55 protein-coding genes, 2 tRNA genes and 1 pseudogene (2 of these 58 running past the window's edge) are annotated in these 56720 nt (G+C 60.0%); 19 read left to right on the top strand and 39 right to left on the bottom strand.

The annotated features are described in order from the left end of the window. The 3 genes from gatA to AC1DE4_RS13020 all read right to left on the bottom strand — a co-directional run. Positions 1–348, bottom strand: partial view of an Asp-tRNA(Asn)/Glu-tRNA(Gln) amidotransferase subunit GatA gene (gene gatA / locus AC1DE4_RS13030; RefSeq protein WP_018857012.1) — the 5' portion only. The gene continues 1134 nt to the left of window position 1, outside the view; only the first 348 of its 1482 coding nucleotides appear in the window; it begins with the start codon at positions 346–348; its stop codon lies beyond the left edge, outside the window. 54 nt (positions 349–402) lie between these two features. Next, complete coding sequence (gatC, locus tag AC1DE4_RS13025; protein WP_018857013.1) at positions 403–690, bottom strand: Asp-tRNA(Asn)/Glu-tRNA(Gln) amidotransferase subunit GatC; 288 nt, start codon at positions 688–690, stop codon at positions 403–405. 124 nt (positions 691–814) lie between these two features. Next, a complete protein-coding gene (locus AC1DE4_RS13020; protein ID WP_018857014.1) occupies positions 815–1519 on the bottom strand; it encodes a metal-dependent hydrolase in 705 nt (234 codons plus the stop codon). A gap of 115 nt (positions 1520–1634) precedes the next feature. Between AC1DE4_RS13020 and ruvX the strand changes: the two genes are divergently transcribed. Further along, a complete protein-coding gene (gene ruvX, locus AC1DE4_RS13015) occupies positions 1635–2129 on the top strand; it encodes a Holliday junction resolvase RuvX (RefSeq protein ID WP_018857015.1) in 495 nt (164 codons plus the stop codon). On the opposite strand, the gene AC1DE4_RS13010 is transcribed toward ruvX, so the two are convergent. From AC1DE4_RS13010 to AC1DE4_RS12990, 5 genes are all read right to left on the bottom strand, one after another. Further along, positions 2066–2398 (bottom strand): DUF6105 family protein, encoded by a 333-nt coding sequence (locus AC1DE4_RS13010; protein ID WP_018857016.1) that lies wholly within the window; start codon positions 2396–2398, stop codon positions 2066–2068. The two genes, ruvX and AC1DE4_RS13010, sit on opposite strands and share 64 nt — an antisense overlap. Beyond that, the gene (locus AC1DE4_RS13005) at positions 2395–2568 is read right to left on the bottom strand and encodes a hypothetical protein (protein ID WP_018857017.1); all 174 of its coding nucleotides are present in this window, start codon (positions 2566–2568) and stop codon (positions 2395–2397) included. Before AC1DE4_RS13005 ends, AC1DE4_RS13010 begins: the two co-directional genes overlap by 4 nt. A gap of 122 nt (positions 2569–2690) precedes the next feature. After that, the gene (locus AC1DE4_RS13000; RefSeq protein ID WP_018857018.1) at positions 2691–3353 is read right to left on the bottom strand and encodes a TetR/AcrR family transcriptional regulator; all 663 of its coding nucleotides are present in this window, start codon (positions 3351–3353) and stop codon (positions 2691–2693) included. A gap of 150 nt (positions 3354–3503) precedes the next feature. Next, the gene (locus tag AC1DE4_RS12995; protein WP_477881533.1) at positions 3504–4121 is read right to left on the bottom strand and encodes a GNAT family N-acetyltransferase; all 618 of its coding nucleotides are present in this window, start codon (positions 4119–4121) and stop codon (positions 3504–3506) included. Next, positions 4121–5770: an acyl-CoA dehydrogenase family protein gene (locus AC1DE4_RS12990; protein WP_018857020.1), complete on the bottom strand. Its 1650-nt coding sequence runs from the start codon at positions 5768–5770 to the stop codon at positions 4121–4123. The genes AC1DE4_RS12995 and AC1DE4_RS12990 overlap by 1 nt, the downstream gene beginning before the upstream one ends. A 180-nt stretch (positions 5771–5950) precedes the next feature. On the opposite strand from AC1DE4_RS12990, the gene AC1DE4_RS12985 reads away from it, so the two are divergent. The 4 genes and pseudogenes from AC1DE4_RS12985 (at position 5951) to dprA (ending at position 9944) form a co-directional block, all read left to right on the top strand. Beyond that, positions 5951–6907, top strand: coding sequence for an aspartate carbamoyltransferase catalytic subunit (locus AC1DE4_RS12985; protein WP_018857021.1), 957 nt, complete (start codon positions 5951–5953; stop codon positions 6905–6907). Then, entirely contained in the window at positions 6904–8193 is a 1290-nt protein-coding gene (locus tag AC1DE4_RS12980) for a dihydroorotase (RefSeq protein WP_018857022.1), read from the top strand. The genes AC1DE4_RS12985 and AC1DE4_RS12980 overlap by 4 nt, the downstream gene beginning before the upstream one ends. A gap of 20 nt (positions 8194–8213) precedes the next feature. Continuing rightward, entirely contained in the window at positions 8214–8834 is a 621-nt protein-coding gene (gene plsY / locus AC1DE4_RS12975; protein WP_169681814.1) for a glycerol-3-phosphate 1-O-acyltransferase PlsY, read from the top strand. 1 nt (position 8835) lies between these two features. Further along, positions 8836–9944 (top strand): annotated as a pseudogene (dprA, locus tag AC1DE4_RS12970) (DNA-processing protein DprA). A 5-nt stretch (positions 9945–9949) separates the two neighbouring features. On the opposite strand, the gene AC1DE4_RS12965 reads toward dprA, so the two are convergent. Beyond that, positions 9950–10129, bottom strand: a complete 180-nt coding sequence (locus tag AC1DE4_RS12965) for a hypothetical protein (protein ID WP_018857024.1) — start codon at positions 10127–10129, stop codon at positions 9950–9952. 260 nt (positions 10130–10389) lie between these two features. Here AC1DE4_RS12965 and topA point away from each other — a divergent pair, with 260 nt between their 5' ends. From topA to rpmG, 5 genes are all read left to right on the top strand, one after another. Next, on the top strand, positions 10390–13041 hold the full coding sequence (topA, locus tag AC1DE4_RS12960; RefSeq protein WP_477881562.1) for a type I DNA topoisomerase: 2652 nt from the start codon (positions 10390–10392) through the stop codon (positions 13039–13041). Beyond that, a complete protein-coding gene (rnr, locus tag AC1DE4_RS12955; protein ID WP_477881530.1) occupies positions 13038–15410 on the top strand; it encodes a ribonuclease R in 2373 nt (790 codons plus the stop codon). Before topA ends, rnr begins: the two co-directional genes overlap by 4 nt. A gap of 31 nt (positions 15411–15441) precedes the next feature. Continuing rightward, positions 15442–15897 (top strand): DUF983 domain-containing protein, encoded by a 456-nt coding sequence (locus AC1DE4_RS12950; RefSeq protein WP_018857027.1) that lies wholly within the window; start codon positions 15442–15444, stop codon positions 15895–15897. Between the two features lie 256 nt (positions 15898–16153). Beyond that, complete coding sequence (locus AC1DE4_RS12945; protein WP_018857028.1) at positions 16154–17341, top strand: MFS transporter; 1188 nt, start codon at positions 16154–16156, stop codon at positions 17339–17341. 93 nt (positions 17342–17434) lie between these two features. Then, positions 17435–17602 carry a 50S ribosomal protein L33 gene (rpmG, locus tag AC1DE4_RS12940; RefSeq protein ID WP_003587245.1) on the top strand — a complete coding sequence of 56 codons (168 nt, stop codon included), beginning with the start codon at positions 17435–17437 and terminating at the stop codon, positions 17600–17602. 706 nt (positions 17603–18308) lie between these two features. Here rpmG and AC1DE4_RS12935 read toward each other — a convergent pair. Together AC1DE4_RS12935 and AC1DE4_RS12930 are read right to left on the bottom strand one after the other, a co-directional pair. Then, on the bottom strand, positions 18309–19679 hold the full coding sequence (locus AC1DE4_RS12935) for a PleD family two-component system response regulator (protein WP_018857029.1): 1371 nt from the start codon (positions 19677–19679) through the stop codon (positions 18309–18311). Between the two features lie 18 nt (positions 19680–19697). Further along, on the bottom strand, positions 19698–20069 hold the full coding sequence (locus tag AC1DE4_RS12930; RefSeq protein ID WP_007531841.1) for a response regulator: 372 nt from the start codon (positions 20067–20069) through the stop codon (positions 19698–19700). A gap of 132 nt (positions 20070–20201) precedes the next feature. Between AC1DE4_RS12930 and AC1DE4_RS12925 the strand changes: the two genes are divergently transcribed. Both AC1DE4_RS12925 and AC1DE4_RS12920 read left to right on the top strand, forming a co-directional pair. Then, positions 20202–20510 (top strand): DUF3572 domain-containing protein, encoded by a 309-nt coding sequence (locus AC1DE4_RS12925; RefSeq protein WP_018857030.1) that lies wholly within the window; start codon positions 20202–20204, stop codon positions 20508–20510. A gap of 2 nt (positions 20511–20512) precedes the next feature. After that, a complete protein-coding gene (locus AC1DE4_RS12920; RefSeq protein ID WP_112656482.1) occupies positions 20513–21184 on the top strand; it encodes a hypothetical protein in 672 nt (223 codons plus the stop codon). Here AC1DE4_RS12920 and AC1DE4_RS12915 read toward each other — a convergent pair. Then, a complete protein-coding gene (locus tag AC1DE4_RS12915; protein ID WP_018857032.1) occupies positions 21159–21746 on the bottom strand; it encodes a GNAT family N-acetyltransferase in 588 nt (195 codons plus the stop codon). The genes AC1DE4_RS12920 and AC1DE4_RS12915 overlap by 26 nt on opposite strands. Positions 21747–21821: 75 nt before the next feature. On the opposite strand from AC1DE4_RS12915, the gene AC1DE4_RS12910 reads away from it, so the two are divergent. Both AC1DE4_RS12910 and AC1DE4_RS12905 read left to right on the top strand, forming a co-directional pair. Further along, positions 21822–23111 (top strand): DNA polymerase IV, encoded by a 1290-nt coding sequence (locus AC1DE4_RS12910; RefSeq protein WP_026371766.1) that lies wholly within the window; start codon positions 21822–21824, stop codon positions 23109–23111. Between the two features lie 94 nt (positions 23112–23205). After that, the gene (locus AC1DE4_RS12905; protein WP_477881528.1) at positions 23206–24441 is read left to right on the top strand and encodes a L,D-transpeptidase family protein; all 1236 of its coding nucleotides are present in this window, start codon (positions 23206–23208) and stop codon (positions 24439–24441) included. A gap of 2 nt (positions 24442–24443) precedes the next feature. Here AC1DE4_RS12905 and dnaE read toward each other — a convergent pair whose 3' ends face one another. After that, positions 24444–27944, bottom strand: a complete 3501-nt coding sequence (gene dnaE, locus AC1DE4_RS12900) for a DNA polymerase III subunit alpha (RefSeq protein ID WP_169681808.1) — start codon at positions 27942–27944, stop codon at positions 24444–24446. 303 nt (positions 27945–28247) lie between these two features. Between dnaE and AC1DE4_RS12895 the strand changes: the two genes are divergently transcribed. Together AC1DE4_RS12895 and AC1DE4_RS12890 are read left to right on the top strand one after the other, a co-directional pair. Continuing rightward, a complete protein-coding gene (locus AC1DE4_RS12895; protein WP_113470093.1) occupies positions 28248–28832 on the top strand; it encodes a hypothetical protein in 585 nt (194 codons plus the stop codon). A 68-nt stretch (positions 28833–28900) separates the two neighbouring features. Further along, a complete protein-coding gene (locus AC1DE4_RS12890; RefSeq protein WP_477881526.1) occupies positions 28901–29365 on the top strand; it encodes a DUF5680 domain-containing protein in 465 nt (154 codons plus the stop codon). On the opposite strand, the gene AC1DE4_RS12885 is transcribed toward AC1DE4_RS12890, so the two are convergent. From AC1DE4_RS12885 to AC1DE4_RS12765, 25 genes are all read right to left on the bottom strand, one after another. Beyond that, positions 29366–30049, bottom strand: coding sequence for an ABC transporter ATP-binding protein (locus AC1DE4_RS12885; RefSeq protein WP_018857039.1), 684 nt, complete (start codon positions 30047–30049; stop codon positions 29366–29368). It lies immediately after the preceding gene. Between the two features lie 14 nt (positions 30050–30063). Next, positions 30064–31371, bottom strand: coding sequence for a lipoprotein-releasing ABC transporter permease subunit (locus AC1DE4_RS12880; protein WP_018857040.1), 1308 nt, complete (start codon positions 31369–31371; stop codon positions 30064–30066). A gap of 16 nt (positions 31372–31387) precedes the next feature. Then, positions 31388–32710 (bottom strand): proline--tRNA ligase, encoded by a 1323-nt coding sequence (proS, locus tag AC1DE4_RS12875; protein ID WP_018857041.1) that lies wholly within the window; start codon positions 32708–32710, stop codon positions 31388–31390. A gap of 575 nt (positions 32711–33285) precedes the next feature. After that, positions 33286–33567, bottom strand: coding sequence for a DUF1467 family protein (locus AC1DE4_RS12870; protein WP_018857042.1), 282 nt, complete (start codon positions 33565–33567; stop codon positions 33286–33288). Positions 33568–33691: 124 nt separating this feature from the next. Then, positions 33692–34096 (bottom strand): methylmalonyl-CoA epimerase, encoded by a 405-nt coding sequence (mce, locus tag AC1DE4_RS12865; protein WP_018857043.1) that lies wholly within the window; start codon positions 34094–34096, stop codon positions 33692–33694. 3 nt (positions 34097–34099) lie between these two features. Continuing rightward, positions 34100–35770, bottom strand: a complete 1671-nt coding sequence (locus AC1DE4_RS12860) for a ribonuclease J (RefSeq protein WP_018857044.1) — start codon at positions 35768–35770, stop codon at positions 34100–34102. Positions 35771–35787: 17 nt separating this feature from the next. Then, a complete protein-coding gene (locus tag AC1DE4_RS12855) occupies positions 35788–36552 on the bottom strand; it encodes a biotin--[acetyl-CoA-carboxylase] ligase (protein ID WP_192304841.1) in 765 nt (254 codons plus the stop codon). Beyond that, positions 36552–37997: an NADH-quinone oxidoreductase subunit NuoN gene (gene nuoN, locus AC1DE4_RS12850; protein ID WP_018857046.1), complete on the bottom strand. Its 1446-nt coding sequence runs from the start codon at positions 37995–37997 to the stop codon at positions 36552–36554. Before nuoN ends, AC1DE4_RS12855 begins: the two co-directional genes overlap by 1 nt. An 18-nt stretch (positions 37998–38015) precedes the next feature. Beyond that, complete coding sequence (locus tag AC1DE4_RS12845) at positions 38016–39527, bottom strand: NADH-quinone oxidoreductase subunit M (protein WP_018857047.1); 1512 nt, start codon at positions 39525–39527, stop codon at positions 38016–38018. Then, entirely contained in the window at positions 39527–41527 is a 2001-nt protein-coding gene (gene nuoL, locus AC1DE4_RS12840) for an NADH-quinone oxidoreductase subunit L (RefSeq protein ID WP_477881523.1), read from the bottom strand. The genes AC1DE4_RS12845 and nuoL overlap by 1 nt, the downstream gene beginning before the upstream one ends. Before the next feature lie 7 nt (positions 41528–41534). After that, positions 41535–41843, bottom strand: a complete 309-nt coding sequence (nuoK, locus tag AC1DE4_RS12835; RefSeq protein WP_007531803.1) for an NADH-quinone oxidoreductase subunit NuoK — start codon at positions 41841–41843, stop codon at positions 41535–41537. Positions 41844–41872: 29 nt separating this feature from the next. Beyond that, positions 41873–42487 (bottom strand): NADH-quinone oxidoreductase subunit J, encoded by a 615-nt coding sequence (locus AC1DE4_RS12830; protein WP_018857049.1) that lies wholly within the window; start codon positions 42485–42487, stop codon positions 41873–41875. Positions 42488–42628: 141 nt separating this feature from the next. Continuing rightward, positions 42629–43120 (bottom strand): NADH-quinone oxidoreductase subunit NuoI, encoded by a 492-nt coding sequence (gene nuoI / locus AC1DE4_RS12825; protein WP_007789671.1) that lies wholly within the window; start codon positions 43118–43120, stop codon positions 42629–42631. Between the two features lie 40 nt (positions 43121–43160). Further along, positions 43161–44204: an NADH-quinone oxidoreductase subunit NuoH gene (gene nuoH, locus AC1DE4_RS12820; protein ID WP_018857050.1), complete on the bottom strand. Its 1044-nt coding sequence runs from the start codon at positions 44202–44204 to the stop codon at positions 43161–43163. Positions 44205–44216: 12 nt separating this feature from the next. Further along, positions 44217–46298: an NADH-quinone oxidoreductase subunit NuoG gene (gene nuoG, locus AC1DE4_RS12815; RefSeq protein WP_018857051.1), complete on the bottom strand. Its 2082-nt coding sequence runs from the start codon at positions 46296–46298 to the stop codon at positions 44217–44219. A gap of 219 nt (positions 46299–46517) precedes the next feature. Next, entirely contained in the window at positions 46518–47141 is a 624-nt protein-coding gene (locus AC1DE4_RS12810; protein ID WP_169681802.1) for a 5' DNA nuclease, read from the bottom strand. A gap of 4 nt (positions 47142–47145) precedes the next feature. After that, on the bottom strand, positions 47146–48450 hold the full coding sequence (gene nuoF, locus AC1DE4_RS12805; protein ID WP_018857053.1) for an NADH-quinone oxidoreductase subunit NuoF: 1305 nt from the start codon (positions 48448–48450) through the stop codon (positions 47146–47148). A gap of 10 nt (positions 48451–48460) precedes the next feature. Then, entirely contained in the window at positions 48461–49597 is a 1137-nt protein-coding gene (locus AC1DE4_RS12800; RefSeq protein WP_018857054.1) for an NADH-quinone oxidoreductase subunit E, read from the bottom strand. A 16-nt stretch (positions 49598–49613) separates the two neighbouring features. Next, positions 49614–49886 carry a hypothetical protein gene (locus AC1DE4_RS12795; RefSeq protein ID WP_025659948.1) on the bottom strand — a complete coding sequence of 91 codons (273 nt, stop codon included), beginning with the start codon at positions 49884–49886 and terminating at the stop codon, positions 49614–49616. Then, positions 49886–51076 (bottom strand): NADH-quinone oxidoreductase subunit D, encoded by a 1191-nt coding sequence (locus AC1DE4_RS12790; protein ID WP_025659947.1) that lies wholly within the window; start codon positions 51074–51076, stop codon positions 49886–49888. The genes AC1DE4_RS12795 and AC1DE4_RS12790 overlap by 1 nt, the downstream gene beginning before the upstream one ends. 73 nt (positions 51077–51149) lie before the next feature. Beyond that, positions 51150–51752 (bottom strand): NADH-quinone oxidoreductase subunit C, encoded by a 603-nt coding sequence (locus AC1DE4_RS12785; protein WP_018857057.1) that lies wholly within the window; start codon positions 51750–51752, stop codon positions 51150–51152. A 15-nt stretch (positions 51753–51767) separates the two neighbouring features. Beyond that, positions 51768–52352 carry a NuoB/complex I 20 kDa subunit family protein gene (locus AC1DE4_RS12780; RefSeq protein ID WP_018857058.1) on the bottom strand — a complete coding sequence of 195 codons (585 nt, stop codon included), beginning with the start codon at positions 52350–52352 and terminating at the stop codon, positions 51768–51770. Continuing rightward, positions 52343–52708 (bottom strand): NADH-quinone oxidoreductase subunit A, encoded by a 366-nt coding sequence (locus tag AC1DE4_RS12775; RefSeq protein WP_018857059.1) that lies wholly within the window; start codon positions 52706–52708, stop codon positions 52343–52345. Before AC1DE4_RS12775 ends, AC1DE4_RS12780 begins: the two co-directional genes overlap by 10 nt. Positions 52709–53022: 314 nt before the next feature. Next, positions 53023–53099 (bottom strand) — tRNA-Asp (locus AC1DE4_RS12770). Positions 53100–53151: 52 nt separating this feature from the next. Continuing rightward, a tRNA-Asp gene (locus tag AC1DE4_RS12765) sits at positions 53152–53228 on the bottom strand. A 543-nt stretch (positions 53229–53771) separates the two neighbouring features. Between AC1DE4_RS12765 and AC1DE4_RS12760 the strand changes: the two genes are divergently transcribed. After that, the gene (locus AC1DE4_RS12760; protein WP_018857060.1) at positions 53772–54818 is read left to right on the top strand and encodes a GGDEF domain-containing protein; all 1047 of its coding nucleotides are present in this window, start codon (positions 53772–53774) and stop codon (positions 54816–54818) included. A gap of 133 nt (positions 54819–54951) precedes the next feature. After that, on the top strand, positions 54952–55557 hold the full coding sequence (locus tag AC1DE4_RS12755; RefSeq protein WP_018857061.1) for a class I SAM-dependent methyltransferase: 606 nt from the start codon (positions 54952–54954) through the stop codon (positions 55555–55557). 6 nt (positions 55558–55563) lie between these two features. Here the strand turns inward: AC1DE4_RS12755 and AC1DE4_RS12750 are convergent, their stop codons facing one another. Beyond that, complete coding sequence (locus AC1DE4_RS12750; protein WP_026371768.1) at positions 55564–55965, bottom strand: (R)-mandelonitrile lyase; 402 nt, start codon at positions 55963–55965, stop codon at positions 55564–55566. A gap of 308 nt (positions 55966–56273) precedes the next feature. On the opposite strand from AC1DE4_RS12750, the gene AC1DE4_RS12745 reads away from it, so the two are divergent. Then, positions 56274–56720 carry the 5' end (the start) of an aldo/keto reductase gene (locus tag AC1DE4_RS12745; protein ID WP_477881520.1) on the top strand. Its footprint extends 540 nt past the window's final position, so only the first 447 of its 987 coding nucleotides appear in the window; it begins with the start codon at positions 56274–56276; its stop codon lies off the right edge, out of view.

The following is a 56720-nucleotide window of genomic DNA, read 5'->3' as shown; positions in this document are numbered from 1 at the left end:
GGCACCGTCGTCCCACAGGTTCTGGGTGACGGTCGACTCGTAATGCGGCTTGAAACCGTCGAGGATGTGGCTGCAGGCCTGCGTATGAATACCTTCGGTGGCGAACAGGTCCTTGATACCGAGCGGGATGCCTTCAAGCGCACCGCCCTTGCCGCTGGCAAGCCGCCCATCGGAGGCTTCGGCCATCTGCAGCGCCTTCTCCGGCGTAACCTTGACGTAGGCGTTGAGCTTGTCGTTGGCGGCCTCGATCGCCGAGATGTAGGCCTCGGTCAGTTCGGTCGCTTTGATCTCCTTGGCGCGCAGCTTCGTGCGGGCTTCGGCAATGGTCAGGCTGGTAAGTTCGCTCATGGTAATTCGCTTCAAATCTGGAATGGCAACGGGTTCGGAAAGCGGCGAAAAGCCTTATTCGACGACCTTGGGTACCAGGAAGAAATTCTGATCGGTAACGGGCGCATTCGAGACGATGTCGGCGGCCTTGTTGCCTTCGGTAACTTCGTCCGTGCGCTTCTTCATCTTCATCGGCGTGACCGATGTCATTGCCTCGACGCCTTCGACATCGACTTCGGAGAGCTGCTCGACAAAACCGAGGATACCATTCAACTCGCCAACCATGCGGTTTGCCTCTTCCTCCGAAACGGCAATACGGGCAAGGCGCGCTACGCGCTTAACGGTGGCAAAGTCGACGGACATGACATTCTCCGGATAGGATTTTTCCTACCCGCTATAAAGGCCATGCCCGCCACGTGCAACGGGCATGGCCTTTGGATTGTGTAGAATTCCGCGACCGAAGTCGACGCGGTTCAGCGGACCTCGACTAGAGAGAAAGGCTTTCGCCCGGCGTCGGCGTTTTCACCGCCGTCTTCGATCCATCCATGCCGGAGACGAACTTCTCGGGCGTCTGGTCGATGATCGGGAACGTGCCGTAGTGGCAGGGTATGGCGGTCTTGAAGTTAAAGTAACGCTGGCAGGCGAGAGCGGCAACCGCGCCGCCCATGGTGAATCGGTCGCCAACCGGCACGAATCCGATATCCGGCTGGTGCAGTTCGTTGATCAGCGCCATGTCGGAGAAGATGTCGGTATCGCCCATGGCAAGAATAGAAGCCTCCTCGTCGAAATGCAGCATCAGGCCGTTGGCATTGCCGAGCGCATGAGAGACGCCGTCCTCGGTGATCTGCGCGGACGAATGCAGCGCATTGGTGAAAGTCGCCGAAAAACCGTCGAACGAGATCGTGCCGCCGGTGTTGCCCGCTTCGATCTTCGTCAGGCCCTTCGAACCTAGCCAGGCGGCGAGATCGGCATTGGCGAGAACGACCGCACCGGTTTCCTTGGCAAGCGCAACCGAGTCGCCGACATGGTCGCCGTGACCGTGCGTCAGAAGAATATGCGTGACGCCGCGGGCAACATCCTTTGCAGCCTGCCCCGCAAAGGACGGATTGTGCGTGAGGAACGGATCCAGCAGGATTTTTGCCCTTCCGATCTCGATGCGGAAAGCAGAGTGACCAAGCCAAGTGATCTTCATGAAATTCTCCTTTATTGCCGATGCAAAAGCCTGCTTTGCTCGTTATGGACATATCCGATGCCGCTACAAAGAAAAGCGGCACTGCTTCAAATTCTTTTGACGGGATGGAACGACGATGACGGTGCTGACGATCGAAGAACTGGCAACTGCGCTGCAGCCGGGACAGGCGATCGCGGGTCTCGATCTCGGCACGAAAACGATCGGGCTTTCGATGTCCGATCTCGGCCGGCGCTTTTCGACGCCGCGCCCTGTCATCAAGCGCGAGAAATTCACGATCGATGCGGCAACGTTGCTGGAATTTGCCGAGAAGGAGAAGGCCGCGGCCTTCGTCATCGGCCTGCCTATCAACATGGACGGATCGGCCGGGCCGCGCGTGCAGGCAACACGCGCCTTCGTGCGCAACATGGAGCAGAAGACCGCCTTGCCCTTCGTCTACTGGGACGAGCGTCTGTCGACGGTCGCTGCCGAGCGCGCGCTACTGGAAATGGACGTATCGCGCAGGCAGCGTGCCGAGCGCATCGACTCGGCGGCGGCAAGCTTCATTCTTCAAGGAGCGCTCGACAGGCTTTCCTTGCTCGGCAGAGCGGCATGGGACGATTTCGATGCGTGACGGGCACGCCACCATGCGGTGATCGCCTTACGCCGGCGGAACCCAATAATTGCGAAAACGACAAGACTGTCGACGACGATCGCACGGGCGACCAGCGGCGGAATGGTTTCCGGAGGAATGCCGAGCACCTTCCCATAAATCTCGAAGGTCAGGTCATGGACTTGCCTGCTGAGCATGAAGATACCGAAATTCATGTCGTAGTAAGAGAGCCAGTACCATCCCGCTAGGAAGACAATGGGACCGGCCCAGAAGATCAGGAACCACTTCATGCGGTCGTCTCTCGTTCTTTTCGAATGGATAGTCCCTCGTAAGACACCGCCCATATCGACAACGCCATCGAACCCAGAACCAGCGCCGGTACGGCAATATCCAGCGCAAGCACAGCGAAAAACATCATCGCGGCAACAAGAAACGTGGCTCTCGCGATTTTGGTTCCCATGGTCCCAGACACCCAACATTTTGGACTGCCCAGCAACGTGACTTGTTAACCGCGAGAGCGCAACGTAAACCATTTGTTAAGGTTAACGCGTAACGGGACGCCTGTGGATGGCCGAACTCGCCTCAGCCGTAGACTCCGCGAACGATGCGCTTCAGGGCGGTCGCCGCCTTCTCCCAATCCCTCGGCGTTTTCAATGCGAGGCCCGCGCATTGATCGCTCGAGGACGCGGAAAGCACGAGATGCTGGATAGCTGCGATCAGAATCGCATTGACGGCCAGGACGTCGACACCCTTCGGCGGCGTCAGCGATCCGCGCATGCGATCGAGCCAGTTTGCCAAGGCCTTCGACCGCGCCTCCGAAAGCCGCCTCACCTGCTCGGTGTTTTCGGAAACTTCCCAGGCGACGATGCGGCGAACAAGCGGATCGTCTCGCAAGGCCTCGAGGAACAGCAGCGATAGCCGCTCCATCAGATCGCCGTAAGTCAGGAGAAACATGCCGCCGGTATCTTCGGGAATGCGATCCTTGACCCAGGTACCAAGATCCGCGCCGATCGCCTCCACCAGCCCGTTGAGGCCGCCATAGTAGCGGTAGATCAGCTGCTTGTCGCACCCCGCGCGGCGGGCAACGGCGTTGATGCCGAAATTCTGGAACCCCTCCTCCGCCAGCAGCGACTTGGCTGCCCAGAGGATCGCTTTCTCCGTCGCGCTTCGGTCGCGGATACGCTTTTCGGGTTCGACGACGACGCTGCCGACTACGGGCGCCAACACCATGGGATCATTGAGCATCAGGGATTCGGTCCGAATTGTCACTTTGCGGTGAGTAGCAACGCCGCTCGGACCCGGCAACGGACAGGCCGCTCAAAGATTGTGGACAGTTTGCTATGGGTGCAAACAGGTGAGCAGGTGTCACCGCTCAGCGACACAAGTGCTGTGCCCCTAGAGTTTCTGCCCAAACCAGACGGTCCGGTCGGAAGGCTCCACCAGCGGTGGAGCGAGGCGGGCGAAACCGCGAGAGCCCCAGAATCGTACCGCACCATGATTGCTCGCGCTGGCTCCGAGGTGGACACCCTCCACGCCTGCATCCAGCGCATCGGCAAACCATCGATCGAGCAGCTTGGTGCCCATCCCCTGTCCCTGTAATCGCGGCAGGAGGTTCATGTGGATGTGGGCCGGAAAGGATTCGACCAGCGCTGCAGGCGCATGCGCCGGGTGATGGATTGTGGCAATGCGCTTCTGATCCGCGTCCCAGCCGGCAGAATCGCCCTGCGGGTCGGCGTAAACCTTGCGAAGCGCCGGCCACCACTCGCGCTCCAGCCGCTCCTCGAAGGAACGCGTGTCGTGAACGCCGACGATATACCCGGCCACGCCCTCAGAATCTTCCGCCACTAAAGCGGTTTCCGGACTGAGCAAGACGTAAGGCGCAGCATAGATGTGTCCGATCAGCTTGCCGTCGCGATGCAATCTGGTCGCATCGCCGCCAGCATCGCCCGTCACCAGCGATATCAGATAGATCTGCTCGAGATCATCGGTGCGGATGGGACGCAGCGCTGTCATCAGCTTGCCGGCGGATAAAGAAGATCGACGATGTAGCTGGCGTCGAAACGTGAATCCAGCATGCCATAGGTCGAGCGCCAGCCGCCCGCGAGGCGGGTCTCGATGAAGGCATCGGCGATCCGCCCCGCCCCAAGGCGATAAAGCTCGGCGGCGCCGGCGGCGAGCGCCAACTGCTCGACCAGGAGGCGCGCAGCGCCCTCGTCCCGCTCGCAGAGCGCCATGGCGGCGCGCAGCACATCAATCGTCTTCTTCCCGGCCGGGCCGAGATCGCGCGCGAGCCCGGCAAACACCGTCTCGAAGAGATCCTTGCCGCGGTTCAGAATGCGCAGCACGTCGAGCGCCATGACGTTGCCCGAGCCCTCCCAGATCGCATTGACCGGCGCTTCGCGATAATGACGAGCGATCGGGCGCTCCTCAATGTAGCCGCTGCCGCCGATGCACTCCATCGCCTCGTAGATCAATGGCGGCGCGATCTTGCAGCACCAGTATTTCGCAACCGGCGTCATGACACGCGCGTAGGCTGCTTCTTCAGCGCTGCCGCGCGCCTTGTCGAACGCATCGGCAAGGCGGAAGGACAGCGCTGTCGCCGCCGCCACATCGAGCGCCATATCGGCCAAGACGCGCGTCATGATCGGCTGGCTGACCAGCATCTTGCCGAAGACGCTGCGCCCACGGGTGTGGTGCACGGCTTCAGCCAGCGAGGCGCGCATAATGCCCGAGGAGGCCAGCGCGCAGTCGAGCCGCGTCAGTGTCACCATGTCGAGAATAGTGCGGATACCGCCATCCGGCGTACCGAGCAGAAATCCGAACGTATCGCTGAATTCAACTTCTGACGAAGCATTGGAGCGGTTGCCGACCTTGTCCTTCAGACGCTGGAAGTGCAGGCCGTTTGCCGAGCCATCTTCCAGCAGACGTGGAACGAGGAAGCATCCCATTCCATCCTTCGTCTGCGCCAGCATCACGAAGGCGTCGCTCATCGGCGCCGACATGAACCACTTGTGACCGGACAGACGGTAAATGCCTTCGCTGACCTTTTCCGCCGTCGTCGTGTTGGCGCGGACGTCAGTGCCGCCCTGCTTCTCGGTCATGCCCATGCCGATGGTCACGGCGGACTTCTGCATCGCCGGCTTGTTGGTGGAATCATATTTGCGCGACAGGATCTTCGGCGCCCAGTCCTTCTGCACGGCCGGCGAAGCCGACAGCGCCGCGACGGACGCACTCGTCATCGTCAGCGGGCACAGGTGACCGGATTCCAGCTGTGCGGTCAGGTAGAAGCGCGCTGCCCTGACCTTGTGCGCCTGGTTCTTCGCCTCGGTGTCCGCCTGCGGATCCCAGACCGACGAGTGGAGTCCCGATGCCATCGAACGGCGCATCAGCGCGTGCCACGCCGGGTGGAATTCGACGACATCGAGCCGCTCGCCGCGCGGACCGTGCGTGCGCAGCTGCGGCGTGCCCTGATTCGCCATGCGCGCCAGCTCCTGCGCTTCCGGCGAGGTCACGTACCGCCCCATATTGTCGAGGTCGTCGCGGATCCCACGCGGCAACGTGCCGGTCAGATCGACGATCAGCGGATCGGACCTGTAGGCATTGATGCCGGACCAAAGGCTCGGCTGGTTGAGTTCGGCAAGTTTCTCTTCGGCAGGCGTCATGAATCGCTTCTAGTGTAAGAGGCAGGCAAAGGGAAACCGGAAGTTATAATTTCCCTACCTCTGCAATAGTTGAATTCGGGTAAAATTGCAGGGGGAGACGGGCCTTTGCCCACAGCGCAAGCTTGCCGCCGCCCGGCTCACTCTTTATAGACCCCGCAGACGACAGCAAGAGGCAGGTTCATGGTCTTCTTTCCCCACCGCCACCTCATCGGTATCAAAGGGCTCACCGAGCAGGATATCACCTTTCTCCTCGACAAGGCCGACGAGGCCGTCAAGATCAGTCGGCAGAGAGAGAAGAAAACCTCGACGCTGCGAGGCCTGACACAGATCAACCTGTTCTTCGAAGCTTCGACGCGCACCCAATCTTCCTTCGAGCTCGCCGGAAAGCGCCTCGGCGCCGACGTGATGAATATGTCCGTCGGCAATTCTTCGGTGAAGAAGGGCGAGACGCTGATCGATACGGCGATGACGCTGAACGCGATGCGGCCCGATGTGCTTGTCATCCGCCATTCGAGCGCTGGTGCCGCCGCCTTGCTCGCGCAGAAGGTTTCCTGCTCGGTGGTCAACGCCGGCGACGGCCAGCACGAGCATCCGACCCAGGCGCTTCTCGACGCGCTGACAATCCGCCGCGCCAAAGGCAAGCTGTCGCGCATCATCGTCGCGATCTGCGGCGACGTCCTGCATTCGCGCGTGGCGCGCTCGAACATCCTTTTGCTGAATGCCATGGGCGCACGCGTGCGAGTTGTCGCGCCGGCAACGCTACTGCCGGCTGGCATCGCCGACATGGGCGTCGAGGTCTTCCATTCCATGAAGGAGGGCCTGAAGGACGCTGACGTGGTGATGATGCTGCGCCTGCAACGCGAGCGCATGTCCGGGGCCTTCGTGCCGTCGGTTCGCGAGTACTATCACTTCTATGGGCTCGACGCGGAGACCCTCAAGGCGGCGAAGGAAGATGCCCTCGTCATGCATCCCGGCCCGATGAACCGTGGCGTCGAGATCTCCTCCGAGGTTGCGGATGGACCGCAGAGCGTGATTGCAGAACAGGTGGAAATGGGGGTCGCGGTGCGCATGGCCGTGATGGAGACGCTGCTGGTCTCGCAAAATCAGGGTCCGCGTACCGAAGGAGCCGGCGCATGAAGAACTCGATCGTCCTCAAGAACGTTCGTATCATCGACCCCTCGCGCAATCTCGATGAAGTCGGCACGATCATTGTCAAGGATGGCATGATCGTGGCAGCCGGCGCGGATGCGCAGAACCAAGGAGCGCCCGCTGGCGCCGACGTGCGCGATTGCACCGGTCTCGTCGCCACCCCAGGCTTGGTGGATGCCCGCGTCCATATCGGTGAACCCGGAGCCGAACATCGCGAGACAATGGCATCGGCGAGCCGTGCGGCGGCAGCCGGCGGCATCACTTCGATCATCATGATGCCGGATACCGATCCTGTCATCGACGACATCGCGCTGGTCGAGTTCGTCAAGAAGACGGCGAAGGACAAGGCGCTGGTCCACGTCTATCCGGCTGCGGCGATCACCAAGCATCTTGCCGGCGAGGAAATGACCGAGATCGGCCTGCTGATGGAAGCGGGCGCAGTCGCGTTCACCGACGGCCGCTCGAGTGTCCACGACACGCAGGTCCTGCGCCGGGTGATGACCTATGCGCGCGAATTCGGCGCGGTGATATCCTGCGAGACCCGCGACAAATATCTCGGCGCCACCGGTGTCATGCATGAGGGACTGTTTGCCAGTTGGCTCGGTCTCGGCGGCATCCCGAAGGAAGCGGAACTGATCCCGCTCGAGCGCGACCTGCGCATCGCCAAGCTGACGCGCGGCAACTACCACGCCGCGATGATCTCCGTGCCGGAATCGGTCGAGGCGATTGAGCTTGCCCGGAGCCGCGGTGCGACCGTGACCTGCGGCATCTCGATCAACAATCTCTCCCTCAATGAGAACGACATCGGCGAGTACCGCACCTTCTTCAAGCTCTACCCGCCGCTGCGATCCGAAGACGATCGCGTCGCGATGGTGGATGCGCTGGCGCGCGGCGCGATCGATATCATCGTCTCCTCGCATGATCCGCAGGATGTCGACACAAAGCGCCTACCGTTCGGCGAAGCGGCTGATGGCGCCATCGGCCTTGAAACGATGCTTGCTGCGGCACTCCGCCTGCATCACAGCGGCCAGGTCAGCCTGATGCGCCTCATCGATGCCATGTCGACGCGGCCGGCGCAGATCTTCGGCCTCGAGGCGGGCACGCTGAAGCCGGGCGCGAAGGCAGATATTACGCTGATCGACCTCGATGACCCTTGGCTGGTTTCGAAGGACATGCTTCTTTCCCGCTCGAAGAATACGCCGTTCGAAGACGCGCGCTTCAGCGGACGCGCTGTAGCGACCTATGTCGCCGGACAGTGCGTGCATAGCATATAAAAAGACCACCGGAGGGGAACATGGTCTCGGATCTTATGACCTGGCAGATCACGCTGCCTATCGCGCTCGTGGCTGCCGCCATCGGCTACTTGCTCGGCTCCATTCCTTTCGGCCTGATCCTGACGAAGGCAGCCGGGCTCGGTGACGTCCGCAGCATCGGATCCGGCAATATCGGCGCGACCAATGTGCTCAGAACCGGCAACAAGAAGCTTGCAGCCGCAACGCTTCTTCTCGATGCTCTGAAGGCGTCTGCAGCAGCCTGGATCGTCGGCTATTTTTTGGGCAGCGAGGCGGCGCTGATCGCCGGCTTCTTTGCCTTTATCGGTCACCTCTTCCCGGTCTGGATCGGCTTCAAGGGTGGCAAGGGTGTTGCCACCTATATCGGAACACTGCTCGGCATTGCGCCGATCATGGTTCTCGTCTTCGCCGCGGTCTGGCTGGCCGTCGCCTTCACGACCCGGTACTCATCGCTTTCAGCACTGGTTGCAATGCTTGTAATTCCGGTTGCATTGTGGATACTGGGCGCCGAGAAGGTTGCAGCTGTTATGGCCATCATGACTATTATCTCCTACTGGAAGCACAAGGCCAATATCTCCCGCCTGATGAGCGGGACGGAAACCAAGATCGGGGCGAAGGGATAGGATGGACGCTCTCAGCGCCGCGCGGCTGCGTCTCATTCGCTCGGACAATGTCGGGCCTGCGACCTTTCGCGATCTCGTCAATCACTTCGGATCCGCCGAGACGGCGCTGGCCGCCCTGCCCGAGCTTTCTGCGCGCGGCGGCGCCACGCTCTCCATCCGGATAGCGACGGAGAGCGAAGCGCATAAGGAGTTGGAGGCCGCGCGCCGCTTCGGCGCCCGCTTTGTTGGCATCGGCGAGCCAGAATACACACAGGCGTTGAAGCAAGTCGACGTGCGCCGCCGCTGCTTGCCGTCAAAGGCAATCTCGCCGTCTCTTCGCAGCCTGGCGTCGGTATCGTCGGCTCCCGCAATGCCTCCATCAGCGGCGCCAAGTTCGCCGCCACGATTGCGCGCCAGTGCGGCCGAGCCGGCTATGTCGCGGTCTCCGGCCTTGCGCGCGGCATAGATACCGCAGCGCATCGTGCAAGCCTCGATACCGGAACGGTGGTCGCCATGGCCGGAGGTCTGGATCAGCCCTACCCGCCGGAGAATGCCGATCTGCTTGACGATATCTGGAATGGCAACGGGCTCGCCGTCAGTGAGATGTCGTTCGGCTGGGAACCGCGGGCACGCGACTTTCCGCGCCGAAATCGGCTCATCGCCGGCGTTTCGCTGGGGGTCGTTGTCGTCGAAGCAGCGATGCGCTCGGGCTCGCTGATCACCGCAAGACTGGCCGGCGAGTTTGGCAGGCTGGTATTTGCGGTGCCGGGTTCACCGCTCGATCCGCGCTGCCATGGCACGAATGGATTGTTGAAAGACGGTGCCATGATTGTCACGACGCCAGATGACGTCACCGAAGCTATGGCGCCCCTCTCGCAGATCGAACGGTACTCAACGCCGGTCGCCGAGGAGCCGGAGCGCGAGGGTGGCCGTTCGATGCTTCCGCCCGACGAATCCGATCGCTCGCTTTTCGTCGATGCGCTCTGCCCGACGCCCGTCGAGATCGATGATATCATCCGTCACACCGGTTTGCCGGCGGCTTCGGTTTATCTTGTCCTGCTGGAGCTTGATATTGCCGGACGGCTTCATCGCCATCCCGGCGGCTTCGTCTCTCTTGCGATTGGCGACTGAGATCCCTACATCCGGGCCTGCAGATCGCCGGCCTCCACATAGGCCATCACGATCAGATAGCAGAGCATATCGGCGTTCTCTTTTTCCGCCACTCGCCGCAACTCAGCCAGCATCTGCCTGATGAACGCGATGTTCTCTTGCGAGCCGGATCGTCCGGTATCTTTCTTTGCGAACTTGGCCGCCATGGGATAGTCTCTGAGGAAAGAGAAACGCCGCCTTTCGGCTAGCCCGAACCACACTCCAAAAACGATACCTAAATTATCCTAACTTGCAGTACGTTCGCTATCTCGCATTGGTTGCATCGCGTTGTAATACGCAAAAATGAGGTCAGACCACTTGACCGAAACGATTTCCCTGTCCATGTCGAAGAGCCGGTTATCCTGGCACGGCAGGGATTCCATCTGCTTATGCACCGGCTTGGCACGTTTTTTTTTAGAGAATCATGATGAATGTTGTAGTGGTAGAATCGCCCGCCAAGGCAAAGACGATCAACAAGTATCTGGGCTCCGGATACAAGGTGCTCGCCTCCTTCGGCCATGTCCGCGATCTGCCTGCCAAGGACGGCTCGGTCCTTCCCGACCAGGATTTCGAGATGCTGTGGGAGGTCGACGGCGCGTCTGCCAAGCGACTGAAGGACATCGCCGACGCTGTGAAGTCATCCGACAGCCTATTCCTCGCAACCGACCCTGATCGCGAGGGTGAAGCGATTTCCTGGCACGTCCTCGACATGCTGAACAAGAAGCGCGTCCTGAACGGCAAGACCGTGAAGCGGGTCGTTTTCAATGCGATCACGAAGAAGGCCGTGCTCGACGCCATGGCCGACCCGCGCGACATCGATGTTCCGCTGGTTGATGCGTATCTCGCTCGCCGTGCCCTCGACTATCTCGTCGGTTTCAATCTGTCGCCGGTTCTCTGGCGCAAGCTCCCCGGCGCGCGTTCGGCCGGCCGCGTACAGTCAGTGGCGCTGCGCCTGGTCTGCGATCGCGAATCCGAAATCGAACGCTTCATCTCTGAAGAGTACTGGAACCTTTCGGCTCTCCTGAAAACGCCGCGAGGCGACGAGTTTGAAGCGAAACTGGTTGCGGCTGATGGCAAGCGGTTGCAGCCTCGCGCGATCGGAAACGGCGAAGAAGCCGGCAAGCTCAAGGCACTTCTGGAAGGCGCGACCTATGTCGTCGACACGGTCGAGGCGAAGCCGGTCAAGCGCAACCCGGGACCACCCTTCACAACCTCCACGCTTCAGCAGGCAGCGTCCTCGAAACTTGGCTTTTCGGCGTCGCGGACGATGCAGATCGCCCAGAAGCTCTACGAGGGTGTTGATATTGGTGGCGAAACAGTTGGTCTGATCACCTACATGCGTACGGACGGCGTCCAGATGGCGCCCGAAGCCATCGACGCGGCACGCAAGGCCATCGTCGATCAATTCGGCCAGCGCTACATGCCCGAGAAGGCGCGCTTCTATTCGACCAAGGCAAAGAACGCACAGGAGGCGCACGAAGCGATCCGCCCGACTGATTTCAATCAGTCGCCCGACCGCGTGCGGCAGTACCTGGATGCCGACCAGTTGAGGCTTTACGACCTCGTCTGGAAGCGGGGCATTGCGAGCCAGATGGCATCGGCTGAGATCGAACGCACGACGGCTGAAATCACCGCCGACAACAAAGGTGAGAAAGCTGGGCTGCGCGCTGTCGGCTCGGTGATCCGTTTCGACGGCTTCATCGCCGCCTATACCGACCAGAAGGAAGATGGCGAACAGAGCGACGACGGTGACGAGGATGGTCGCCTGCCCGAGATCAACGCTCGTGAGAACCTTGCGAAGCAGAAGATCAATTCGACTCAGCACTTCACTGAGCCGCCACCGCGCTACTCCGAGGCAACGCTGATCAAGAAGATGGAAGAGCTCGGCATCGGGCGTCCGTCGACTTACGCGGCGACGCTGGCGACCTTGCGTGACCGCGAATACGTCACCATCGACAAGCGCAAACTGATCCCGCAGGCCAAGGGCCGGCTGGTGACGGCCTTCCTCGAAAGCTTCTTCACCAAGTACGTCGAATACGATTTTACGGCAGATCTTGAAGAGAAGCTCGACCGGATCTCTGCCGGGGAGCTGAACTGGAAGCAGGTGCTGCGCGATTTCTGGAAGGACTTCTTCTCCCAGATCGAGGATACGAAGGAACTTCGTGTCACCAACGTCCTCGATTCGCTTAACGAGGCACTGGCGCCACTTGTATTCCCGAAACGAGAAGACGGCGGTGATCCGCGCATCTGTCAAGTTTGCGGCACCGGCAATCTTTCGCTTAAGCTTGGAAAATACGGCGCCTTCGTTGGCTGCTCGAACTATCCCGAATGCAACTATACCCGCCAGCTTTCGTCAGAAGGCGGTTCGGAGGCCGAAGGCGTTGCGCTGAACGAGCCTAAGAATCTCGGTTCCGATCCGGTGACTGGCGAAGAACTGACCCTGCGTTCAGGACGCTTCGGCCCCTACATCCAGCGTGGCGAAGGCAAGGAAGCCAAGCGTTCTTCCCTGCCGAAGGGCTGGARGCCTGAGGACATCGATTACGAAAAGGCGATGGCGCTGATTTCGTTGCCACGCGACATCGGCAAGCACCCGGAAACCGGCAAGATGATTTCTTCCGGCATCGGCCGTTATGGGCCGTTCCTGCTGCATGATGGAGGCTACGCCAACCTTGAAAGCGTCGAAGACGTCTTCTCGATCGGCCTCAACCGCGCTGTCACCGTGATCGCCGAGAAGGCGAGCAAGGCGCCGGGTGGGAGGACGGCGGCGGCAGCTCTGAAAGAGCTCGGCGACCATCCCGACGGCGGCGCAATCACGGTTCGCGACGGCAAGTACGGCCCCTATGTGAACTGGGGCAAGGTCAATGCGACGCTGCCGAAGGGCACCGATCCGCAGGCCCTGACCGTCGAGGAAGCGCTGGCGCTGATCGCCGCCAAGGCCGGCAAGGCACCGGCTTCGAAGAGTAAGGCAAAACCGAAGGCGAAGGCCGCTGCGGCTGAAACCAAGACGACCAAGACCGCGGCCAAGCCGAAGACGGCGAAGGCCAAGGCGCCGGCAAAGACGAAAAAGAGCAAAGAGTGAGCAAAATCCCGCGGGAAAGAATGAAGGGCATGGGCAAGCGTCCCGGCAAGATTGGACGCGCCAGCCAACAACCCGCAGCCGAACCGCTGAACATCGCTCACGGAGCCCTGCCTTCCCGCGACGTGATCCTGCGCTTCATCGCCGATCATCCGCAGAAGGCCTCGAAGCGCGAACTCGCAAAGGCCTTCGGGCTGAAAGGCGACAGCCGGGTCGAGCTGAAACACCTCCTGCGCGAACTGGAGCAGGAAGGCATGCTGCAGAAGACGCGCAAGTCGCTGATCCGGCCGGGCGCACTGCCGCCTGTCACCGTGCTCGACATCACGACGCGCGACAAGGATGGCGAACTGATCGGCCGCCCGGCGGAGTGGCCTGACGATCAGGGCGTTGCGCCTGCTGTCGCTATTCGCCAGTCGACCTCGCCTGCCGGGCGCAACGGCAAGGGCAAGGCGCTGGTTGCCGGCATGGGCGATCGCATCCTGGCGAAGATCTTTCCGGCCGCCGACCGTGGTGGGCCGGCCTACACGGCGCGCATCATCAAGATTTTGGACAAGCGCCGCGGTGCGCTGCTCGGGGTCTTCAAGGATGCGCCGGGAGGAGCCGGCCGTCTGCTTCCGATCGACCGACGCGGCGAGGAAATGGTGATCGACCCTGACTACAAGGGCGAGGCCAAGGACGGCGATCTGGTTGAAGTCGAAGTCGCTCGCCTTGGGCGCTTCGGCCTGGCACGCGCCAAGGTCCTGTCGATTGTCGGTTCGGTCGCATCCGAGAAGGCGATCTCGATGATCGCCATCCATGCTCACGGAATCCCTTATATATTTCCGCCTGCTGTGGTCGCCGAAGCCGACGATGCCAAACCTGCGACGATGTCGCATCGCGAAGATTGGCGAGATGTCCCGCTGATCACCATCGACCCGGCGGATGCGAAAGACCATGACGACGCCGTCTATGCGGAAACTGACCCTTCTCCCGACAATCCGGACGGCGTTATCGTTACGGTCGCCATCGCCGACGTCTCCTATTACGTCCGCCCGAGCTCGCCACTCGACCGCGAAGCTCTGAAGCGCGGCAACTCGGTCTACTTCCCCGACCGGGTCGTGCCGATGCTGCCGGAGCGCATCTCGAACGATCTCTGCTCGCTGAGAGAAGGTCAGGACCGGCCGGCGCTTGCCGTTCGCATGGTGTTTTCGAAGGAAGGCCGCAAAATCGGCCACACCTTCCACCGTGTCATGATGAAGAGCGCTGCAAAGCTCTCCTATCAGCAGGCGCAGGCGGCCATCGATGGCAAGCCGGATGACAAGACGGGACCGCTTCTGGAACCAATCTTGAAGCCGTTGTGGAATGCCTACAGGATCATGACGCGCGTCCGCGAGCGCCGGCAGCCGCTTGAACTCGACATGCCGGAACGCAAGATCCTGCTAAAGCCTGACGGCACCGTGGAGCGCGTCTTCGTGCCGCCGCGCCTCGATGCACACAAGCTGATCGAGGAAATGATGATCCAGGCCAACGTCTCGGCCGCCGAGACGCTGGAGAAGAAGCGGCAAGTCCTGATCTACCGTATCCATGACGGGCCGACGCTCGCCAAGCAGGAAGTGCTGCGCGAGTTCCTGGCAACGCTTGGCATATCGCTTGCCAAGGGCGGCAACATGCGCGCCAACAATTTCAACATGATCCTCGCCAAGGCAGACGACACGCCGCACCAGACGATGGTCAACGAGATGGTGCTGCGTTCTCAGAGCCAGGCGATCTACAGCCCCGAGAATATCGGGCATTTCGGCCTGAACCTCATGAAATACACGCACTTCACCTCGCCCATCCGGCGCTATGCGGACCTGATCGTGCATCGGGCGCTGGTCGGTTCGCTCGGCTTCGGTGAAGGCGGGATCACGCCCGACGAAGAGGCCGCGCTCGACGACATCGCCGCCGAGATCTCAACCTTCGAGCGCCGCGCGATGGCGGCCGAGCGCGAAACGGTGGACCGCCTGATTGCGCATCATCTTGCCGGCCGCGTCGGCGAGGAATTCGAAGGACGCGTATCAGGTGTGACGAAATCGGGACTATTTGTCACTCTCCCGGACTATGGAGCAGACGGCTTCGTTCCTATATCTACGCTCGGAACGGACTACTTCATCTATGATGAGGCGCACCAGGCGCTGTCTGGCGAAAAGACCGGGCTCGGATATCGCCTCGGCGACAGTGTCACGGTCAAGCTTGCAGAAGCCATTCCGCTTGCCGGTGCGCTACGCTTCGAGATGATCAGCGAAGGGCGAAAAATGCCCACAGCTGTACGTTCGTTCCACAAGGCGGGCCGGCGGGACGCAAGACGGGCACGCAAGAAGGCCGGGACAAGGCCGCCAAGAGGGCGGCGATAGGCGTGTAGGGCGCCGCGAAAGGAAACGAACGATGACGACCACCTCGAGCGACCAGACGATCCGTTACGGAAGCAATCAGGAGGCGGAACGTCCGCTCGGCCGCTCTGTCAAGCGCGGCATGATGAACACCTGCCCCGCATGCGGCAGCGGCAAACTCTTCAAAAGCTTCCTGAAGCCGGTGGACAATTGTGCCGCCTGTGGCGAGGCCATGTACCATCATCGCTCGGACGACCTACCGCCTTACCTTGCAATCGTGGTGATCGGCCATGTCATCATCGGCGGCTACATGGCAACGGATCTCGTTTGGCCAATGCCCCTCTGGCTGACCTTCGCGATCTGGACACCCATCACATTGATTGCCACGCTTTTGATCATCCAGCCGATCAAGGGCGGTGTCATCGGTCTGCAATGGGCGTTGAAGATGCACGGCTTCGGTGGACAAACCGACGATCATGACGCCTACGAGATACCGGGCCGCAAGCGCTAGGACATTTCTGCCTTCACCTTGACGACACAATTGACGTGTAGTGGCAGCCCCAACGGCGCTGCGGTTCCGCGGGGCGAAATCTCATGTGTATTCGGTAAGCTTCTTTGACTATACGACTTCAAGATCATCCAGGTTATTGCCGCCAGCGCATTTCATCTTGTAAAGCACAGCCGTCACTTGGATTTGGCACGCCTGTGCCTTTCTATGGTGCGTCGCGGTGAGCGATTCTGTGCAGCAGGTCTCTAAGGATGCGTATATGTCTCAGCCGCGGAACGGCACAACACCAGGCGATGTCGAAGAAATTCACTGGCCTTCACTGGTGGCAGCCATTTCGTCCATCTCCGCTGTCGGCATAGCAATCGGCCTGGGACTCCCGCTTCTCAGCATCATTCTCGAAAAGCGCGGCATTCCATCGACACTGATCGGACTGAATACGGCGATGGCCGGGGTTGCCGCCATGGCGGCTGCGCCGATCACCACGAAACTGGCGCACAAATACGGCGTCGCCCCGACGATGATCTGGGCCGTCGTGATTTCAGCGATCAGCGCACTCGGCTTCTACTATGCCCAGGACTTCTGGATGTGGTTTCCGCTGCGGTTCGCTTTTCACGGCGCGACGACGACGCTGTTCATCCTATCGGAATTCTGGATCAATGCCGCCTCGCCGCCCTCCAAGCGCGGCTTCGTGCTCGGCATCTATGCAACCGTCCTTTCGCTCGGTTTTGCAGGCGGGCCGCTGCTCTTTTCGATTCTCGGCAGCGAGGGCGTGCTTCCATTCGCGGTCGGCGCTGGTGCCGTCTTGTTGGCCGCCATTCCCATCTACATCGCACGCTACGAAAGCCCGGTTCTCGAGGAGAAGCCTGAACTTCATTTCATGCGCTACGTCTTCCTTGTGCCCACCGCAACGGCCGCCGTCTTCATTTTCGGGGCCGTCGAAGCCGGCGGTTTGGCACTGTTCCCGATCTATGCGGTGCGCGCCTCCTTTACGGAATCTCAGGCCGCGCTGCTGCTGACGGTGATGGGAATCGGCAACGTGATCTTCCAGATCCCGGTTGGGCTGCTCTCGGACCGAATGAAGGACAAGCGCCCGCTGCTGGCCGCGATGGCCTTCATGGGCCTGATAGGTTCCCTGATGCTGCCGGTTCTCGTGCACAGCTGGATTCTGATGGCGACCGTACTTCTGTTCTGGGGCGGCTGTGTCGCGGGCCTTTATACGGTGGGACTCAGTCACCTCGGCTCTCGCCTGACCGGCTCGGACCTCGCAGCAGCCAACGCGGCCTTTGTATTCTGTTACGCGGTTGGCACTGTGGCCGGGCCGCAGGTTATCGGCGCCGCCATCGACGTTGCCGGCAACAACGGTTTTGCCTGGGCGATCGCCGGATTCTTCGGGCTTTATGCCCTGCTTTCCTCGATCAGGCTGCTTTTCCTCCGAAAGCGGGCTTGACTTTTCGGGCGGGATTCGTAGTTTCGCGCCAGAATTTGCCGTGGAGCCTATCCGGCCTGCCACGGCTTTCATCTTATTAAAGGCAGGACGACCATGGCCAAGGCTACCACAATCAAGATCAAGCTGCTGTCGACGGCCGACACCGGTTTCTTCTACGTCACGACGAAGAACAGCCGTACGATGACCGACAAGATGACGAAGACCAAGTACGACCCGATTGCTAAGAAGCACGTCGAGTTCAAGGAAACCAAGATCAAGTAATCGCTTGATCTGACGTTTTTCGAAGAGGCGCGCGCCCATGGGCTGCGCGCCTTTTTGTTTGCCGGCTTTGCCGTCTGGTCTCGAGGCCTGAAAACAGAAACGCCGTCCTTCCTAAAATGCGGAAAGGACGGCGTTTTCCTGAAAGGGGGTCGACCAGCAAGCAACGCGGCACGAGGAACCGCTTATTGTTGCAAACCAGCCGACCGACCCCACGACCCAGGAGATGCGGCGGACCTGAGCATCATGGGGTACCTCGGACTCCTCACGGGAGTACTTATCTCTTATGGCCGATAATTTGCTCGAAAATGAAAGAAAATCAACAAATTCTTAATGGTTAGATTTCTGGGCTTGATTTCATGGTTAAAAGTACGGCTTTGGGACAGTTTTTAAAGCTTGGAATCGCGTACTTTTGCAAGAATAGCGCCTAATGGGCAAAGAAGGCCGAAACTATAGCCCAATAGTATTAGCTTCCGCCGATGCGGGCCAAAGCTTGTCCATTCGCGGCTACTTGCGAAATGCCGGCTACATCCGATTGATCCTCACATTTGTCCCAGCAACCGCGCGGCATCTGCCTAGCATGATATCAAGAGCGAGCAAACCTTCGGAGGGAAATGCCGGCTTTGCAACTGCAATTACTTCGTTGCCGTGCCGTCCGCCCTTAATTAGCAAGTTGTGGATGACCTGAAATGCCTCATAGAAGCATTGCTCAAGCGGCGGCGACCACGCGATTACGGCCACCCGTTTTTGCCTCGTAAAGCGCAAGGTCCGCCTGCTTCATCAACTGCCCTGGAGTGAGGATGGAGGAGATCCGCGACGAAATGCCGAAGGACGCCGTGACGTCCAGTTCCTGCCCCGTTGACTTCAGCAGGAACGGTACCGTCTCGACCACCGAGCGCAGTCGCTCCGCGACGGCTGCCGCCACTTCGGGCGAGGTATCCGGCATAACCACTACGAATTCCTCGCCGCCGTATCGGCAGGCCAGATCGGCACCACGGACGGTGGAGCGGATGCGCCTTGCAAACTCCCGCAGCACATCATCCCCCGCATCATGGCCATAGGTGTCGTTGACTTGCTTGAAGCGATCGATATCGGTGATCAGCACCGATAGCGGACGACCTCGCGCCATCGAGCGATTGAAGAGCGTGCTGAGGTGATTATCCAGGTAGCGGCGGTTGCTGAGCCCGGTCAGCGGATCGGTCACGGCAAGCTCGATCGTTTGCTTCACGCTCGCGCGCAGGCGATCATTATAACGCTTGCGGCGCATCTGCGTCAGGCTGCGCGCCACCAGCTCATTGGGATCGACCGGCCGGACGATATAGTCGTTGACGCCGAGTTCCAGGGCCCGGATCACCATGTCGTCGTCGCCCTGCTCGGTGATGATCAGGATCGGTAGAAAGCGCGTGCGCTCGAGCGAACGAAGCTGCGAGCACAGGCGCAGCGGATCATAGTTGTCGAAATTGGCGTTGACGATAACCAGTTCAAAGGGGGTTTCCGACGCTTCGAAGAGTGCCGCCTGCGGATCCGAGATTGCCGAGACATCGGCGATGGGCTTCAGCGCCTTGATGATGCGTTCCTGCGAATTGGCGCGTCCGTCGACCAGCAGCACCTGGCCCGATTCGTCGCCCCGCCCCTCGCCGGTTCGCAGCAGTTCATCGATCCCCATGGTCTGCGCTGTTTCGGCGCGAATGCGCAATTCGTCGCTGAGCGTCTTCAGCCGCAACAGGCTCTTCACCCGGGAAATCAGCTGAAGGTCATTGACCGGTTTGGTGAGAAAATCGTCTGCGCCGGCTTTCAGACCACGCACGCGATCGGCCGACTGATCCAAGGCCGTCACCATGACGACAGGTATGTGCGAGGTCTTGGGATTGGCCTTCAGGCGCTCGCAGACCTCGAAGCCGTCCATCCCCGGCATCATGATATCAAGAAGGACAAGATCGACCTGGTTGCGCTCGCATATTGCGAGGGCCTGATAGCCGTCGCCGGCGGTCAAGACATCGAAATACTCCGCGACTAGCCGCGCCTCGAGCAACTTGACGTTGGCCGGAATGTCATCAACCACGAGAATGCGCGCAGTCATAGGCTTCTTTCCGATGCGTCAGGCATCGCCCAAATAGGTCTTGATCGTCTCAATGAATTTAGGAACGGAAATGGGTTTGGAGACATAGGCCTCGCAGCCGCCCTGGCGTATGCGTTCCTCGTCACCTTTCATGGCAAATGCTGTAACGGCGATAACAGGAATGACGTGCAGGTCATCGTCTTCCTTCAGCCATTTGGTAACCTCGAGACCAGAAACCTCGGGGAGTTGGATATCCATCAAAATCAGATCGGGCCGGTATTTGCGCGCGAGGTCGAGCGCTTCCATGCCGTTTCGGGTCTGAATCGTCGTGTAGCCGGACGCCTCGATGAGGTCGCGAAAGAGCTTCATGTTGAGCTCGTTATCTTCTACAATCATCACCTGCTTGGGCATGACACGCGTCCTACGTCCGTTCCGGTACCGCTTCCCCGCATGAAGAAGACTTCTGCGATGGCATGGTTCCATAGAACCGATCGCGGCACACTATCGCTATTTGGTTGAAAAATAGGTAATTTACCCAGAAAAATGCAAAGCAACTTCAAGACTTCGAAACAACTCGCGGCCGATCCGCAGCAGACTGCGATCTCCGTTCTTGCCTGGCTTGCCAACGATCCGGATCTGTTCGGTCGTTTTCTCGCATTGACCGGTGTTGAACCGGCCCAGGTGCGCCGCGTGGTCAGCGATCCCGGCTTCCTTTCCGGCATGATGGATTTCGTCATGCAGCACGAGCCGACGGCGATGGCCTTCTGCCAAGCGACCGGCACCGCGCCCGACGCATTGAATGCGGCATGGCTGCACTTTTCGCCGCCGGGACTTGGCTCGGGAGAATTTTGAGCATGGATATTGCTACCAACGTCAGCCAGGTGCGCCTCGGCGACCGGCCTTTGGTTGTGTGCGACATCGACGAAGTGGTTCTCGAGTTCCTCACTCCCTTCACCGCTTTCCTGCGCTCGCACAGCTACGACCTCCTGCCGCGGTCGTTCCGCCTCTACGGTAATATCGTCTCTCTGCTTGACGGCAGCGAGCTGGATAGGGACGCCGTCGATTCGTTCGAGGAAGTGTTCTTCGCGAACCAGCACCTCTGGCAGAAACCGGCGGAAAAAGCCGTTGAAACACTGCAGTCGCTTTCGGCCGACGCCGACATCGTCTTCTTGACCGCGATGCCACCTCGGCACCACGGTATCCGGCGCGAATTTCTCAATCAGCTCGACCTCTCGTTCGACCTGATCGCCACGGAAGAGCCCAAGGGGCCCGTCGTCGCAAGGCTGCATGATGGCCGAAGCCTGCCAGTCGCCTTCATCGATGATATGCAACGCAATCTCCTTTCCGTTGCCGATCATGTGCCTAAGTGCTTGCTCCTGACCATGATGGCCAACGCGGATTTCAAGCCGTTCGCGCCACCGCCAGTTGGAAACATCGTCGCCGCCGCCGGCTGGGACCATGCCGCAGAGTTGCTGAGGGCGCATTTCTCGGCGGATGTCCTCAAGGGCGCAAGTCCAGCCGCATGAGCGGTCGGCCATCCTTTCGTCTGGCCACGGTTTCAAATCCAGCCGCATCGAAGATCGCGGTTGATCCAATACAGAGCGTCACCGACTTCGATTGCTTGACGTGGTCAATCGGACAGCCCTCGAGGTAGCGGGCACCGTGGCGCCACGCATGGTCGATTGCACCGGCAAGCAGTTGATGGCTGAGCCCCTGCCCACGCAAATGCGATGTCAGGAAGAAACAACTCACCGCCCAGAATGACGGATCGTGTGCATCACCCTCTTCCATCGGTCGGGACACTGTCCGCGACGAGTTGAATTGCGGTACGTCGTGCCTTGGCCCGACCTGAACCCAGGCGACCGGTTCCTCATCGGCATAGGCCAGAATACCTGGCGGCGGCCCGACAGCGATCCTGCCAAGCATGTGCGACTTTCGCTCGTCCGGCCTCATCTTCGTCCGCACGGCATGAGGCAAGCGAAGCGCGACACACCAGCAATCATAAAACGCTCCGCGGGGACCGAAGAGCCGTTCGAAGTCACTCCACCGGTCTGCTGTCACCGGCTCGAAACGGAGATCGATATCCAATGCAAACCTCCCAGCCTCTCTTGAGACTCGAAAGTTTAGAGGCTAATGTTGCGATGTTCAATCTTTGTTCTCATCATGACACTTGCCTACGCCAAGACACCCGGCTTCTGTCGCGACTGCCTTGCCGAGCAGAAGGCCGAAACGTGCCGTTGTGTGGCGTGCGGCAGCCCCCGGCTTGTGCGACACAAGGAGCTGTACGAACTGACGCTGGCGCATATCGATTGCGACGCCTTCTATGCAGCGATCGAGAAGCGTGACAATCCAGAACTCGCCGATAAGCCCGTCATCATCGGCGGCGGCAAACGCGGGGTGGTCTCGACCGCATGTTACATTGCGCGTATCCACGGCGTTCGTTCTGCAATGCCGATGTTCAAGGCTCTTGAGGCCTGCCCCCAGGCAGTCGTCATCCGACCCGACATGGAAAAGTACGTGAAGGTCGGACGCGAAGTCCGCACCTTGATGCAGGAACTGACCCCGCTCGTTCAGCCGCTTTCGATCGACGAGGCGTTTCTGGAACTCGGCGGCACCGAGCGGCTGCATCACGATCCGCCGGCGCGCACGCTTGCCAAGTTCGTCCAGCGCATCGAGAAGGAGATCGGCATAACCATCTCCGTTGGGCTCTCCTACTGCAAGTTTCTCGCCAAGGTCGCGTCCGACCTTCAGAAACCTCGCGGCTTCTCGGTCATTGGCCGCGAGGAAGCAGTTTTTTTCCTGGCACCGCGGCCGGTGACGACGATCTGGGGCGTCGGCAAGGCGTTTGCAGCCACGCTGGAGGCCGACGGCATCCGGACGATTGGCCAGTTGCAGACGATGGAGGAAAACGACCTGATGCGCCGATATGGCAGCATGGGGCAGCGGCTGGCGCGTCTTTCCCGCGGCATCGACGACCGCGAAGTGCATCTGAACGACGCGGCGAAGAGCGTCTCGTCCGAAACGACTTTCTTCGACGATATATCCCGCCATGACGAGCTTGTTCCGATCCTCCGCAGTCTTTCCGAAAAGGTCTCCTGGCGGCTGAAGAAAGATGATATCGCCGGCCAGACCGTGGTTCTCAAAATGAAGACGGCGGACTTCAAGCTGCGCACCCGCAATCGCAAACTTGAAGACCCGACCCGGCTTGCCGACCGGATATTCCGTACCGGGCTGGACCTGCTGGAGAAGGAAACGGACGGCACGAAGTTTCGCCTCATCGGGATCGGCGTCACCGACCTTTGCGACCCCGCGCGCGCAGATCCGCCCGACCTTATCGATGAGCAATCGGGTCGTAGGGCCGCAGCCGAAGCGGCAATGGACAAGTTGCGCGACAAGTTCGGCAAAGGCACCGTCCAGACCGGATATACGTTTGGCGGCAAGCGCGATCACTAATACGTGAGGCTGCCTCAGGGTTCCTTATATCAAGTTTTCCTTAAGCTTCACCGACTAGGCTTCGGCTTCAAGTATTGCGTATCGGTTGAGTCATATGTTGTCGCGTCTCGTTTTTGGCCTCGGCTTGCTGTCGGCCACCGCGCTCGTGCATCCCGCTCTCGCGGCGGATGCACGCACGCTGCAGATCTTCGTATCGAAGGATGCGCAGTCGCTTACGCTCTACGACGGCACAGAGGTCGTGGCGACCTCGAAGGTTTCGACGGGGAAGCCGGGCCATACGACGCCGAGCGGCATCTTTTCCGTCATCGAGAAGCAGAGATATCACGAATCCAATATCTATTCGGCTGCGCCGATGCCGTTCATGCAGCGGCTGACCTGGTCTGGCATCGCGCTTCACGAGTCGCATTCCGTGCCGCGCTACCCAGCATCGCATGGCTGCGTCCGAATGCCGGCAGCCTTCGCCAAGCAGCTCTACAAGATGACGGCAATGGGCGTTCCGGTTGTCATTACCGACGCGGAAGTAACGCCGGAACCGATCGATCACCCGACGCTCTTCCGGCCGGATATGCCGGAGCCGCCAGCACTGCTTTCCGACGCTTCGCTGAGGCCGACGATCGGGCAGGCTCCCGTTCAGGTCGCCATGAACGACGTCGCGCCACCGCCTGCACAAATGCCGGCAGCGAGCGCTCCCGCAAACGACACACCGATCCGTATTCTCATTACGCGCCGCAGTCTGCGCGAGGAGATCATCGACCTTCAGACATATCTCAACGGGCTCGGATTTGCCGCGGGTGAACCGGATGGCCTCCTCGGGTCGGCAACGCTTCAGGCAATCAGTGATTTCAAGTTGCAGCATCCAGTCGAGCCGACCAACGACAAGTCACCGGCAAGTGACGCGCTCATTAAGGCGGTCTATGCCGCGGCGGGCAAGGGAGCGCCGCCGAACGGCGTCATCATGGTTCGCCAAGGCTTCCAGCCGGTTCTTGAAGCGCCGATCTCGATCGAGAACCCGGGCCTTGCCCTCGGTACGCATTTCTTCTCTGTCCACAACGTCGATTTCGAAACCGGCTCGGCGGACTGGATGGGAGCGACGCTTCCCAACACACTCGCCCGCGCGATCATGAACCGGCTCGGCATTAGCAGCCTGGAAAGCTCGATCATATCAGGCACGCCGATCGCCAATGCGCTGAGCCGTATCGATATTCCTGAGGAGGCGCGGCGGAAGATCGACGCCATGCTGACCACCGGCTCGACGTTGACAATCTCAGACACCGGCCTCGGACCGGAGACCGGCGAAGGAACCGACTTCATCACCCTTACAAGAGGTTGACGTCAGACCAGCTCGACGTCGATGACGCCGGGCGCTGCGCGCAGTGCGGCAGCAATCTCCGGCGTGATACGATATTTCTGCGGAAGCTCGACTTCCACCTCGCGCTTGCCTTCCTCCTTGATCACGATGAAGGAGACAAGGCCATCGCCCTTGGCATTGAGGTGTGCCGCGACGGCACGAAGCGGCCCGGAATCGCGCACGTAGACGCGCAGGGCCTTCTGCATCTGCAGCGATTTCTCTTCCAGCGACTGAATGGTCTGCAGGCGAAGGCCGATGCCTTCCGGCCGCTCTTCCCCTGTCGCCGTGATAACGAAGGACTTTCCGGACTCCAGCACGTCGCGATACTGGTTCAACATCTCGGAGAACAGAACGGCTTCGAACTGACCCGAGGAGTCGGAGAACACGATGATACCCATCTTGTTGCCGGTCCTGGTCTTGCGCTCCTGCTTGGAAATGACGGTGCCCGCAAGGCGGCCGTTGCTCGCGCCCTGCTTCACGGCCGCCGAAAACTCGGCGAAGGTCTGCACGCGCATCTTCTGCAGAATGCTCTGGTAGCTATCGAGCGGATGCGCGGTCAGGTAGAAGCCCAGGACCTGGAATTCCTTGAGCAGCTTTTCTGAGGCCAGCCACGGCGAAAACGGCGGCAGCGAGATTCTCTCTGGGCCGGATGAAAGAGCGCTGCCGAAGATATCCGACTGGCCGCTCAGCTTGTTTTCCTGCGCACGCTGGGCGTAGCCCATGATGCGGTCGAGCCCGCCCGCCAGTTGCGCGCGGTCGAGCCCGAAACAATCGAAAGCACCGGCGAAGATCAGGCTTTCCAGCACGCGGCGGTTCACCTGTCGCGGATCAATGCGCAGGCAGAAATCCTCAAGGCTCGCGAATGGAGTGCCACCGCGGACCTCCACGATATGATCGACAGCCGATTCGCCGACCCCCTTCAGCGCCGCCAGCGCGTAGTAGATCCTGTTGTCGCCGGTCTCGAAATGGCGGAACGAGGTCTGTACCGAAGGAGGGATTACCTCGATGTCGAGACGCTTGGCGTCCTGCCGGAAGTCGTTGACCTTTTCGGTGTTCGACATATCGAGCGTCATCGACGCGGCGAGGAACTCGACCGGATAATGCGCCTTCATATAGGCGGTCTGGTAGGAAACGATCGCGTAAGCGGCGGCGTGAGACTTGTTGAAACCGTAGTTGGCGAACTTGGCGAGCAGGTCGAAGATCACATCGGCTTGCGGCTTCTTCACGCCGTTCTTGACGGCGCCATCGACGAAGCGCTCGCGCTGCTGGTCCATCTCCGCCTTGATCTTCTTACCCATGGCGCGACGCAGAAGGTCGGCTTCACCGAGCGAGTAGCCCGACAGGACCTGGGCGATCTGCATCACCTGCTCCTGGTAGACGATAACCCCCTGCGTTTCCTTCAGCAGGTAGTCGATCGTCGGATGGATCGACTCGATCTCTTCCTCGCCGTGCTTGCGGGCATTGTAGACCGGGATGTTTTCCATCGGGCCTGGGCGATAAAGCGCCACGAGTGCGATGATGTCCTCGATGCAGTCCGGCTTCATGCCGATCAGCGCCTTGCGCATGCCCGCACTTTCAACCTGGAACACGCCAACCGTTTCGCCGCGCGAGAGCATCTCGTAGGTCAGCTTATCGTCCAGCGGGATCGAGGCAAGATCGACCTTGATGCCACGCTTGGCGACGAAATCGACGGCGACCTTCAACGTGGTCAGCGTCTTCAGCCCGAGGAAGTCGAACTTGACGAGGCCGGCCTGCTCGACCCACTTCATGTTGAACTGGGTGACAGGCATGTCGGAACGCGGATCGCGGTACATCGGCACCAGCTTCGACAGCGGGCGGTCGCCGATGACGATACCGGCAGCGTGGGTCGATGCGTGGCGGTAGAGACCTTCAATCTTCTGGGCGATATCGAGCAGGCGGGCGACGACCGGCTCCTTGTCGGCCTCCTCCTGCAGCTTCGGCTCTTCCTCGATCGCCTTCGACAGCGGCGTCGGGTTGGCCGGATTGTTCGGCACCAGCTTACAGATCTTGTCGACCTGACCGTAGGGCATCTCCAGCACACGGCCGACGTCGCGCAGCGCCGCGCGGGCCTGCAGCGAACCGAAGGTGATGATCTGCGCGACCTGTTCGCGGCCGTACTTGCGCTGCACATAACGGATCACCTCTTCGCGGCGGTCCTGGCAGAAGTCGATATCGAAGTCGGGCATCGAGACGCGTTCCGGGTTGAGGAAGCGTTCGAAGAGCAGCGAGAAGCGCAAGGGATCAACGTCAGTGATCGTCAGCGCGTAGGCAACGAGAGAGCCTGCACCGGAGCCGCGGCCCGGGCCGACGGGGATGTCATGCTGTTTTGCCCATTTGATAAAGTCCGAAACGATGAGGAAGTAACCCGGGAATTTCATGCGCTCGATGACGCTCAGCTCGAATTCCAGGCGCTCGCGGTAATCCTTCTCCTCATAGCCGGGCGACATGCCGAGAGTGGCAAGGCGCTTATCCAGCCCCTCCTCCGCCTGCCGGCGCAGTTCGAGTGCCTCTTCGCGTTCCGCCTCCTCGGGATCGGCGGTGGCGCCGGTGAAACGCGGCAGGATCGGCTTGCGCGTCTTCAGGATGAACGAGCAGCGCCGCGCGATCTCGATGGTGTTTTCCAGCGCCTCCGGCAGATCCGCAAACAGCTTCGCCATTTCGGCGCGGCTTTTCAGGTAGTGATCAGGCGTCAGGCGAAACCGGGTATCATCCGAAACGATGGCGTTGTGGGCGACGGCCATCAGGGCGTCATGCGCATCATAGTCGTCACGGGTCGGGAAAAAGGCTTCGTTGGTGGCGACCAACGGCAGGTCGTGCTCATAGGCAAGGCCGACGAGCTTCTGCTCATGACGCTTGTCGTAAGTGCCGTGCCGCTGCAACTCAACATAGAGCCGGTTACCGAAATGGCGCTTCAGCAGCAGGAGGCGTGCTTCCGCCTGGGCGGCATGCCCATCCTTCAGCGCCACGTCGACCGGCCCCGTCAGGGCGCCGGTCAAAGCGATCAGGCCGTCGGTGCCGATCTCGTCGAGCCAGGAGGCACGAATGTGGATCGATTGACCGTTGCCCTCGCCGCCGAGATAGGCGCGGCTGACAAGGTCCACCAGCCGCTCGTAGCCGGCGTCGGTGGCCGCAAGGAGCACCAGCGACGGCAGCTTGGCGAGCGCCTGCTGGCCGCCGCGCCGTTCCGTCTCCAGTCCATCCTCCATGTCGATCGAGACCTGGCAGCCGATGATCGGCTGAAGGCCCTCGTCCATCGCCTTCTGTGAGAATTCGAGGGCGACGAACAGGTTGTTGGTGTCGGTGATCGCTATGGCCGGCTGGCTGTCGCCCGACGCCTTGTAGAGGATCTTCTTAAGCGGCAGCGCACCTTCAAGGAGCGAATAGGCCGAGTGGACCCGAAGGTGAACGAAGCCCGGCGTACCACCGATGAAACCGCCTTCCGCGTCTTTCTCCGCACCCGCCATGACATGCCTTCCGATCACCTGAATCAATCAGGTCTATTCTCAGCATTGAGGGGTTGATGTCCAGACAAGGGCTGCGCTCGGACCGCATGGCAGCCATGCGGTCCCCGGAATTCTTACATTGCCATGCAGATAAGCGAGAAGCTGGCAACGAACATTGCGATGGAGGTGAATGCTGCGATATCACGGATCAAGTCAGTCATTTGGCTCTCCTGTTCTCTTATGTTTTCAATTTGTTCCGCTATTGTTCTATTGTCAACAGGATTCTTTTCCGTTTTGCTGACCGCATGGCGATGGGAGAAAAGCATGTTTAAGTTTGTATTAATTGCTGGATTGGCTCTATCGGCGGCGTTTACCGCTCGAGCCGAGCAAATCGATCCCACGCGGATCGTCGACGCGGCGACGGGGGATTGGGATGGCGATGGGCGTGCGGACCTCGCGCTGCTGGTTGCTCCCGAGGAGGGCGCCAACTATGATCAAATCGGCATCTACCTCTATCTTCGTGACAGCGACCACGAACTTCTGCGGCTTTCGCTGGCCGCACCAAACAAGATCTGGGGCAGCACCAATGCGGACGGCGTCTTCGGACAGGAACCGTCGTTGAAGGCCGTCGGCAAATCCTCCATCGCCGTACACTCACAGAACAGCGCGATCGGGCGCGATCGCTGGGACCAGACGCTGACGGTGGCCTATCGGAACAAGCAGTTCGTCGTTGCCGGCTATACCTACAACCACTACGACACGCTCGACCCCAATGCCGCCGGCTCCTGCGACTACAATGCACTGACCGGCAAGCTGCAGAAGGATGGCAAGGATGTCAAAGCCGAGCCACGTGTCCTCCCGATCGCTGAGTGGAACGACGACACTGGACAAACGATCTGCGGACCGTGAGGCTTGTTCTTATTTTGTTCTTTACATTTAATAGCGTTGTTGAGACGCTGTCGAGCGGAGGGAACGCCATGGATATTGTCGCATTGAACAGTTTCATCGTCGAGGCGAAGGCGAATACCTATGTCGGTGGCGGAAGCCCTGTGCCCGCCTGCCGGACAGGATCGCGCGACATCGGATATCAGCGCGGCGCCTGGCGCTATCTCGACAGCTATTTCGGCGGCGCAGATTTCGCCGGGCAAGAAGTGGTCTGGCTGGAGAGCGAACCGGTCTGGGCGATGAACTACTTCGGACGCATCGTCGAGCATTCGCTGATCGACGGAGAACGGGCGGGAACGGTGATCAAGGCTGCACTGTCAAAAATGTATGCCGAATATCGGCGCTTCCTCGGCGGCATGGAGTTCGAGCACGCCTTCGGTTACTATGCCGATCAAAGCATAGGGGACTGCAGCCATTTCAGCGGTCGCGAAGTGATCGTCGTGAACGAGCGCAGAGCCTACGAATTGGACTACTGTGGCGGTCTCATCCACCCCTAATCAGAAATCCACGACCTTGCCGTCGGCGATAGTCACGCGGCGGTCCATGCGCCCGGCGAGTTCGTGATTGTGGGTCGCGATCAGCGCCGCCAGGCCTGATTGACGCACCAGCGCTTCAAGCGCGTCAAAGACATAGCTTGCCGTTTCAGGATCAAGGTTGCCAGTCGGCTCGTCCGCCAGCAGCAGGCTTGGCGCATTCGCGACGGCACGCGCAATCGCCACACGCTGCTGCTCGCCACCGGAAAGCTCTCCGGGGCGATGCGCGCCGCGATGGCCTATGCGCATATAATCGAGCAGCTGGCCGGCTCGCTCCTTCGCTTCCTTACGCGGCAGCCCTGCGATCATCTGCGGCATCATGATATTCTCGATCGCAGAAAATTCCGGCAGCAGGTGGTGGAATTGATAGACGAAGCCGATTTCGCTGCGGCGAATCGCGGTGCGCTTATCGTCCGGCAAACCATCGCAGGCCTTTCCGTTGATGATCACCTCGCCGCCATCGGGGTGCTCAAGCAGGCCGGCAATATGTAGAAGCGTCGACTTGCCTGTGCCTGACGGCGCGACGAGGGCGACGATTTCGCCGCTGTTCAGCGTGAAGTCCGCACCCTTGAGGATCGAGAGCAGCGTCTCGCCCTGACCATAGTGGCGCTCGACACCGGAAAGCTTGAGAACGGTATTCCGCTTCATGAAGAGAGCATTCCTTATTCGTAGCGCAGGGCCTGCACGGGATCGAGCTTGGAGGCTCGCCATGCCGGGAAGATGGTGGCGAGGAAGGACAGGGTCAGCGCCATGATCACAACTGAAAGCGTCTCTCTCATACTCATTTCCGCAGGCAGCTGGCTGAGGAAGTAGAGTTGCGGGTCGAACAGCACCGTGCCGGAAACCCAAGAAAAGAACTCGCGGATTTTCTCGATATTGATACAGACAACGACACCAAGCAGGACACCGGCTATCGTTCCGACGACACCGATCGCCGCACCGGTCATGAAGAAGATGCGCATGATCGCGCCAGAGCTCGCGCCCATCGTGCGCAGGATCGCGATATCGCTGCCCTTGTCCTTCACCAGCATGATGAGGCCGGAAATGATGTTCAGCGCCGCAACGAGGACGATGAGCGTCAGGATCATGAACATCACGTTCCGTTCAACCTCGAGCGCCGAGAAGAAGGTCTGGTTGCGTTGGCGCCAGTCGGTAATCGCAATTTGCCGACCGGCTGCGGCCTCGACCTTCGGCCGCATATTGTCAATGTCGTCGGGATTGTCGACGAAAAGCTCGATGGATTGAACCAGGCCCTCGGCATTGAAATAGAGCTGCGCTTCCTCAAGCGGCATGTAGATGATCGTCGCGTCGTATTCCGACATGCCGATCTCGAAAATGCCGGAGACCTTGTAGGACTTCACCCGCGGATTGACGCCCATCGGTGTGACGTCACCTTCCGGTGATATCAGCGTAATGTTGTCGCCTGCCTGGAGGCCGAGTTGGGCAGCCATGCCCGAACCGATCAACACGCCCTGCCCGGCGGCAAAACCGACCAGATCACCGGACTTGATATTACCGGAGACGGTCTTCACCTTTTCCAGGTCTTCAGGTCGGATGCCGCGTACCAGCGCGCCCGTGCCCGCACCGCCCTGACCTGAGGCCAATGTCTGGCCCTCGACCAGCGGCAGCGCAAGCTTAATGCCCGGCACGCCGGCAAGCTTGTCGGTCAACGCCGGATAGTCCGTGAACGGAGTATCGACGGGCTGAACGATCATGTGACCGTTGATGCCCAGAATGCGGGAGATCAGCTCCGTACGGAAGCCGTTCATGACAGCCATGACGATGATCAGCGTCGCAACGCCGAGCATGATGCCGATGAAGGAGAAACCGGCGATCACCGAAATGAACGCCTCCTTGCGGCGGGCGCGCAGATAGCGCCACGCCACAAGCCGTTCGAAGGCGGAAAATGGCCGGCTGGCCGGCGCCGAGCCGGATTTAGAACCCTGCTGGCTCACCGCTACATCTGCCATCCTGCCTCCCGCCTTCTTAGCCCAAGAGCTTGTTGATCGCCGCGTCGATGGTCATCGTTTCGCGGGCGCCCGTTTTGCGGTCCTTCACTTCGACTTCGCCGCTCGCGACCGCACGCGGGCCGGCGATGATCTGCAGCGGAACACCGATCAGGTCGGCGGTCGCAAATTTCGTTCCGGCGCGATCGTCCGTATCATCGTAGAGGACGTCCTTGCCGGCATTCGAGAGCGCCGCATAGATCTTCTCGCAGGCTGCATCGCACGCCGCATCACCGGCCTTCATGTTGATCACGACCGCATCGAACGGCGCTACCGACGCCGGCCAGATGATTCCGTTCTCATCATGCGATGCTTCGATGATGGCGGGAACAAGGCGGGTCGGGCCAATCCCGTAGGAACCCATGTGGACCGTATGTTCCTTGCCATCAGGCCCTTGCACTTTCGCGCCCATCGGCTCGGAATACTTCGTGCCGAAGTAGAAGATATGACCCACTTCAATGCCGCGCGCAGAGAGACGCTCGCCTTCCGGAACGGCGTTGAACGCCGCTTCGTCGTGCATCTCCGATGTGGCGGCATAAAGCGACGTCCACTTGTCGAAAACAGCCTTCAGGCCCTCGACGCTGTCGAAGTCGGTGCCTTCAGCCGGGATATCGAAGTTCACGAAGTCCTTGTGGCAGAACACTTCGGATTCACCGGTGTCGGCCAGGATGATGAATTCGTGGCTGAGATTGCCACCGATCGGACCAGTGTCTGCACGCATCGGGATCGCACGCAGGCCGAGGCGATCGAACGTCCGCAGATAGGCGGTGAACATCTTGTTGTAGGAATGCTCCGCACCTTCGCGAGTCAGATCGAAGGAATAGGCGTCCTTCATCATGAATTCACGCGAGCGCATGGTACCGAAGCGCGGGCGGATCTCGTCGCGGAACTTCAGCTGGATGTGATACAGGTTGAGCGGCAGGCTCTTGTAGGACTTCACGTAGGACCGGAAGATATCCGTGACCATTTCCTCGTTCGTCGGGCCGTACAGCATCGGGCGATCCTGGCGGTCCGTGATGCGCAGCATCTCCTTGCCATAGGCGTCGTAGCGACCGCTTTCCTGCCAGAGCTCGGCGGACTGCAGCGTCGGCATCGACAGTTCGATCGCGCCGGCGCGATTCTGCTCCTCGCGGATGATGTTGTTGACCTTGTCGAGAACGCGCTTGCCGAGGGGCAGCCAGGAATAGATGCCCTGCGACTGCTGCCGGATCATGCCGGCGCGCAGCATCAGCCGATGAGAGACGATTTCCGCCTCCTTGGGATTTTCCTTAAGGATGGGCATGAAATAGCGAGACAGGCGCATGGCGAATTCCAGAACTGTTGAGACACCGCATGTCGCGGAATCGAAGGCGGATCACAAATATTGGCAGCGTTCATAGCTGCTTCGCGAAAGGAAAGAAACCCGCCGCGGGCTGAAGCGGTCTGCCGTTAAAGCAAGTTCGCACCCGCAAAGCAGACAAAGTAAGAAAAAGGCGAAATTATAATGGTTTGTACGATATTCTTATGAACAGAAAAAATTTGCTGGAGTGTAGCAAAAATGCAAAAAAACCTGATGACAAAGCCCATTCTTTGAGCTAGCTTTAGCCCACAAAACAGGCAGGGAGCTAAATTCCTGCCGATTTCGCGGTCAAGTCTTGGGAGGATCAGATCTTAGGCGCGCTCGTCGCAGCCCCGGCAACGGATAAGGATCACGCGATACTTAAAACAAGGCTTTCAGCCTTGTTTTTTTTTGGCTTTTCTCAACCACGTTCTGCCATCCGAGCCCCTCGCTGCCGTTGCGTGAGGCCTCGCCTGCCGTTACGGCAACTGCATGCCGCAACTTCATGACATGTGTGTGACAGCGAATATCTGTATCCGCCCAAAAACTGGGCAAACGCCCTAAACGTTTGAGAACGATGGGCCAATCTGCGGCAGGGCGTCGAAACCCCAACCGAAGTAATTCGAAGCGATATACCAGAGCCCGTAGATGACAGCCGAGATGATCGTCGTCATCGAAAAGACGAATACCGGCCGAAACCGGCTCGGGGCGCTGTGTACGGTCCCCAACACGATATCGTTATCTTCCGCTTGCGTGCGCAGGCCAATCGGCAGGACGGCAAAGAGCGTGATCCACCAGACGATAAAGTAGACGGCAAAGCCCTGTAGAAATATCTGCAGCATCGAATTGTCCCGCTAGGCTCTCTGCGACTGCGGTGCTTATAAGCCGAAATGTCCGTTAACTCAAAGCCGGTTCGGACCCCAATGACGGTTTTTGCCGCGTCTCGGTCACTCTGCCGCAGCCCGCTCAGACCTGCTCCAGCTCGATCAGGGTGCCGAAAAAATCCTTCGGATGCAGAAAGAGCACCGGCTTTCCATGGGCGCCGATCTTCGGCTCACCATTGCCGAGCACTCTTGCACCACCTTGCACCAGTTGGTCGCGAGCGGCGAGGATGTCGGCAACTTCGTAGCAGATATGGTGCATTCCTCCAGATGGGTTCTTCTCCAGGAAAGCAGCGATCGGCGAGTCCGCTCCCAGCGGCTCCAGCAGTTCGACCTTGGTATTCGGCAGCTCCACGAAGACGACTGTGACGCCGTGCTCCGGCAGAGCCTGCGGGGCAGAGACAGTTGCGCCGAGCGTGCCCCGGTAGGCGGCCGTTGCGGCCGCAAGGTCCGGAACGGCGATGGCGACATGGTTGACCCGGCCGAGCATGGGTCAGACCTTCGTAACAAAGACCGTGACCACAGGCTTTTTGCCCCAGGTCTGGTTTGCGGTTGCGCGGATCGCACGGCGGACCGACTCCTGCAGCAGGTCGAGATCCTTCCGGCGTGCCCGCGGTATGCTCTCGATGGCGCCGACAGCAGCGTCGTAAAGCGTATCTTCCATATCGTCGCCCTCGTCGTCGTAGACAGGCAGACCGATCGCAACGAGGTCCGGATCGCCGACGATATCGTAGCGGCTGTCGATCACGACGTTGACGGCAACGTGGCCGACATAGGAGAGCTTCTTGCGCTCGCCAATGCCCATCTCGTCGAAATCCCCGATGAGCGAGCCGTCCTTATAGATACGGCCGTGCGGCGCCTCGTCGATAACCTCGACTGGTCCTGGTGCCAGACGAAGAATGTCGCCGTTGCGCACGCGCGGCACGATCGGGATGCCGGATTGCTCCGCCAGTTCCTTGTGCGCCGTCAGGTGAGTCGCCTCGCCGTGCACCGGCACGACGATCTTCGGCCGCGTCAGCTCATACATCTTCTGCAGCTCGTTGCGGCGCGGATGTCCGGAAACGTGAACAAGGGCTTCGTTGTCGGTGATGACATGGACACCCTGCTCGATGAGGCCGTTCTTGATGTCCTGGATCGCCTTCTCGTTGCCCGGGATGGCGCGGGAGGAAAATACGACGATATCGCCTGCTGCAAGCGCCACGTTGCGCATCTCGTCACGCGACAGCTTCGCAAGGGCCGCGCGTGGCTCACCCTGGCTACCGGTCAGAATGACGACAACCTTGTCGCGTGGGACGTAACCGTATTCCTCCTCGGAAATGAACGGCTTGATGCCCTCCATCAGGCCGATATCGCGGGAAACGTCGACCACGCGCTTGAGCGAACTGCCAAGCAGTAGTACCTCGCGGCCCTCAGCCTCGGCCGCCTCGGCTACCGTTCGGATACGGCCGACGTTCGATGAGAACGTCGTCACCGCAACGCGGCCCTCGGCGTTCTCGATGATTTTGCGCAGGCTCTCGGAGACGTCCTTCTCGGATGGCGATACACCATCCCGCAGGGCATTCGTGGAATCGCACATCAACGCCAGAACGCCTTCATCGCCAAGCTGGCGAAAACGGGTCTCGTCCGTCAGCGGACCGAGCGACGGCTCATGGTCGATCTTCCAGTCGCCGGTATGGATCACATTGCCGAGTGGCGTGCGGATCACCAGCGACATCGGCTCGGGAATGGAGTGGTTGACCGCCACGCCTTCGACGCTGAAGGGGCCGGCATTGACGGTGTCGCCCGCCGTAAACAATGTCACCGGGATCTCCCCGATGGCCGACTTTTCAAAGTTGCGCTTCGCCTCGAGCAGGCCAGCCGTAAAGCTAGAGGCATAGACCGGCACATTGAGACCGGGCCATAGATCGGCGAGCGCGCCGTAGTGGTCCTCGTGCGCATGCGTGATGAAGATCGCCTTCAGGCTCTTGCGCTCGGTGGCGAGATAACGAATGTCCGGCAGCACAAGATCGACACCTGGCAGATCAAGCCCCGGGAAGGTAACGCCGCAGTCAACCATGATCCACTGGCGGTGGGTCGGTGGGCCGTAGCCGTAGAGGGCGAGATTCATTCCAATCTCGCCAACGCCACCCAACGGCAGAAATACCAATTCGTCCTGCTTCGCCATATTATTCTTTTTTCCAATCAACCAAAGAAGACGTCGCCGGCGGCAATCGTCATCATCCTGCCTGCGCCAATATCGAGCATCAACAGGCCATTATCATCAATTCCGGCGAAGTGGCCGGAAATCGACCGGTCCGGCAGGTTCACCGTTATCTTTTCGCCAATGCCGCAGGCGACCTGGCGCCAGCGTTCCGTGATTTCGCGCACGCCGCGGCCCCGATCCCATGCTTCCAGGACTTCGGCCATCGATGCAAAAAGATGGGCGAAAACCTCTTCGGGGGAAGCAGAGCTCCCTTGCTCACGCAGGCAGGTCACCGGATAGAGCGGGTTGTCAGGCATGAATGCGACGTTGATACCGATGCCTATGACGAGCGCATGGCGTCCCTCCGACAGGGCTTCGCCTTCCACGAGAATGCCACAAGTCTTCTTGCGTCCGATCAGGATATCGTTCGGCCACTTCACTTCCAGCGGCTCGGCCGTATGCCGGAGCACACGGCGAACGGCCTGATGCACGGCGACGGCAATTGCCAACGGCAGCGAGCCGAGGCGCTCCATGGGCGCCGGATCGATGAGAAGAAGCGAGGCGTAGAGATTGCCCCGCTCTGAAACCCAGGGGCGTCCCCGGCGGCCACGGCCGCCGGTCTGTTTTTCCGCCGTGATCCAGAGGTGACCGCGGTCCCCTGCCCGCGCACGGGCAAGGCATTCACTGTTCGTGGACGACGTCTCCGGCAGAGCCTCGTGCCTGAAATCGTCGAGCGATATCCGGCGCCGTGCCTCGGAGTTCATCAAAAGAGTGTCGCAGCTGCAAGCTCGGCCGCACCGCCAATCGGACCGCCGATGATGACATAGGCGAGAACGAAGAGGCCGGAGAGACCAAAGACAAGACGGAGCGAGCCCGAAACGCGAGCGAACTCGCCCGTGGCTTCATCGAACCACATCAGCTTGATGACGCGCAGGTAGTAGTAAGCGCCGACAACCGATGCAAGAACGCCGATGATCGCAAGAGCGTAGAGCTTCGCCTCGATCGCAGCGACAAACACGAAGTACTTCGCGAAGAAGCCTGCGAGCGGAGGAATGCCTGCCAGCGAGAACATCAGGATGGTCAGTACCGTCGCCATGAACGGATTGGTGGTCGACAGGCCAGCCAAGTCGTTGACTTCCTCGACAACCGTGCCGTCCTTGCGGCGCATCGACATGATGATCGCAAAGCTGCCGAGCGTCATGACCATGTAGATGACCATGTACAGCATGACGCCCGAGACGCCGGTCTGATTGCCTGCAGCAAGGCCAACCAATGCGTAACCCATGTGACCGATCGACGAATAGGCCATCAGTCGCTTGATGTTCCGCTGACCGATTGCGGCGAAGGAGCCGAGCAGCATGGAAGCGATCGAAATGAAGACCACGACCTGCTGCCAGTCAGCCACGACCGGCTGGAAGGCAGTGATTACAATGCGGGTCAACATCGCCATTGCCGCGACCTTGGGAGCGCTGGCAAGGAAAGCGGTGACCGGGGTCGGAGCGCCTTCGTAAACGTCCGGCGTCCACATATGGAATGGAACAGCGGAGATCTTGAAGGCGATACCGGCCAGGATGAACACGAGGCCGAAGACGAGGCCAAGCGAACGAGCACCTTCGACAGTCAGGGCCTGAGCGATTGCAGCGAATTGCGTGTGACCGGTGAAGCCGTAGACCAGCGACATGCCGTAGAGCAGCATGCCCGAGGACAGCGCGCCGAGCACGAAGTACTTCAGGCCGGCTTCAGTGGACTTGACGCTGTCGCGGTTGATCGCAGCGACGACATAGATTGCCAGCGACTGCAGTTCGAGGCCGAGATAAAGCGAGATGAGATCGTTGGCCGAAATCATCAGCAGAATGCCCAGTGTGCAGAGCACGAGCAGCACCGGAAACTCGAACTTGTCGAGCTGATTTTCCTTGGCAAGCCCCAGCGACATGAAGAGCGCCGTAATCGATCCGACCAGCGCGGTGATCTTCATGAAGCGGCCGAAGCCGTCCGACAGGAAGACGCCGCCATAGGCAACGCCTTCGCTCGGAAGGAAGATCAGCCAGAGCGCAGCAGCGGCCAGCACGATTATCGCGAGAACGCTGACCATACGGCCGGAGCGCTCTCCCGAGAAGACGCCGATCATCAACAACGCGAGGGCGCCGACCGCGAGGATCAGCTCCGGTATGGAAAGATGCAGGCTTGCGAGAATAGTTTCAGAGGTCATGTCCCAAAAGTCCCGTCATCATTTCATCGACAGCGCAACGTCCTGCGCTGCCTGGACTGCGGCTGTATAGCTATGGATCAGCTGGTCAACCGATGCAGCGGTCACATCGAAGACCGGAGCCGGATAGACGCCGAAGAAGATGGTCAGTGCGATCAGCGGATAGAGGATCAGCTGTTCACGCCGAGAGAGGTCGAGCAGCGCTTTGAGCTTTTCCTTCTCCAGCGCGCCGAAGATGACCCGGCGATAGAGCCAGAGCGCATAGGCGGCGGAGAGGATAACGCCCGTCGCGGCGAAGAGTGCGACCCAGGTGTTGACGCGGAAGACGCCGATCAGGGTCAGGAATTCGCCGACGAAGCCCGAGGTGCCCGGCAGGCCGACGTTCGCCATCGTGAAGACCATCATCGCAACAGCGTATTTCGGCATGTTGTTGACCAGGCCGCCATAGGCCGCAATCTCGCGGGTATGGGTTCGGTCGTAAATCACACCGACGCAAAGGAAGAGAGCGCCGGAGACGATGCCGTGCGACAGCATCTGGAAGATCGAGCCCTGCAAACCCTGCGCGTTGGCCGCAAAGATACCCATTGTCACGTAACCCATGTGGGCGACCGACGAATAGGCAATCAGCTTCTTCATGTCGTCCTGCATCAGCGCCACCAGCGAGGTGTAGATGATGGCAATGACCGACAAAGCGAAGACGAGCGGTGCGAAGAACTCGGAGGCAACCGGGAACATCCCGAGCGAGAAGCGGATCAGGCCGTAGCCACCGAGCTTCAGAAGCACGCCTGCCAGAATGACCGAGCCGGCCGTCGGCGCCTGAACGTGCGCGTCCGGAAGCCACGTGTGAACAGGCCACATCGGCATCTTCACCGCGAAAGACGCGAAGAAGGCAAGCCAGAGCCAAGTCTGCATCTGCGGCGGGAACTTATAGGCGAGCAGCGCCGGAATATCCGTCGTGCCGGCCTGCCAGTACATCGCCATGATGGCGAGCAGCATCAGAACGGAGCCGAGCAGCGTGTAGAGGAAGAACTTGTAGCTGGCGTAGACGCGATCCTTGCCGCCCCAAACGCCAATGATGAGGAACATCGGGATTAGGCCGGCTTCGAAGAACACGTAGAAGAGAACGATATCGAGCGAAACGAAGACGCCGACCATCATCACTTCCAGGATCAGGAAGGCGATCATGTAGTCCTTGAGGCGCTTCTCGATCGACAGCCAGCTCGCCAGCACGCAGAAAGGCATGAGGAAGGTCGTCAGGATCACGAAAAGCATCGAGATCCCGTCAACGCCGAGATGATAGCTGATGCCGGTGCCGAGCCAGTTGTGCTTCTCGACCATCTGGAAACCGGGGTTCGCATTGTCGAAGCCGATCCAGATGAGGAGCGAAAGGACAAAAGTCACGACCGTCGTGATCAGCGAAATGTTGAGCACGTTGCGGCGGCCACTCGGACCGTTTTCATTCATCAGCAGCAGGAGCACCACGCCGACGAGCGGCAGGAAGGTGACCGTTGAAAGAATAGGCCAATCGGTCATCAGAAGGAACTCCCGAGCATCATCCAGGTAACGAGCGCTGCGACACCGATCAGCATGGCGAACGCATAGTGATAGAGGTAGCCCGTCTGCAGACGGACGACGCGGTTGGTAACATCGACGACGCGCGCGGCGACGCCATCCGGGCCGTAGGCGTCGATGACGCCGACATCACCCTTCTTCCACAGGAAGCGGCCAAGGGCCTTGGCGCTGCGGACGAAGAGGAAGTCGTAGAGTTCGTCGAAGTACCACTTGTTCAAGAGGAACTGGTACAGGACGCGGTGCTGCTGAGCGAGAACGCGCGGCGTCGATGGCGACTTGATGTACATGTACCAGGCGGTGACGAAGCCAACGAGCATGGCGATGAACGGGCTGAGGCCAACCCAGGCCGGAACGTGATGGAATTCTTCCAGCAGTTCGTTGTGCTCGGAGGTGAAGAGCGCGCCCTTCCAGAACTCGGCATATTCCTCGCCGTAGAAGCGACCCTCGAAGAGAACGCCTGCGAGAACCGCGCCAGCGGCAAGAATATAGAGCGGCACGAGCATGACCTGGGGAGATTCATGCACGTGGTGCATTACTTCGTGCGAGGCGCGCGGCTGACCAAAGAAGGYCAGGAACGCCAGACGCCAGGAATAGAAGCTCGTGAACAGCGCAGCGATGACCAGAAGCGTGAAGGCGAAACCTGCGACCGGTGAATGCGACGCGTAAGCGGCTTCAATGATGACGTCCTTCGAGAAGAAGCCGGCAAAACCAAACGGCGTGAACGGAATGCCGACGCCGGTCAGTGCCAGCGTGCCGATCGTCATCATCCAGAAGGTCACCGGAATGTGCTTCCGCAGGCCACCCATGTAACGCATGTCCTGCTCGCCATCGACGGCGTGGATCACCGAGCCGGCGCCAAGGAACAGCAGAGCCTTGAAGAAGGCGTGCGTGAACAGGTGGAAGATGGCCGCGCCATAAGCACCGACGCCGAGAGCAACGAACATGTAGCCGAGCTGCGAGCAGGTCGAGTAAGCGATGACACGCTTGATGTCGTTCTGCACGAGGCCAACGGTTGCTGCGAAGAAGGCCGTGATCGCACCGATCGTCGTTACGAAGACGAGCGCATCCGGCGAAAGCTCAAACAGCGGCGACATGCGGGCGACGAGGAAGACGCCTGCGGTAACCATCGTTGCAGCATGGATGAGTGCCGACACCGGTGTCGGGCCTTCCATGGCATCCGGCAGCCAGGTGTGCAGCAGGAACTGTGCCGACTTACCCATCGCGCCCATGAAGAGCAGCAGGCAGGCGCCGGTCAGTGCGTGTGCCTTGTCGAGGTGCATGCCGAAGAGGTTGAGAACGACCTCTCCGCCCTCACCGCCGGCTTCGCCCGGGGCAAAGCTCGCAGCGTTCGCAAAGATGGTGTCGAGGTTGATCGCGCCGAAGAGCACGAACAGGCTCGCAATGCCGAGGATGAAGCCAAAGTCGCCGACGCGGTTGACCACGAACGCCTTGATCGCAGCGGCGTTTGCCGACGGCTTCTTGAACCAGAAGCCGATGAGCAGATAGGACGCCAGACCAACGCCTTCCCAGCCGAAGAACATCTGGGCCAGATTGTCGGCCGTCACCAGCATCAGCATGGCGAAGGTGAAGAGCGAGAGATAGGCGAAGAAACGCGGACGATGCGGATCATGATGCATGTATCCGATCGAATAGACGTGCACCAGGGTCGAGACCGTGTTGACGACGATCAGCATGACGGAGGTGAGCGTATCGACGCGTAGCGACCAGGATACGTCGATGCCGCCGGACTGGATCCAGCGCAGCACTTCGACCTTGATCGGGCCGCCTTCGTGGTGGCCCATGCCGATGGTCATGAAGACATACCACGACAGCACCGCAGCGATGATCATCAGGCCGCAGGTAACGTATTCCGATGCCTTGGCGCCGATCGCGCGGCCGAAGAGGCCTGCGATGATCGCGCCAATCAGGGGAAGAAAGACGATAGCCTTATATAAAAACATAGCCTTATCAGCCCTTCATCATATTGACGTCTTCAACGCCGATCGAGCCGCGGTTGCGGTAGAAGACGACGAGAATTGCAAGACCGATAGCCGCTTCAGCCGCAGCAACGGTCAGAATGAACAATGCGAAAACCTGGCCGACGATGTCGTTCAGGAACGACGAGAAGGCGACCATGTTGATGTTGACCGCAAGCAGAATGAGCTCGATCGACATCAGGATAACGATGATGTTCTTCCGGTTCAGGAAGATACCGAAGACGCCGAGCGTGAAGAGGATGGCGCTGACCGTCAGGTAATGGGAAAGTCCGATGACCATTGTATTTGTTCCTTAAGCTCGCGCCTGCTTCAAACGCCCTGTCCCGGCTTCACCTTGACCACCTCGACGGCGGTCTTAGGATTGCGGGCAACCTGATTGGCGATATTCTGTCGCTTGATGTTCTGGCGATGCTTGAGCGTCAGCACGATCGCACCGATCATTGCGACGAGCAGCACCAGACCAGCGATCTGGAAGAAGTAGACGTAATTCGTATAGAGCACGTCGCCGAGTGCGGCGGTGTTGGTGCGCTCTGTCAGCGCCGGGATCGGCATTGCCACCGACTTGGCGATTTCCGGCGAGATTACGCTACCACCCACAACGACGATCAGCTCAGCCGCGAGGATCAGGCCGATGATCGCACCGATCGGCGCATATTCGAGAACGCCGGCGCGCAACTCCGTGAAGTCGATGTCGAGCATCATGACCACGAAGAGGAAGAGAACGGCCACGGCGCCGACATAAACGACGAGCAGGATCATCGCCAGGAATTCGGCGCCCAGCAGCAGGAAGAGGCCGGCCGCATTGAAGAAAACCAGGATCAGGAAGAGAACCGAATGAACCGGATTCTTCGACCAGATGACCATGAACGCCGACGCTACCGCGACAAAGGCGAAAAGATAGAAAAATAGAGCCTGCAGACCCATGTTGGTGCCTTTTTCATCTTCCCCCGGGCAGCCGGGAGTTTCCCTGCCCGATGAAGCTTCGCGCGGAAAGATCCAGCAAAGCCTCGGTGCATGTTGACCGGAAGCCGCGCAAGGGGCGGCACTCCGGCATTTCAATTCCGATCAACGGTACGGCGCGTCCAGTGCGATGTTGCGCGCGATTTCGCGCTCCCACCGGTCGCCGTTCTCCAGAAGCCGCGCCTTGTCGAAGTAAAGTTCTTCGCGGGTTTCCGTTGCAAATTCGAAATTCGGACCTTCGACGATCGCATCGACAGGGCATGCCTCCTGGCAGAAGCCGCAGTAGATGCACTTCACCATGTCGATGTCGTAACGAACCGTGCGGCGCGTGCCATCGTTGCGGCGGGGGCCGGCTTCGATGGTAATCGCCTGGGCAGGACAGATCGCCTCGCAGAGCTTGCAGGCGATGCAGCGCTCTTCGCCGTTCGGATAACGACGCAGTGCGTGTTCGCCGCGGAAGCGCGGGCTGACCGGTCCCTTCTCGAAGGGGTAATTGATCGTTGCCTTCTGCTTAAAAATGTACCGGAAGGTCAGCCAGAACGCACTGACGAATTCCTTCAGGAACAGCGAGCTGACCGCGTTGGACAAGCCTGCCATCTTCAACCTCCAATATTGCTTGAAACGAGGGCCGGCACGATCATGCCCAACCCGTCAGCTTCAGCACGAATGCAACGATAACGACCATGGCAAGCGACAGCGGAAGGAAGACCTTCCAGCCGAGGCGCATCAGTTGGTCGTAGCGATAGCGCGGGACAAATGCCTTCACCATCGCAAACATGAAGAACACCAGGCACGACTTCAGCGTAAACCAGATGACACCAGGGACCCAGTTCAGGAACCATACGTCGACTGGCGGCAGCCAGCCCCCGAGGAACAGGATCGTCGTCAACGAGCACATCAGAACGATGGCCGCATATTCGCCGAGCATGAACATCATGTAGAGCGAGGAACCGTATTCGACCATGAAGCCGGCGACGAGTTCCGATTCCGCTTCCGGAAGATCGAAAGGTGGGCGGTTCGTTTCGGCAAGCGCGGAAATGAAGAAGACGATGAACATCGGGAACAGCGCCAGCCAATGCCAGTCGAGGAACGACGCCGGGAGACCCAGGCGCGTGCCGAGGCCGGTCTGCTGTGCATGGACGATATCCGTCAGGTTCAGCGAACCTACGCAGAGCAGAACGGTGACGATAACGAAGCCGATGGAGACTTCGTAGGAAACCATCTGTGCCGCGGAGCGGAGTGCGCCAAGGAACGGGTACTTCGAGTTGGAGGCCCAACCGCCCATGATGATGCCGTACACTTCAAGCGATGAAATCGCGAAGATGTAGAGGATACCGACGTTGATGTTGGCGATGACCCAGCCATCCGCCAGCGGCACGACGGCCCAGGTGGACAGAGCCAGCAGCACGGTCACGAGCGGCGCCAGCAGGAAGACTGCCTTGTTGGCGCCAGCCGGGATCACCGGCTCCTTGAAGACGAACTTCAAAAGATCCGCGAAGGACTGGAAAAGGCCCCACGGACCCACCACATTCGGACCACGACGGAGCTGTACTGCTGCCCAGACCTTGCGGTCGGCCAACAGGATGTAGGCGATGAAGACGAGCAGGCAGACGAGGAGAAGAAGCGACTGACCGACCATGAGAAGGCCGGGCAAGACATAAGTTGAAACAAACGAATCCATAGTCCCCTGCCCTTACTCTGCCGCGACTTTGAAGTTGTTGCGGGCCAATGCCGAGCACTCGGCCATCACTGCCGAAGCGCGCGCGATCGGGTTCGTCAAATAGAAGTCTTTGACCGGCGACGCAAACCCGGATTTGTTCATCTTGCCGGCTTTTTTCGCTACTGCGGCAATTTTGGCGCTGTCGCTTTCGGCGATCTCGTCAAGCGCTGCGAAATGCGGGAAGGCCGCATAGAGCCTTGCGCGCAGTTCGCTAAGCGAATCAAACGGAAGCTTCTTGCCGAGCACGTCGGAAAGCGCACGCAGGATCGCCCAGTCTTCGCGGGCGTCGCCCGGTGCGAAGCCAGCGCGATTGCCCATCTGGACGCGACCCTCGGTGTTGACCCAAATGCCGGACTTTTCGGTGTAGGCAGCGGCTGGCAGGATGACGTCGGCATTGTGGGCGCCGTTGTCGCCGTGCGAGCCGATGTAAACAGTCAGCTTTGCCTTCTTGGCCGTGAAATCAAGCTCATCGGCGCCAAGCAGGAAGAGAACGTCCATCGACGACAGCATTTCTGCAGCGTTGACGCCCTTTGCGCCCGGAACGAAGCCGAGATCGAGGCCGCCGACGCGCGATGCCGCGGTGTGGAGCACGGCAAAGCCGTTCCAGCCTTCGACGACCGCGCCCACCGTGCCGGCAAGCTTTGCGGCAGTTGCGAGAACGCCAGCACCATCGGTGCGCGACAGTGCGCCCTGGCCGGTGAGGATCATCGGCTTCTTGGCATCCGTCAGAACCTTCGCGAAAGCGTGGTTGCCGTCGGCGAGGTCCTTCAGCGTATCCGGGCCAGCGCCGAGATATTCATAGTCGTAGCGTAGTTCGCCAGCTTCACCGATCACGCCGATCGGGAAGTTGCCGCGACGCCAGCGCTTGCGAATGCGAGCGTTGAGAACGGCGGCTTCGAAGCGCGGGTTCGCGCCGATGATCAGCAGCGCGTCGGCCTGTTCGATGCCTTCGATCGTCGGATTGAAGATGTAGCTTGCGCGGCCGAGCGACGGATCAAGTGCCGTCCCATCCTGGCGACAGTCGAGGTTCTCGGAACCGAGCGACTTCACGAGTTCCGACAGTGCGTACATTTCTTCGACGGATGCGAGGTCGCCGGCAATCGCGCCGACCTTCTCACCGCTGGTTGCGGCAACGGCGGCCTTGATCGCGCCAAAGGCTTCGCCCCAAGTCGCAGGCTGCAGGCGGCCATCCTTGCGAACGTATGGGCGGTCGATACGCTGCGTCTTCAGGCCGTCCCAGATGTAGCGGCTCTTGTCGGAGATCCACTCTTCATTGATCTGGTCGTTGACGCGCGGCAGCACGCGCATGACTTCACGGCCACGCGTATCGACGCGGATCGCAGAACCGAGGGCGTCCATGACGTCGATCGATTCGGTCTTGTTCAGCTCCCACGGACGGGCCGTGAAGGCGAAGGGCTTGGAGGTCAGCGCACCGACCGGGCAGAGGTCAACGACGTTGCCCTGCAGCTCGGAGGTCATCGCCTGCTCGAGATAGGTGGTGATTTCGGCGTCCTCGCCGCGACCGATCAGGCCGAGTTCGGAGATGCCGGCAACTTCGGTCGTGAAGCGAACGCAGCGCGTGCAGTGAATGCAGCGGTTCATGACCGTCTTGACGAGCGGTCCGATGTACTTGTCTTCGACGGCGCGCTTGTCTTCCTGATAGCGCGAGCTGTCGATACCGAAGGCCATTGCCTGGTCCTGCAGGTCGCATTCGCCGCCCTGGTCGCAGATCGGGCAATCGAGCGGATGGTTGATCAGCAGGAACTCCATCACGCCTTCGCGGGCCTTTTTGACCATCGGCGTGTTGGTGAAGACCTCAGGAAGTTCGCCATTCGGGCCGCCGCGGATATCGCGCACGCCCATGGCGCAAGATGCCTGCGGCTTCGGCGGACCACCCTTTACCTCAACGAGGCACATGCGGCAGTTGCCGGCAACCGAAAGGCGCTCATGGAAGCAGAAGCGCGGAACTTCAGCACCGGCTTCCTCACACGCCTGAATGAGGGTGTAATGATCCGGAACCTCGATCTCGTTGCCGTCAATCTTCAGTTTTGCCATCGTCACTCAGTCCTGTTTTCCGTTTGCCGGATGGCGGCAAACAAACCCACTTTGCAACAGTTTCGCTGCCAGGCCGGATTCTTATCCCGTTGGCATCGGTGTCGCTCAAATTCTCCGCCAATCCCGAGACCCGGGATCAGCCTCGGGCCTCAATAGTGTCGGGCCCCTGCCCTTTCACTCTTCAGCCTTGACCTTGCTCCGGCCTATTCGGCCGAAAATTCACTTCCGCTTTCGCCCCTTGGCGACCAGGGCCTTGGCTTGGCCCACCCAACCATCACGAGCGATCCGCCCATCAAACCCAAGCTCTGCGTCGATCCGCGCCGCGTCCTCGTCCGACCAGCCGGCGATGACGGCAAAGGAGCGAATACCCTTGCTATTCAACACCTGCTCGATCTTCGGACCGATGCCGGAAATCTGCTTCAGATCGTCAGCCCTGCGAGCGCGCGAAGCGGGCTTGGCCGCGGGCTTTGCGACCGGCTCTGCTGGAACGACAGACAGCTTGACCTTCTCTGCAGCTTTCCTGGCAGGCGCCGGACGAACGTTCTCCGGCCGGATCTCGACCTGCGGCTTACCTTCGTCGGGCGGCGTTTCGTGGAGAACTGCTGCAAGCTTGCTCGTTGCATCGAGCGCCCCCTGCAGCGCGCCGAAAAAAGCGCCCGCCATCTGCGTCGAAAAGCCGAAGCCGATCGCCGTGGCCGCCGCCATTGCCGCAGCCGGGTTGACCATCACAGGCGGCACCGGAAGCGCGCGGGCGTTCTCCAGCATCTCGGCAGCAAGACGGCCGAAGTCGGCCGAGAAATCAGCCGCTCCTTCCTTGCCTATGCTGTCGGACGCCTTCGTCATCAGCTTACTCTGCCGCCTCGAGAACCGCACCGTGATCCAGTGCGCTTGCGGTATACTGGTCGATGCGCGCTTCGATCTCATGACGGAAGTTGCGGATCAGACCCTGCACCGGCCATGCGGCCGCATCGCCGAGCGCACAGATGGTATGGCCCTCGATCTGCTTGGTGACCTGGAACAGCATGTCGATTTCGCGCTTCTGGGCATTGCCCTTGGCCATGCGCTCCATCACGCGCCACATCCAGCCGGTGCCTTCGCGGCACGGCGTGCACTGGCCGCAGCTCTCGTGCTTGAAGAAGGCCGAGATGCGGGCGATAGCCTTGATGACGTCGGTGGACTTGTCCATGACGATCGCAGCCGCGGTACCGAAGGACGAGCCGACAGCGCGCAGGCCGTCGAAATCCATCGGGCAGTCGATGATGTCCTTGGCCGGAACGATCGGGCACGATGCGCCGCCCGGAATAACCGCGAGCAGGTTATCCCAACCGCCGCGGATGCCGCCGGCATGGCGATCGACCAGCTCACGGAACGTGATGCCCATTTCTTCTTCGACCGTGCACGGCTTGTTGACGTGGCCGGAAAGCATGAACAGCTTGGTGCCGACGTTGTTCGGGCGACCGATCGACGAAAACCAGCCAGCGCCACGACGCAGGATGGTCGGAGCAACGGCGATCGACTCGACGTTGTTGACCGTCGTCGGGCAACCGTAGAGACCCATGTTTGCCGGGAACGGCGGCTTCAGGCGCGGCTGACCCTTCTTGCCTTCCAGGCTTTCGAGCAGCGCGGTTTCTTCGCCGCAGATGTAGGCGCCAGCACCGTGATGGACGAAGATGTCCATGTCCCAGCCCAGCTTGTTGTTCTTGCCGAGCAGGCCGTAGTCATAGCACTCGTCGATTGCCGCCTGCAGCGCTTCACGCTCGCGGATGTATTCGCCGCGAACGTAGATGTAGGCAGCGTTCGCACCCATAGCGAAACTCGCGATAACGCAGCCTTCGATCAGCGTATGCGGATCGTGGCGCATGATGTCGCGGTCTTTGCAGGTTCCGGGCTCGGACTCGTCGGCATTGACGACGAGGTAGTGCGGACGACCATCGCTTTCCTTCGGCATGAAGGACCACTTGAGCCCGGTCGGGAAGCCTGCGCCGCCACGGCCGCGAAGACCCGAAGCCTTCATCTCGTTGATGATCCAATCGCGACCCTTTTCGAGGATCTGCTTGGTGCCGTCCCAGTGGCCGCGGCTCATCGCGCCCTTCAGAGACTTATCCTTGAGGCCGTAGATGTTGGTAAAGATGCGGTCTTTATCTTGTAACATGCTTCACCCCTTACCGCGGCTTCTTACCGAAGACTTTAATGTATTCGGCTTCGCCGCCCTTGGCGAGCGCCTTGGCCTGCTTGACCCAGTCGTCGCGCTCGATGCGGCCCTTGAAATTCAGGTATCCGTCGACCCATTCGCGCTCAGCCTTCTTCCAGCCCGCGACCTGCGCGAAGGTGAAGATGCCGATCTCATGCAGTGTCGCCTCGATCTTCGGGCCGACGCCGGAGATCATCTTCAGATCGTCAGGCGTCGCGGGCTTCTCGATGCCCGCCGGGCGGTTCTTGTCGCTGAGGGAGGGCTTGCCAGTAGCAGCGGCCTGTGCGGCCGTCGCCGGCGCCGGCTGCTCTTCGACAGCCTTGACGTTCTTCGCGGCCGCCTTCGGCGCGGTGGCCGGCGTCTTCAGCGCAGCATTGGTCTCGGCGTCGGTGCTCTTTGCACGTGCGGCCTCAGACGGGGGAACCGGGGCTGCGTCAACGGTTGCCGTCGCGGCATCCTCGACAGCCTTCTTGGCGGAAACCCTCTTGGCCTTCGGCTCGTCGGCTACGAGCGTCGTCGGACCACCCTCGGGGGAGGAGAAGTGACGATCAATCTGCGGGCCGGGCGTGATGCTGGCGCCATTGCCGGCTTCGAAGGTATCAATGATCTCTTCGAGACGTTCCGGCGTCAGGTCCTCGTAGGTATCCTTGCCGATCATCACCATGGGCGCGTTAACGCAGGCCCCGAGACATTCGACTTCTTCCCAAGAGAGCGTGCCTTCAGCGTTACGTTCGAAGGGGTGATGATGGATCTTGCTCTTGCAAACGGCCATCAGGCTTTCCGAACCGCGCAGCATGCAAGGCGTCGTGCCGCACACCTGGATGTGGGCGCGCGTGCCGACCGGGTTCAGCTGGAACTGCGTGTAGAAAGTCGCAACTTCGAGAACGCGGATATAGGCCATGTCGAGCATGTCGGCGACCTTTTCGATCGCGGCGCGGGTGACCCAACCATCCTGTTCCTGCGCCCGCATCAACAGCGGGATGACCGCGGATTGCTGACGGCCTGCGGGATATTTCTTGATCGTCTTTTCCGCCCAAACCGCGTTCTCGTCATTGAAGGCGAACGCGGCAGGCTGGAATTGATCTTCGGCTAATCGACGAACGGACATTCTTCCTCACGCCTTGTCAGTTTAGGGTCCCACACTGCGATGCCGTCAGAGACTTCATCTCGCAAGCGTAGGCCGACTGGTCTTTTTGCAAAAACACAACGAACTTGCCGCCGTTCGGAACGGCAGCCTTGATTTCATAGCCCTTGGACAAAAGCTCGCCCATGGAGGCTTTTGCTGCAGGCGGCTGCACCTCGCTCTGGCCCAGCTTTGGACCCATTCCCCCAACCTCCTGGGCGAAAGCTCCGGAGGCAGTGAAAAGAGCGATGGTGGCAAGCGGCAGCAGCTTCATCAGCGGTCCACCTCGCCGAACACGATGTCGAGCGAGCCGAGCACGGCCGTCACGTCAGCGAGCATGTGACCCTTGCAGAGGAAGTCCATCGCCTGCAGGTGGGCGTAGCCCGGTGCACGGATCTTGCAGCGGTACGGCTTGTTGCTGCCATCGGCGACGACGTACACGCCGAATTCGCCCTTCGGCGCTTCGACGGCCGCGTACACTTCGCCGGCCGGCACGTGATAGCCTTCGGTGTAGAGCTTGAAGTGGTGGATGAGCGCTTCCATCGAACGCTTCATCTCGCCGCGCTTCGGCGGCACGACCTTACCGTCGATCGACGAAACAGGGCCGGTCTTGGCGCTGCCCATCAGGCGCTCGACGCACTGCTTCATGATGCGAACCGACTGGCGCATCTCGATCATGCGGATCAGGTAGCGGTCGTAGCAGTCGCCGTTCTTCCCGATCGGAATGTCGAATTCGAGATCGGAATAGCATTCGTAAGGTTGCGAGCGGCGCAGGTCCCAAGCGGCGCCGGAACCGCGAACCATCACGCCCGAGAAGCCCCATGACCAGGCATCCGCCAGCGACACGACGCCAATATCGACGTTACGCTGCTTGAAGATGCGGTTGTCCGTGAGCAGGCCTTCGATATCGTCGAGGATCTTCAGGAACGGATCGCACCACTTGCCGATATCCTCGACCAGCTCCGGCGGGAGATCCTGATGGACGCCGCCCGGACGGAAATAGGCCGAGTGCATACGGGCGCCGCAGGCGCGCTCATAGAACACCATCAGCTTTTCGCGCTCTTCGAAGCCCCAGACCGGCGGCGTCATCGCGCCGACGTCCATGGCCTGGGTCGTCACGTTCATGATGTGAGACAAGATTCGGCCAATTTCGGAGTACAGAACTCGAATCAGCTGACCGCGAATCGGAATTTCGAGCTTCAGCATCTTTTCGACAGCGAGCGCGAAAGCGTGTTCCTGATTCATCGGCGCGACGTAGTCGAGACGGTCGAAATAAGGGACGGCCTGCAGGTAGGTCTTCGTCTCGATCAGCTTCTCGGTGCCGCGGTGCAGCAGGCCGATGTGCGGATCGACGCGCTCGATGATTTCGCCATCGAGTTCGAGCACGAGACGCAGAACACCGTGCGCGGACGGGTGTTCCGGTCCGAAATTGATCGTAAAATTGCGAACGTTATGTTCAGTCATAGCGACGCGCTCCGCGCTGGCAATTGGCATGAGACGGCAAATAAAGAGGCTTCAAGAAATCCGAGCCTCATCTTTACTTCGCCGCCTTCTCGTCTCCCGGCAGCACATATTCGGTGCCTTCCCAAGGGGACATGAAGTCGAAATTGCGGAATTCCTGCTTCAGCTCGACGGGTTCGTAGACGACGCGCTTGGCGGCATCGTCATAACGCACTTCGACGTAGCCAGTCGTCGGGAAGTCCTTGCGCAGCGGATGGCCTTCAAAGCCGTAATCGGTGAGAAGACGGCGCAGGTCGGCATGGCCGGAGAACGGAATGCCGTACATGTCCCAGGCTTCACGCTCGAACCACTCGGCACCCTTGTAAACCGCGGTTGCCGACGGCACGGACTCGCCGTCAGCCACAGCAACCTTGATGCGGATGCGCAGGTTCTGCTTCGGCGACAGTAGGTGATAAACGACATCGAAACGCTTTTCGCGCTGCGGCCAGTCGACACCGCAGATATCGATCATGCTAATAAAGCCGCAACGTGCGTCGTCGCGCAGGAACGTCAGCAGCGCCAGAATCGTTTCCGGCGTCGCAGTTACGTTCAGCTCGTCATAGCTGATGGATGCATCGAGAAAGAGATCACCACGCATCTCCCGGAGATACGAGGACAGTTCGCTCAAGGCTTCACTCATGACAGTCCTCCGCCCTTAGCGCTCAATCGTTCCGGTTCGACGGATCTTCTTCTGCAGAAGCAGCACCCCGTAGAGCAGCGCTTCCGCCGTGGGGGGACAGCCCGGCACGTAGATATCGACAGGAACGACACGGTCGCAGCCACGCACGACCGAATATGAATAATGATAGTAGCCGCCGCCGTTGGCGCAGGAGCCCATCGAAATGACGTAACGCGGCTCAGGCATCTGGTCGTACACCTTGCGGAGCGCAGGCGCCATCTTGTTGGTCAGCGTGCCGGCAACGATCATGACGTCGGACTGGCGCGGCGAGGCGCGCGGAGCAACGCCGAAGCGCTCCATGTCGTAACGCGGACCGGAGACCTGCATCAGGCCTTCAACGGCACAGCAGGCGAGACCGAACTGCATCCACATCAGCGAGCCGGTGCGGGCCCAGGTAATCAGATCGCGGGTCGACGTAACGAGGAAGCCCTTGTCGGCCAACTCATCGTTGATTTCGCCGAAGAAGGCGCTGTCGCTGCCGATCGGCTTGCCCGTTGCGGGATCAATGATGCCTTTCGGGTGCGGCGCGACGAGCGCCTTGTCGCTTGGGGCTACTCCCATTCCAGGGCTCCCTTTTTCCATTCATAGATAAAGCCGATGGTCAGCACGCCGAGGAAGACCATCATGGACCAGAAGCCGAACCAGCCGATCGCGCCGAACGAAACGGCCCACGGAAAGAGGAAGGCCACTTCGAGGTCGAAGATGATGAAGAGGATCGACACCAGATAGAAGCGGATATCGAACTTCATGCGAGCGTCATCGAATGCGTTGAAGCCGCACTCGAAGGCCGAAAGCTTTTCCGAATCAGGCGCCTTGAAGGCAACGGCAAACGGCGCAATCAGAAGCGCCAGGCCGATCACAAGGGCGATAGCAATGAAGATAGCGATCGGAATATAGGAACTGAGCAGTCCAGTCATCAGGTTCTTCCCTGCTTGCGGGCTGCGCCAGGCGGCGCACCTGGGCAATTGCCCGGCAAGCGAACGTGCGTTGCAACAGAGCCGTGGTTAGCGCAGCCGGGGCCACGGCGCAAGACTTTTAGAGCACCAATTCGACTGTCGAGGCGCGACATTATCAAGCAGATGCAATGATGTCGCGACAAATCCACACAAGTTGATTCAGACTGCATGCCAGCCCGTCGGATATTGCATGGCTAACGGCAAAAGACAAAGTCGCAGCAGAGCGATAACAGCGAAATCGGCGACCACCTAGACGTCAATATAGAGAGGGAGAATGGCGCGAGTGACGGGGCTCGAACCCGCGACCTCCGGCGTGACAGGCCGGCACTCTAACCGACTGAGCTACACCCGCGCATCATGGACAAAAAGACCGGATCAAGCACTATGCAGCGCCTTTCTTGAAATGGCGCGAGTGACGGGGCTCGAACCCGCGACCTCCGGCGTGACAGGCCGGCACTCTAACCGACTGAGCTACACCCGCATTCATTTCAAGCGATCCGGAAGCTTTCGCGTCCGTGTCAAAGCAGCTTCGCCGCTTCGATGAGCGGCTAACTAAGGGGTTCGCATTTGAGTGTCAAGCAGCTTTGGAGACAAAACGATGACAGTCCGCGAATTGTTTTTAGCGAGCCAAGTTCTCCGGGAAAATTCAGAGCATTATTAAAGACGTGCCTTTAGAGCCACGCGGAAATAACCACCTGTCCCTGACGCCCGCCCCGCCTGCCAGCGGTGTCCGGTTTACGCATTTGGCCGTGCCACCACGTTTCTCGCCCAAAGCTGGGGCCGCAAACACTAATTTACCTCGTTTTAATTGAGCTCGGTAGATAACATTCCTCTAAGTTGCTTTGCCGCTTACGCATGATGCGTCAGCGGCGCTTTATCACCCCTGCCTCATGCCCTCGGCAAACCCGATGAAGGCCGCCGAGATTCACAGCATATCTTGCCTACCTCGACGAAAGTGCATCGGGGTCACCGCCCCAGGTGCAATTCGTTGACGATAACGCAGCGTCACGTCGGAGAGCATCTGGTGCAGCCTAACACATCTACGAATCTCGCCTTTCGCGTTGCAACGATTCTGCAGCAACTAGGCATCGAGGGCCTGCCAAGGAATTATGAGCTTATATTCGAGGCGATGACCGGCAACGCGCCTGATCTCGCTCGCGAGATCAGGTCGCTCGGCGCGATAAAGACGCAGGAGGCCCTGGATCGACTTGGCCGCCGGTATCTGCCGCATCATTTCGAGGCCGGTCTGCTTGAAGCACGCTCGAGCCAAGTACAGCAAGAGCTGCAAAGCATCCTGTCCTTGCTCGACGAGGAGAAGTCGGCGCTCTCGCGCTACGGCAGTGTCATCAACCAGGCTGCGCGGATATTCGACAGTAACGATCTAAGCGACAAGGGTGCCCTCACCCATTCGCTCCAATCGGTGAGTTCTGCAACGCACGCACACGCGGCACACAGCGCCATGCTCGCCTCGAAGGTTGTCGAAAAATCGCAGAAGCTCGAAGAGGTGCAGCGGGAGGCGGCCGCCGCGAACGCCGCAAGATTCACCGATCCCGTGACCGGATTGGGCAATCGCCGGGTATTCAACAAGGAGCTCGCGAGAATCTATGAGAAGGCAGGCCTGCCGGACCTGTGTGGAATCGCGTTTGCGGACATCGACAACTACGAGACAATCGCGAGCATTCCGAATCTCATCGAGCCTGTTCTGAAGAAAACGGGTGAATTGATCCGCGCTGTGTTCGGCAAGGAGGATGTTGCCTGCCGATTCGACCGCGGCCGTTTCGGCTTCGTTTTCCGGACCGCCGACGAATCCGAGATCATGCGGCTTGTCGACCGGCTTCGCGATCGCTTGAAGGGAATTTCCGTTGCACACCCGGTAACTGGCAAACAGGCGGCGGTTCTGTCGCTGGCCGTGGGGATATGCATGTCCAAGCAGGCACGCACAGCCGATTCCCTGATGGCCTTTGCCGAACAGGCGCTTGGCATGGCGAAGGCATCGGGCGGAGACAGCGTTTCCGTGCACGGCGTGACCAATGTCGCGACTGTACCCAAGGATTGGCTGATCTATCGTTAGACTTTGCATCGCGGCCAACGGTGTCGCACGTTGTTCGTCCGATAAAGCCTAGCCAAGGTTGCTGAGGGATGGCTATAAGGTCGTTTCGCGGGCCTAAGCCCTAAGACACTGAAGCCATATCCGAGACATCATCATGAAGACACGCGAAGAACGGCAGGCGCAGCGGGCGGGGATGCCGCGCACGCAGTTGAGCGCGCACCATATGGAAAATGCACGGCTGCTGCCGGATCGCGGCGAGCTCTTGTACCGGATCCCGAATGGCGGCGTTGGCGTCGAGGTGGGAGCAGCGTTCGGAGAATACACGGCCGAGATTCTCGAGAAGAACCGGCCCGCGCAGCTTTACCTGATCGACCCCTGGAGCATGGACCGCTACAGTTCGGGGCTCGATCAAATCCACACCCAGTTCAAAGACCAGATCGAGAGCGGGCAACTGCACCTGATGCAGGGAACCTCGCTCGAAAAGCTTGCCGAATTCGAGGACGACTTCCTCGATTGGGCCTACATCGACACGGACCATTCCTTCGAGCTCACCTGGCAGGAACTTCTGCTCTGCGAGAAAAAGGTCAAGCGAACGGGAAGAATTGCCGGGCATGACTTCTGCACCGGCAACACTGTGAAGCCAATCGTCTATGGCGTCGTCGAAGCGGTCACCAAGTTCTGCAAGGACCACGGCTGGCAATTCGAATTCCTGACGGTCGAATCGCACGCGCACTTTTCTTACTGCCTGAAGCGGCTCTGACCGGCTTCAGGCCTTTCCGGCGTATTGCTCGTCGCTGACGTGCTCCATCCAGTCGGCGGCGCTGCCATCAAGTGCTTCCTGAATTGCAATGTGCGTCATCGCGGTATCGGGTGCGGCGCCATGCCAGTGTTTTTCGCCTGGCGCAAACCAGATCGTGTCGCCGGCGCGAATTTCACGAAGAGGGCCGCCTTCGCTCTGCGCGAGACCCTTTCCGGCCGTCACCACAAGGGTCTGCCCTAGAGGATGCGTGTGCCAGGCGGTTCGCGCGCCCGGTTCGAAAGTGACGCTGACCACCCTGACTCGCGCCGGGCTCGGCGCGTCCATCAATGGATCCTGGCGTACCGCTCCCGTGAAATATTCCGCCGGCGCCTTCATTGAGGGCCGCGATCCGCAGGGTTTGATCTCCATCAGATTTTCCTTTCGAAGATGATCTGGCCAGTTGAGCCGACCGTAAGCCAAGCGTCCCCGGCATCCAAGCGATACCTGCTTGATCGCACGTGCTGTCATGTCAACTTCCTCCGCCGCATCACCAGTCGGAGACTTCGGCGCGTCCGACGATAGGCAACTCGCAAATCACTCGCTCAGCTACGCCATTGCGTCGCTTCTCGGAAGAAATGGCGACGACCGCAACACACCGCCCTATCTCCGCTGCAGGCGCTTGCTCCTTGCCTGGGCGACTGCTAGTGGCGAGGCATTTCATCACGCGGAGGATTTCCATGAAACAGCATTCTTTCGGCCACCTGCCCCATACCGTCACGAATATCGGCTTCGGCGCATGGCAGATCGGCGGCGCCTGGGGCGATGTGAGCGAAGCGGACGGTCGCGATGCGTTGAATGCGGCGCTCGATGCCGGTATGACCTTCATCGATACCGCCGACGTTTACGGCGACGGCCGGTCGGAAAAGATCATCGCCGACGTTCTTGCGACCCGTGGCGGAGAACGGCCGATGGTTGCGACAAAGGCAGGTCGCCGGCTCAACCCGCATGTCGCCGATGGCTACACCAAAGCCAACCTCGAAGGCTTCATCGATCGTAGCCTGAAGAACCTGAGGGTCGACAGCCTCGATCTCGTACAATTGCATTGCCCCCCGACCGAAGTGCTTTATCGCCAGGAGGTCTTCGAAGGCCTGAACGAATTGCAGAAAGCCGGCAAGATCATGGGA

It is taken from the genome of Rhizobium sp. 10N414, from assembly GCF_056394785.1.
This window is presented reverse-complemented; position numbering and strand designations above follow the sequence as displayed.

Coding starts and splice junctions, on each gene's coding strand:
- gatC (WP_018857013.1), bottom strand. CDS start 690: ATGTCCGTCGACTTTGCCACCGTTAAGCGCGTAGCGCGCCTTGCCCGT.
- AC1DE4_RS13020 (WP_018857014.1), bottom strand. CDS start 1,519: ATGAAGATCACTTGGCTTGGTCACTCTGCTTTCCGCATCGAGATCGGA.
- ruvX (WP_018857015.1), top strand. CDS start 1,635: ATGACGGTGCTGACGATCGAAGAACTGGCAACTGCGCTGCAGCCGGGA.
- AC1DE4_RS13010 (WP_018857016.1), bottom strand. CDS start 2,398: ATGAAGTGGTTCCTGATCTTCTGGGCCGGTCCCATTGTCTTCCTAGCG.
- AC1DE4_RS13005 (WP_018857017.1), bottom strand. CDS start 2,568: ATGGGAACCAAAATCGCGAGAGCCACGTTTCTTGTTGCCGCGATGATG.
- AC1DE4_RS13000 (WP_018857018.1), bottom strand. CDS start 3,353: ATGCTCAATGATCCCATGGTGTTGGCGCCCGTAGTCGGCAGCGTCGTC.
- AC1DE4_RS12995 (WP_477881533.1), bottom strand. CDS start 4,121: ATGACAGCGCTGCGTCCCATCCGCACCGATGATCTCGAGCAGATCTAT.
- AC1DE4_RS12990 (WP_018857020.1), bottom strand. CDS start 5,770: ATGACGCCTGCCGAAGAGAAACTTGCCGAACTCAACCAGCCGAGCCTT.
- AC1DE4_RS12985 (WP_018857021.1), top strand. CDS start 5,951: ATGGTCTTCTTTCCCCACCGCCACCTCATCGGTATCAAAGGGCTCACC.
- AC1DE4_RS12980 (WP_018857022.1), top strand. CDS start 6,904: ATGAAGAACTCGATCGTCCTCAAGAACGTTCGTATCATCGACCCCTCG.
- plsY (WP_169681814.1), top strand. CDS start 8,214: ATGGTCTCGGATCTTATGACCTGGCAGATCACGCTGCCTATCGCGCTC.
- AC1DE4_RS12965 (WP_018857024.1), bottom strand. CDS start 10,129: ATGGCGGCCAAGTTCGCAAAGAAAGATACCGGACGATCCGGCTCGCAA.
- AC1DE4_RS12950 (WP_018857027.1), top strand. CDS start 15,442: ATGACGACCACCTCGAGCGACCAGACGATCCGTTACGGAAGCAATCAG.
- AC1DE4_RS12945 (WP_018857028.1), top strand. CDS start 16,154: ATGTCTCAGCCGCGGAACGGCACAACACCAGGCGATGTCGAAGAAATT.
- rpmG (WP_003587245.1), top strand. CDS start 17,435: ATGGCCAAGGCTACCACAATCAAGATCAAGCTGCTGTCGACGGCCGAC.
- AC1DE4_RS12935 (WP_018857029.1), bottom strand. CDS start 19,679: ATGACTGCGCGCATTCTCGTGGTTGATGACATTCCGGCCAACGTCAAG.
- AC1DE4_RS12930 (WP_007531841.1), bottom strand. CDS start 20,069: ATGCCCAAGCAGGTGATGATTGTAGAAGATAACGAGCTCAACATGAAG.
- AC1DE4_RS12925 (WP_018857030.1), top strand. CDS start 20,202: ATGCAAAGCAACTTCAAGACTTCGAAACAACTCGCGGCCGATCCGCAG.
- AC1DE4_RS12920 (WP_112656482.1), top strand. CDS start 20,513: ATGGATATTGCTACCAACGTCAGCCAGGTGCGCCTCGGCGACCGGCCT.
- AC1DE4_RS12910 (WP_026371766.1), top strand. CDS start 21,822: ATGACACTTGCCTACGCCAAGACACCCGGCTTCTGTCGCGACTGCCTT.
- AC1DE4_RS12905 (WP_477881528.1), top strand. CDS start 23,206: ATGTTGTCGCGTCTCGTTTTTGGCCTCGGCTTGCTGTCGGCCACCGCG.
- dnaE (WP_169681808.1), bottom strand. CDS start 27,944: ATGGCGGGTGCGGAGAAAGACGCGGAAGGCGGTTTCATCGGTGGTACG.
- AC1DE4_RS12895 (WP_113470093.1), top strand. CDS start 28,248: ATGTTTAAGTTTGTATTAATTGCTGGATTGGCTCTATCGGCGGCGTTT.
- AC1DE4_RS12890 (WP_477881526.1), top strand. CDS start 28,901: ATGGATATTGTCGCATTGAACAGTTTCATCGTCGAGGCGAAGGCGAAT.
- AC1DE4_RS12885 (WP_018857039.1), bottom strand. CDS start 30,049: ATGAAGCGGAATACCGTTCTCAAGCTTTCCGGTGTCGAGCGCCACTAT.
- AC1DE4_RS12880 (WP_018857040.1), bottom strand. CDS start 31,371: ATGGCAGATGTAGCGGTGAGCCAGCAGGGTTCTAAATCCGGCTCGGCG.
- proS (WP_018857041.1), bottom strand. CDS start 32,710: ATGCGCCTGTCTCGCTATTTCATGCCCATCCTTAAGGAAAATCCCAAG.
- AC1DE4_RS12870 (WP_018857042.1), bottom strand. CDS start 33,567: ATGCTGCAGATATTTCTACAGGGCTTTGCCGTCTACTTTATCGTCTGG.
- mce (WP_018857043.1), bottom strand. CDS start 34,096: ATGCTCGGCCGGGTCAACCATGTCGCCATCGCCGTTCCGGACCTTGCG.
- AC1DE4_RS12860 (WP_018857044.1), bottom strand. CDS start 35,770: ATGGCGAAGCAGGACGAATTGGTATTTCTGCCGTTGGGTGGCGTTGGC.
- AC1DE4_RS12855 (WP_192304841.1), bottom strand. CDS start 36,552: ATGAACTCCGAGGCACGGCGCCGGATATCGCTCGACGATTTCAGGCAC.
- nuoN (WP_018857046.1), bottom strand. CDS start 37,997: ATGACCTCTGAAACTATTCTCGCAAGCCTGCATCTTTCCATACCGGAG.
- AC1DE4_RS12845 (WP_018857047.1), bottom strand. CDS start 39,527: ATGACCGATTGGCCTATTCTTTCAACGGTCACCTTCCTGCCGCTCGTC.
- nuoK (WP_007531803.1), bottom strand. CDS start 41,843: ATGGTCATCGGACTTTCCCATTACCTGACGGTCAGCGCCATCCTCTTC.
- AC1DE4_RS12830 (WP_018857049.1), bottom strand. CDS start 42,487: ATGGGTCTGCAGGCTCTATTTTTCTATCTTTTCGCCTTTGTCGCGGTA.
- nuoI (WP_007789671.1), bottom strand. CDS start 43,120: ATGGCAGGCTTGTCCAACGCGGTCAGCTCGCTGTTCCTGAAGGAATTC.
- nuoH (WP_018857050.1), bottom strand. CDS start 44,204: ATGGATTCGTTTGTTTCAACTTATGTCTTGCCCGGCCTTCTCATGGTC.
- nuoG (WP_018857051.1), bottom strand. CDS start 46,298: ATGGCAAAACTGAAGATTGACGGCAACGAGATCGAGGTTCCGGATCAT.
- AC1DE4_RS12810 (WP_169681802.1), bottom strand. CDS start 47,141: ATGACGAAGGCGTCCGACAGCATAGGCAAGGAAGGAGCGGCTGATTTC.
- nuoF (WP_018857053.1), bottom strand. CDS start 48,450: ATGTTACAAGATAAAGACCGCATCTTTACCAACATCTACGGCCTCAAG.
- AC1DE4_RS12800 (WP_018857054.1), bottom strand. CDS start 49,597: ATGTCCGTTCGTCGATTAGCCGAAGATCAATTCCAGCCTGCCGCGTTC.
- AC1DE4_RS12795 (WP_025659948.1), bottom strand. CDS start 49,886: ATGAAGCTGCTGCCGCTTGCCACCATCGCTCTTTTCACTGCCTCCGGA.
- AC1DE4_RS12790 (WP_025659947.1), bottom strand. CDS start 51,076: ATGACTGAACATAACGTTCGCAATTTTACGATCAATTTCGGACCGGAA.
- AC1DE4_RS12785 (WP_018857057.1), bottom strand. CDS start 51,752: ATGAGTGAAGCCTTGAGCGAACTGTCCTCGTATCTCCGGGAGATGCGT.
- AC1DE4_RS12780 (WP_018857058.1), bottom strand. CDS start 52,352: ATGGGAGTAGCCCCAAGCGACAAGGCGCTCGTCGCGCCGCACCCGAAA.
- AC1DE4_RS12775 (WP_018857059.1), bottom strand. CDS start 52,708: ATGACTGGACTGCTCAGTTCCTATATTCCGATCGCTATCTTCATTGCT.
- AC1DE4_RS12755 (WP_018857061.1), top strand. CDS start 54,952: ATGAAGACACGCGAAGAACGGCAGGCGCAGCGGGCGGGGATGCCGCGC.
- AC1DE4_RS12750 (WP_026371768.1), bottom strand. CDS start 55,965: ATGGAGATCAAACCCTGCGGATCGCGGCCCTCAATGAAGGCGCCGGCG.